The organism is Methanoplanus endosymbiosus, from assembly GCF_024662215.1.
GTDB classification, from domain to species: Archaea; Halobacteriota; Methanomicrobia; order Methanomicrobiales; family Methanomicrobiaceae; genus Methanoplanus; species Methanoplanus endosymbiosus.
Window position 1 is genome coordinate 2,303,995 of record NZ_CP096115.1, and the last position, 56,651, is coordinate 2,360,645.

At 43.7% G+C, this 56,651-nt stretch carries 62 protein-coding genes and 1 tRNA gene (2 of these 63 only partly in view); 31 read left to right on the forward strand and 32 right to left on the reverse strand.

Annotated elements, in window-relative coordinates; all coding sequences use genetic code 11:
• The 3 genes from L6E24_RS10325 to L6E24_RS10335 all read left to right on the forward strand — a co-directional run.
• Positions 1-336, forward strand: the 3' portion of a protein-coding gene (locus L6E24_RS10325) for a DUF106 domain-containing protein (protein WP_257741900.1). The gene continues 270 nt to the left of window position 1, outside the view; the window shows 336 of its 606 coding nt (coding positions 271-606); the start codon falls outside the window, past its left edge; it ends in the stop codon at positions 334-336.
• Complete coding sequence (gene cmk / locus L6E24_RS10330; RefSeq protein ID WP_257741901.1) at positions 336-875, forward strand: (d)CMP kinase; 540 nt, start codon at positions 336-338, stop codon at positions 873-875. The genes L6E24_RS10325 and cmk overlap by 1 nt, the downstream gene beginning before the upstream one ends.
• Positions 876-1,033: 158 nt before the next feature.
• Positions 1,034-2,692 carry a serine hydrolase gene (locus tag L6E24_RS10335; RefSeq protein WP_257741902.1) on the forward strand — a complete coding sequence of 553 codons (1,659 nt, stop codon included), beginning with the start codon at positions 1,034-1,036 and terminating at the stop codon, positions 2,690-2,692.
• Positions 2,693-2,786: 94 nt separating this feature from the next.
• On the opposite strand, the gene L6E24_RS10340 is transcribed toward L6E24_RS10335, so the two are convergent.
• From L6E24_RS10340 to L6E24_RS10355, 3 genes are all read right to left on the reverse strand, one after another.
• Positions 2,787-3,584, reverse strand: coding sequence for an energy-coupling factor transporter transmembrane component T family protein (locus L6E24_RS10340; protein WP_257741903.1), 798 nt, complete (start codon positions 3,582-3,584; stop codon positions 2,787-2,789).
• A gap of 1 nt (position 3,585) precedes the next feature.
• Entirely contained in the window at positions 3,586-5,664 is a 2,079-nt protein-coding gene (locus tag L6E24_RS10345; RefSeq protein ID WP_308219119.1) for an ABC transporter ATP-binding protein, read from the reverse strand.
• A 67-nt stretch (positions 5,665-5,731) separates the two neighbouring features.
• Complete coding sequence (locus L6E24_RS10355) at positions 5,732-6,250, reverse strand: tryptophan transporter (protein ID WP_257741904.1); 519 nt, start codon at positions 6,248-6,250, stop codon at positions 5,732-5,734.
• Positions 6,251-6,550: 300 nt separating this feature from the next.
• On the opposite strand from L6E24_RS10355, the gene L6E24_RS10360 reads away from it, so the two are divergent.
• Positions 6,551-9,103, forward strand: a complete 2,553-nt coding sequence (locus tag L6E24_RS10360) for a PAS domain S-box protein (protein WP_257741905.1) — start codon at positions 6,551-6,553, stop codon at positions 9,101-9,103.
• A gap of 12 nt (positions 9,104-9,115) precedes the next feature.
• Complete coding sequence (locus tag L6E24_RS10365) at positions 9,116-10,444, forward strand: response regulator (RefSeq protein WP_257741906.1); 1,329 nt, start codon at positions 9,116-9,118, stop codon at positions 10,442-10,444.
• Between the two features lie 112 nt (positions 10,445-10,556).
• On the opposite strand, the gene L6E24_RS10370 is transcribed toward L6E24_RS10365, so the two are convergent.
• From L6E24_RS10370 to L6E24_RS10400, 7 genes are all read right to left on the reverse strand, one after another.
• Positions 10,557-11,012 (reverse strand): universal stress protein, encoded by a 456-nt coding sequence (locus tag L6E24_RS10370; protein WP_257741907.1) that lies wholly within the window; start codon positions 11,010-11,012, stop codon positions 10,557-10,559.
• A 13-nt stretch (positions 11,013-11,025) separates the two neighbouring features.
• Positions 11,026-12,357 carry an ArsB/NhaD family transporter gene (locus L6E24_RS10375; protein ID WP_257741908.1) on the reverse strand — a complete coding sequence of 444 codons (1,332 nt, stop codon included), beginning with the start codon at positions 12,355-12,357 and terminating at the stop codon, positions 11,026-11,028.
• A 12-nt stretch (positions 12,358-12,369) separates the two neighbouring features.
• On the reverse strand, positions 12,370-12,912 hold the full coding sequence (locus tag L6E24_RS10380; RefSeq protein WP_257741909.1) for a universal stress protein: 543 nt from the start codon (positions 12,910-12,912) through the stop codon (positions 12,370-12,372).
• Positions 12,913-13,076: 164 nt separating this feature from the next.
• Positions 13,077-13,664, reverse strand: a complete 588-nt coding sequence (locus tag L6E24_RS10385) for a hypothetical protein (protein WP_257741910.1) — start codon at positions 13,662-13,664, stop codon at positions 13,077-13,079.
• Positions 13,654-14,484: a transglutaminase domain-containing protein gene (locus tag L6E24_RS10390; protein ID WP_257741911.1), complete on the reverse strand. Its 831-nt coding sequence runs from the start codon at positions 14,482-14,484 to the stop codon at positions 13,654-13,656. Before L6E24_RS10390 ends, L6E24_RS10385 begins: the two co-directional genes overlap by 11 nt.
• A gap of 86 nt (positions 14,485-14,570) precedes the next feature.
• The gene (locus L6E24_RS10395; RefSeq protein WP_257741912.1) at positions 14,571-15,890 is read right to left on the reverse strand and encodes a hypothetical protein; all 1,320 of its coding nucleotides are present in this window, start codon (positions 15,888-15,890) and stop codon (positions 14,571-14,573) included.
• Between the two features lie 151 nt (positions 15,891-16,041).
• Positions 16,042-16,593 (reverse strand): archaemetzincin family Zn-dependent metalloprotease, encoded by a 552-nt coding sequence (locus L6E24_RS10400; protein ID WP_257741913.1) that lies wholly within the window; start codon positions 16,591-16,593, stop codon positions 16,042-16,044.
• Positions 16,594-16,605: 12 nt separating this feature from the next.
• On the opposite strand from L6E24_RS10400, the gene L6E24_RS10405 reads away from it, so the two are divergent.
• Positions 16,606-17,007: a UPF0146 family protein gene (locus L6E24_RS10405; protein WP_257741914.1), complete on the forward strand. Its 402-nt coding sequence runs from the start codon at positions 16,606-16,608 to the stop codon at positions 17,005-17,007.
• Positions 17,008-17,018: 11 nt separating this feature from the next.
• Here L6E24_RS10405 and L6E24_RS10410 read toward each other — a convergent pair whose 3' ends face one another.
• Positions 17,019-18,512 carry a replication factor C large subunit gene (locus tag L6E24_RS10410; RefSeq protein ID WP_257741915.1) on the reverse strand — a complete coding sequence of 498 codons (1,494 nt, stop codon included), beginning with the start codon at positions 18,510-18,512 and terminating at the stop codon, positions 17,019-17,021.
• 127 nt (positions 18,513-18,639) lie between these two features.
• On the opposite strand from L6E24_RS10410, the gene L6E24_RS10415 reads away from it, so the two are divergent.
• The 3 genes from L6E24_RS10415 to L6E24_RS10425 all read left to right on the forward strand — a co-directional run bounded on the left by L6E24_RS10415 (position 18,640) and on the right by L6E24_RS10425 (position 20,791).
• Positions 18,640-19,644: a methanogenesis marker 2 protein gene (locus L6E24_RS10415; RefSeq protein WP_257741916.1), complete on the forward strand. Its 1,005-nt coding sequence runs from the start codon at positions 18,640-18,642 to the stop codon at positions 19,642-19,644.
• Positions 19,645-19,808: 164 nt separating this feature from the next.
• Positions 19,809-20,390, forward strand: coding sequence for a methanogenesis marker protein Mmp4/MtxX (mtxX, locus tag L6E24_RS10420; RefSeq protein WP_308219120.1), 582 nt, complete (start codon positions 19,809-19,811; stop codon positions 20,388-20,390).
• A gap of 194 nt (positions 20,391-20,584) precedes the next feature.
• Positions 20,585-20,791 carry a histone family protein gene (locus tag L6E24_RS10425; protein ID WP_004079291.1) on the forward strand — a complete coding sequence of 69 codons (207 nt, stop codon included), beginning with the start codon at positions 20,585-20,587 and terminating at the stop codon, positions 20,789-20,791.
• A 391-nt stretch (positions 20,792-21,182) separates the two neighbouring features.
• Here L6E24_RS10425 and hisB read toward each other — a convergent pair whose 3' ends face one another.
• From hisB to L6E24_RS10515, 18 genes are all read right to left on the reverse strand, one after another.
• Positions 21,183-21,761 (reverse strand): imidazoleglycerol-phosphate dehydratase HisB, encoded by a 579-nt coding sequence (hisB, locus tag L6E24_RS10430; RefSeq protein WP_257741917.1) that lies wholly within the window; start codon positions 21,759-21,761, stop codon positions 21,183-21,185.
• Complete coding sequence (gene hisA / locus L6E24_RS10435) at positions 21,758-22,468, reverse strand: 1-(5-phosphoribosyl)-5-[(5-phosphoribosylamino)methylideneamino]imidazole-4-carboxamide isomerase (protein ID WP_257741918.1); 711 nt, start codon at positions 22,466-22,468, stop codon at positions 21,758-21,760. The genes hisB and hisA overlap by 4 nt, the downstream gene beginning before the upstream one ends.
• 7 nt (positions 22,469-22,475) lie before the next feature.
• On the reverse strand, positions 22,476-23,360 hold the full coding sequence (hisG, locus tag L6E24_RS10440; RefSeq protein ID WP_257741919.1) for an ATP phosphoribosyltransferase: 885 nt from the start codon (positions 23,358-23,360) through the stop codon (positions 22,476-22,478).
• 21 nt (positions 23,361-23,381) lie between these two features.
• Positions 23,382-24,587, reverse strand: coding sequence for a methionine adenosyltransferase (locus tag L6E24_RS10445; protein WP_257741920.1), 1,206 nt, complete (start codon positions 24,585-24,587; stop codon positions 23,382-23,384).
• A 154-nt stretch (positions 24,588-24,741) separates the two neighbouring features.
• Positions 24,742-25,521, reverse strand: coding sequence for a DNA integrity scanning protein DisA nucleotide-binding domain protein (locus L6E24_RS10450; RefSeq protein ID WP_257741921.1), 780 nt, complete (start codon positions 25,519-25,521; stop codon positions 24,742-24,744).
• Positions 25,522-25,644: 123 nt separating this feature from the next.
• A complete protein-coding gene (gene sucD / locus L6E24_RS10455; protein WP_257741922.1) occupies positions 25,645-26,511 on the reverse strand; it encodes a succinate--CoA ligase subunit alpha in 867 nt (288 codons plus the stop codon).
• A complete protein-coding gene (sucC, locus tag L6E24_RS10460; protein ID WP_257741923.1) occupies positions 26,508-27,596 on the reverse strand; it encodes an ADP-forming succinate--CoA ligase subunit beta in 1,089 nt (362 codons plus the stop codon). The genes sucD and sucC overlap by 4 nt, the downstream gene beginning before the upstream one ends.
• Positions 27,593-28,135, reverse strand: coding sequence for a 2-oxoacid:acceptor oxidoreductase family protein (locus L6E24_RS10465; RefSeq protein ID WP_257741924.1), 543 nt, complete (start codon positions 28,133-28,135; stop codon positions 27,593-27,595). The genes sucC and L6E24_RS10465 overlap by 4 nt, the downstream gene beginning before the upstream one ends.
• Positions 28,135-28,929 carry a thiamine pyrophosphate-dependent enzyme gene (locus L6E24_RS10470; protein ID WP_257741925.1) on the reverse strand — a complete coding sequence of 265 codons (795 nt, stop codon included), beginning with the start codon at positions 28,927-28,929 and terminating at the stop codon, positions 28,135-28,137. The genes L6E24_RS10465 and L6E24_RS10470 overlap by 1 nt, the downstream gene beginning before the upstream one ends.
• Positions 28,926-30,008, reverse strand: coding sequence for a 2-oxoacid:acceptor oxidoreductase subunit alpha (locus L6E24_RS10475; RefSeq protein WP_257741926.1), 1,083 nt, complete (start codon positions 30,006-30,008; stop codon positions 28,926-28,928). The genes L6E24_RS10470 and L6E24_RS10475 overlap by 4 nt, the downstream gene beginning before the upstream one ends.
• Positions 30,009-30,022: 14 nt before the next feature.
• On the reverse strand, positions 30,023-30,295 hold the full coding sequence (locus tag L6E24_RS10480) for a 4Fe-4S dicluster domain-containing protein (RefSeq protein WP_257741927.1): 273 nt from the start codon (positions 30,293-30,295) through the stop codon (positions 30,023-30,025).
• 253 nt (positions 30,296-30,548) lie between these two features.
• Complete coding sequence (locus L6E24_RS10485; protein WP_257741928.1) at positions 30,549-31,103, reverse strand: FumA C-terminus/TtdB family hydratase beta subunit; 555 nt, start codon at positions 31,101-31,103, stop codon at positions 30,549-30,551.
• Positions 31,103-31,924, reverse strand: coding sequence for a fumarate hydratase (locus tag L6E24_RS10490; protein ID WP_257741929.1), 822 nt, complete (start codon positions 31,922-31,924; stop codon positions 31,103-31,105). Before L6E24_RS10490 ends, L6E24_RS10485 begins: the two co-directional genes overlap by 1 nt.
• 84 nt (positions 31,925-32,008) lie before the next feature.
• Positions 32,009-32,278: a hypothetical protein gene (locus tag L6E24_RS10495; RefSeq protein WP_257741930.1), complete on the reverse strand. Its 270-nt coding sequence runs from the start codon at positions 32,276-32,278 to the stop codon at positions 32,009-32,011.
• A 159-nt stretch (positions 32,279-32,437) separates the two neighbouring features.
• The gene (locus tag L6E24_RS10500) at positions 32,438-32,950 is read right to left on the reverse strand and encodes a 50S ribosomal protein L16 (protein ID WP_257741931.1); all 513 of its coding nucleotides are present in this window, start codon (positions 32,948-32,950) and stop codon (positions 32,438-32,440) included.
• Positions 32,951-33,023: 73 nt separating this feature from the next.
• Positions 33,024-33,791: an ABC transporter ATP-binding protein gene (locus tag L6E24_RS10505; protein ID WP_257741932.1), complete on the reverse strand. Its 768-nt coding sequence runs from the start codon at positions 33,789-33,791 to the stop codon at positions 33,024-33,026.
• Positions 33,792-34,589, reverse strand: a complete 798-nt coding sequence (locus tag L6E24_RS10510; RefSeq protein WP_257741933.1) for an ABC transporter permease — start codon at positions 34,587-34,589, stop codon at positions 33,792-33,794.
• Between the two features lie 134 nt (positions 34,590-34,723).
• Positions 34,724-35,731, reverse strand: coding sequence for an ABC transporter substrate-binding protein (locus L6E24_RS10515; protein ID WP_257741934.1), 1,008 nt, complete (start codon positions 35,729-35,731; stop codon positions 34,724-34,726).
• Positions 35,732-35,953: 222 nt separating this feature from the next.
• Between L6E24_RS10515 and argH the strand changes: the two genes are divergently transcribed.
• The 6 genes from argH to L6E24_RS10545 all read left to right on the forward strand — a co-directional run bounded on the left by argH (position 35,954) and on the right by L6E24_RS10545 (position 42,958).
• Positions 35,954-37,435, forward strand: coding sequence for an argininosuccinate lyase (gene argH, locus L6E24_RS10520; RefSeq protein ID WP_257741935.1), 1,482 nt, complete (start codon positions 35,954-35,956; stop codon positions 37,433-37,435).
• Entirely contained in the window at positions 37,435-38,661 is a 1,227-nt protein-coding gene (gene gatD, locus L6E24_RS10525) for a Glu-tRNA(Gln) amidotransferase subunit GatD (RefSeq protein WP_257741936.1), read from the forward strand. The genes argH and gatD overlap by 1 nt, the downstream gene beginning before the upstream one ends.
• Positions 38,651-40,483: a Glu-tRNA(Gln) amidotransferase subunit GatE gene (gene gatE, locus L6E24_RS10530; RefSeq protein WP_257741937.1), complete on the forward strand. Its 1,833-nt coding sequence runs from the start codon at positions 38,651-38,653 to the stop codon at positions 40,481-40,483. The genes gatD and gatE overlap by 11 nt, the downstream gene beginning before the upstream one ends.
• 220 nt (positions 40,484-40,703) lie before the next feature.
• Entirely contained in the window at positions 40,704-41,027 is a 324-nt protein-coding gene (locus L6E24_RS10535) for a hypothetical protein (RefSeq protein WP_257741938.1), read from the forward strand.
• Positions 41,020-41,394, forward strand: coding sequence for a DUF2283 domain-containing protein (locus L6E24_RS10540; RefSeq protein WP_257741939.1), 375 nt, complete (start codon positions 41,020-41,022; stop codon positions 41,392-41,394). The genes L6E24_RS10535 and L6E24_RS10540 overlap by 8 nt, the downstream gene beginning before the upstream one ends.
• An 82-nt stretch (positions 41,395-41,476) precedes the next feature.
• Entirely contained in the window at positions 41,477-42,958 is a 1,482-nt protein-coding gene (locus L6E24_RS10545; protein WP_257741940.1) for an RNA/DNA-binding domain-containing protein, read from the forward strand.
• A 91-nt stretch (positions 42,959-43,049) separates the two neighbouring features.
• Here the strand turns inward: L6E24_RS10545 and L6E24_RS10550 are convergent, their stop codons facing one another.
• From L6E24_RS10550 to L6E24_RS10560, 3 genes are read right to left on the reverse strand one after another with little or no spacing between them, the layout of a single operon-like run.
• Entirely contained in the window at positions 43,050-43,979 is a 930-nt protein-coding gene (locus tag L6E24_RS10550; protein WP_257741941.1) for a DNA polymerase subunit beta, read from the reverse strand.
• Positions 43,980-43,981: 2 nt separating this feature from the next.
• A complete protein-coding gene (locus L6E24_RS10555) occupies positions 43,982-44,563 on the reverse strand; it encodes an L-threonylcarbamoyladenylate synthase (RefSeq protein ID WP_257741942.1) in 582 nt (193 codons plus the stop codon).
• On the reverse strand, positions 44,560-45,243 hold the full coding sequence (locus L6E24_RS10560) for a DUF5612 domain-containing protein (RefSeq protein WP_257741943.1): 684 nt from the start codon (positions 45,241-45,243) through the stop codon (positions 44,560-44,562). Before L6E24_RS10560 ends, L6E24_RS10555 begins: the two co-directional genes overlap by 4 nt.
• Positions 45,244-45,735: 492 nt before the next feature.
• Here L6E24_RS10560 and L6E24_RS10565 point away from each other — a divergent pair, with 492 nt between their 5' ends.
• From L6E24_RS10565 to L6E24_RS10640, 16 genes are all read left to right on the forward strand, one after another.
• On the forward strand, positions 45,736-46,194 hold the full coding sequence (locus tag L6E24_RS10565; protein WP_257741944.1) for a 30S ribosomal protein S15: 459 nt from the start codon (positions 45,736-45,738) through the stop codon (positions 46,192-46,194).
• 7 nt (positions 46,195-46,201) lie between these two features.
• Positions 46,202-47,416, forward strand: a complete 1,215-nt coding sequence (locus L6E24_RS10570) for a single-stranded-DNA-specific exonuclease RecJ (protein ID WP_257741945.1) — start codon at positions 46,202-46,204, stop codon at positions 47,414-47,416.
• The gene (locus L6E24_RS10575; protein WP_257741946.1) at positions 47,413-47,661 is read left to right on the forward strand and encodes a KEOPS complex subunit Pcc1; all 249 of its coding nucleotides are present in this window, start codon (positions 47,413-47,415) and stop codon (positions 47,659-47,661) included. Before L6E24_RS10570 ends, L6E24_RS10575 begins: the two co-directional genes overlap by 4 nt.
• Before the next feature lie 16 nt (positions 47,662-47,677).
• Positions 47,678-48,283 (forward strand): 30S ribosomal protein S3ae, encoded by a 606-nt coding sequence (locus L6E24_RS10580; RefSeq protein WP_257741947.1) that lies wholly within the window; start codon positions 47,678-47,680, stop codon positions 48,281-48,283.
• A 43-nt stretch (positions 48,284-48,326) separates the two neighbouring features.
• The gene (locus tag L6E24_RS10585; protein WP_004079224.1) at positions 48,327-48,608 is read left to right on the forward strand and encodes a DUF5350 domain-containing protein; all 282 of its coding nucleotides are present in this window, start codon (positions 48,327-48,329) and stop codon (positions 48,606-48,608) included.
• Between the two features lie 61 nt (positions 48,609-48,669).
• A complete protein-coding gene (locus L6E24_RS10590) occupies positions 48,670-49,026 on the forward strand; it encodes a hypothetical protein (protein WP_257741948.1) in 357 nt (118 codons plus the stop codon).
• On the forward strand, positions 49,013-49,540 hold the full coding sequence (locus tag L6E24_RS10595; RefSeq protein ID WP_257741949.1) for a nitroreductase family protein: 528 nt from the start codon (positions 49,013-49,015) through the stop codon (positions 49,538-49,540). The genes L6E24_RS10590 and L6E24_RS10595 overlap by 14 nt, the downstream gene beginning before the upstream one ends.
• Before the next feature lie 5 nt (positions 49,541-49,545).
• Positions 49,546-49,890 (forward strand): DUF555 domain-containing protein, encoded by a 345-nt coding sequence (locus L6E24_RS10600; protein WP_257741950.1) that lies wholly within the window; start codon positions 49,546-49,548, stop codon positions 49,888-49,890.
• Positions 49,887-50,774 carry a carbohydrate kinase family protein gene (locus L6E24_RS10605; protein ID WP_257741951.1) on the forward strand — a complete coding sequence of 296 codons (888 nt, stop codon included), beginning with the start codon at positions 49,887-49,889 and terminating at the stop codon, positions 50,772-50,774. Before L6E24_RS10600 ends, L6E24_RS10605 begins: the two co-directional genes overlap by 4 nt.
• Before the next feature lie 166 nt (positions 50,775-50,940).
• Positions 50,941-52,596, forward strand: a complete 1,656-nt coding sequence (locus L6E24_RS10610; RefSeq protein WP_308219154.1) for a DUF2070 family protein — start codon at positions 50,941-50,943, stop codon at positions 52,594-52,596.
• A gap of 222 nt (positions 52,597-52,818) precedes the next feature.
• Positions 52,819-52,903 (forward strand) — tRNA-Leu (locus L6E24_RS10615).
• Between the two features lie 205 nt (positions 52,904-53,108).
• Complete coding sequence (locus L6E24_RS10620) at positions 53,109-53,357, forward strand: type II toxin-antitoxin system HicB family antitoxin (RefSeq protein ID WP_257741952.1); 249 nt, start codon at positions 53,109-53,111, stop codon at positions 53,355-53,357.
• Positions 53,350-53,586, forward strand: a complete 237-nt coding sequence (locus L6E24_RS10625; RefSeq protein WP_257741953.1) for a type II toxin-antitoxin system HicA family toxin — start codon at positions 53,350-53,352, stop codon at positions 53,584-53,586. Before L6E24_RS10620 ends, L6E24_RS10625 begins: the two co-directional genes overlap by 8 nt.
• Positions 53,587-54,128: 542 nt before the next feature.
• On the forward strand, positions 54,129-55,253 hold the full coding sequence (locus tag L6E24_RS10630; RefSeq protein ID WP_257741954.1) for a Gfo/Idh/MocA family protein: 1,125 nt from the start codon (positions 54,129-54,131) through the stop codon (positions 55,251-55,253).
• A 234-nt stretch (positions 55,254-55,487) separates the two neighbouring features.
• On the forward strand, positions 55,488-55,634 hold the full coding sequence (locus L6E24_RS10635; protein WP_257741955.1) for a hypothetical protein: 147 nt from the start codon (positions 55,488-55,490) through the stop codon (positions 55,632-55,634).
• A gap of 47 nt (positions 55,635-55,681) precedes the next feature.
• Positions 55,682-56,651: the 5' portion of a glycosyltransferase family 2 protein gene (locus L6E24_RS10640; RefSeq protein ID WP_257741956.1), read on the forward strand. It continues 53 nt past the right edge of the window; the window shows 970 of its 1,023 coding nt (coding positions 1-970); its start codon is at positions 55,682-55,684; its stop codon lies off the right edge, out of view.

Genomic DNA, 56,651 nt, shown 5'->3' on the forward strand with positions numbered 1-56,651 from the left:
TTCCAGAAGGATTTCCGTGAAGCTCAGCTCTCCGGCGATGAGAAGAGAGTCAAAAAGATGACTGAGAAGAGAGATAAGATGATGCAGGATCAGCTTGCAATGTCTCAGGAGCAGTTTAAGCCTATGGGCTGGATAATGCTGATTACTATCCCTATATTCCTGTGGCTTTTGCATATGGCTCCTGATATGGGTAATATTACCTTCCCTTTTATGGGCACAGTGAATCTGATTGAGCCTACATTCCTGATACTTCCGGGATGGATTCTCTGGTATATGCTCTGCTCTCTGACACTGAGTCAGGTCATCAGAAAGACCCTGGATATTGGTGGTCTCTGATGAGAGTTACAGTGAGTGGCCCTCCCGGAAGCGGGACAACCTCACTATCAAAAAAACTCTCTGAGACCTTTTCTTTTAAGTTCATATCTGCCGGTGAGGTATTCCGTTCCCTTGCAAAGGAGAAGGGAATGGACCTCATTGAGTTTGGAAAGTTGTGTGAGTCGGACCCGCAGGTTGACCGGCAGATTGACGAAAGGCAGAAAGAGATCGGTGAGAAAGAAGATAATATAATTATTGAAGGCCGGCTTGCAGGGCATATGGTTGACAATGCAGATATTAAGATCTGGGTTGCAGCATCCCCTCAGTGTCGTGCTATGCGGATTTCCGGAAGGGAAGAGTCCGATATTGAATCCGCAAAAGAGGAGACTATCAAGAGAGAACTCTCTGAAGCTGCACGATATAAGATGTATTATGATATCGATATCACTGATCTCTCAATATATGATCTCGTTATAAATTCTGAGAAGTGGGGAGTTGACGAATTGTCAGGTTTTGTCATCTCCGCTGTTAATAATCTTAACAGACATTTGCAGGATTAATTACTGTAATAATAGGATTATCTTCTATTTTTTCATTTTTGGTGTTTTATCTTCAGTTTTAACCCGAACATCTGAATTGCTCATATTCCTGAAATGAGTGGCAATCTGTCAAGAATATATTTATCACATTAGGTGAAGATTAGTAGCACGGAATGATTATGACTTATATTAAAGCCATTTTACGTTATTCAATTACAATTTTGCTTATTTTGTTATTGCCGTCTTTAACATCCGCAATCTCAGCTCCATATGTTGGGATTGATAACGTTGATCTTGTCTGGAGTGAGTCTGAGTCGGAAGATTTTGTAAATTATCAGCTCTACCGGGATGGAGTACTAATAGTTACTATTACTGAGAGGATGACAACAGAATACCGCGCCGGAGATCTTGATTCCGGTAAAGATTATACATTCAGACTTGTTGAAAACAGGAGTGATTCGGGGCCTGTTGAATCATCTATTGATGTTTGTCCCGGAAATGTTAATGGGATGCTCATCCCTGGTGACGGTAATATATCATCAAAGGAAAGTCCGGTGCACAACTACACGGCAGCCGGCAATTATACTGTCAGCCTGACAGTTGCCAATAACGGCGTTAGCAGCAATATATTAAATGCAGATTATATTCCTGGATCTATTAATTGTGACTTCAACGACAATGGAGTGGTCGATATTGGTGATATATCAAAGGTTGCATACATGGTTGCAGACTTAACTCCGGTGGATCTGGCTGCTGATTTTAATGATGACGGAAAAGTTGATGTCGGAGACGCTGCAAAGATTGCATATTATTTTGTAGGAAAAATTAGTGAACCTGACAGCCAGTTTGGTAATATTCTTGATTCATATTCTCTTTCAGATAAACCCGGAGTTGTGGTTTATGTGACCGGAGATAAGGGCACTTATTCCGCAACCGCCGGTCTTTCAGATCTTGAGGCGAAGAAGGGTGTCTCTGCAAACGATCTCTTCCGTATTGCAAGTGCAACAAAATCGTTTGTTGCAACGGTTGTACTGCAGCTGGCAGAAGAAGGACTCATTGATCTGGATGCACCGATTGGTAACTATCTGCCTGAAGATATTGCATCCTCTGTTGCAAATGCGGATGAGGCAACTGTCAGGGATACTCTGCAGATGAGAAGCGGAATTCCGGATTACATGACAGATGGATTTGATGATGCAGTGGAAGATGATCCCTCCCACTGGTGGACAGCGGAAGAGGTTGTAACCTACAGTTATGATATTCCGCCTGGATTTTCTCCGCGAGAGAAGTTTGAATACTGCAATAACAATTATGTCCTGCTCCAGATTCTTATTGAGAAGATTACCGGAAATCCACTTGCTGATGAACTGGAGAACCGGATATTCGGTCCTGTCGGTATGAACTCATGCTACCTCGAAAGTCCGGAAAATACCGGTGCTGGAATTGTCAGGGGATATGAAGAGGCTAACGGAAAATTTACTGACGTTACCATGTACAATGACGGCTTTGGCCTTGGTGATGGCGGTATTGTCGGAAATGCCGAGGATCTTGCTAAATTTATGCCTGCACTTATGAACGGGAAGTTTATCAGCAGCAATACCCTTTCACAGATGCTTCAGACAGTTCCGGATGACTCCGGGGATGGCTACGGTCTTGGTATTGCAGTGATTGATAAACCCTTTGGCCGTCTTGTTGGTCATGATGGCTCATCAGGTGGTTTTGCCTCGGAGATATACTGTCTGCCTGAGTGTAATACAAGCATAGTTGTCCTGACAAATAATTTTGATTCGGAAATCGCTGAAGAAATTCTGTTTCGTGTTGCTGAAAAAATGAAGTAAGATAGTTAAGTGCCTGATGGTACTCTGAAAATAAATAAGAACAATAAGTTCAGTTAATGGCTGGGAAAAATAAATATTATTTTTTAAATTTATCTTAGAATGTCAGAATTCCGGCAAAATACGCCGCCATCACAGCACCTGCAACAAGAATCAGGGCAATACAGATATAATCTGCACTCTTTAACCGATCTTCAACAAGCGGTGTCCTCTTCATTGTCCTTAAGCCCCTCATGTCGATGGTAAGCCCCAGGACATTTGCTTTTCCAAGAGCGTTTGATACAAGCGGAATTATGATCGGTGTCAGTGACTTTACCTTTCCCATTGCTCCGCCGCCCGGATTGTATGCCCGTGCAAGCTGAGCCTCCTGAATTCTCTTTCCCTCAAGCTGAAGACTTGGGATAAACCTGATTGCTATCAGGAGCATTAATGTGTAGTCCACCGGCATTCTGGCCTTCTGGAGTGCATGGACAAGATCCCTTGGCTGTGTGGATATGATTAATATCTGGAATGCAAAGAGCATTGCAAAGAATCTCAGTGAGAGAATTGCCGCAAAGTTAAGGGCACCTGTGGTAATCGGTATATGTCCTCCGATTACGGGAATTGCAGATGGGATTAGATAACCAACCACATCCCCGCTCTGCATGGTAAGAACAGTAAGCAGCACAAGTCCGGCAGAGAGGAATACAAGCATTGGAACCTGCCGTGCAAGTTCACCTGCAAATTTACCGATTGCAGAGAGGATGAACAGAACTACCACAAGCCCGGCAATGATCACAGGATCAGTCGCTGCAATTGCGGTCAGCAGTACAAAAATTAAAAAGAGCACCTTTGAGAGTGCATTTAAGTTGTGAAATATGCCGTTTATTCTTTTGTACTGTAATATCTCTGCCATATCAGATCACCCCTGAAATACTGCATGAAATGTCCCCGGTAATCTTTCCGCCTTCCATTTTTATGATCCTTCCGGCATGCTTCTCAACAATCTTCATATCATGGCTGACCATAATGACTGTATGCCCTTCTGCTGCAAGGCGGCGGATGATATTCATTATCCTGAGTGACTCCTCAGGGTCAAGTCCGGTTGTCGGTTCGTCAAGAATAATAATCTCCGGTTTCATTGCAGTTACACAGGCAATTGCAAGCCTCTGCCTCTCTCCCCGGCTCATTGATCTTGGAAATATATTATTTTTCCCGGAAAGTCCGAACTCGTCAAGAATTCTGTTGATGTAATCCGGATCTTTGGTCAAATCAGCACCAATATTTTTAAGCCCGAATAATATCTCCTTTTCGACACTGTCCTCAAAGAGCATGGTGTCAGGATTCTGAAATACCAGCCCTGCATGTTTTGCAAGTTCTGTGACAGTACTTCCGGCGGTATTGATTCCGGCTACCACAACTTCCCCTGAGGTTGGTTTTAAGAGTCCGTTTATATGCTTTGACAGTGTGGTCTTACCTGATCCATTCTCACCGATTATAGCAATCAGTTCTCCCTTAAATATCTTTAATGATACATTGTCAAGGGCAGTCTCTTTTCCGTAATTATGCGTGACATTTTTAAATTCAACGACTATCCTGTCACTGTTCTTCTCTGTAATATCTGTGGTATTTAAAAATATTTTTCCGGCGCATTCCCCTTCAGCACCGATATCATCTTTCCGGATGTTATAATCTCTGAAATACTCGTCTGCCGGGTAATTTCCGGAAATTCTTCCGTCATCTATGATGACTACCCTGTCGGCAATTCCGGACATCTCTTCTGGTTTCTGTTCAACAACGATGATAGTCCTGCCTTCACTTTTAAGTTTTGAGAGGATCTTTATTATCTTCTCAGTTGCCTCAGTGTCAAGTTCTGCTGTTGCCTCATCAAGGATTAAGCATTCAGTTCCTGAAGCAAGTGTTGCTGCCAGTGCCACCCTCTGCTTCTGCCCGCCGGAGAGTGTATGCGGTGCCCTGTATCGTAAGCCTGAAATCTCTGTGAGGTTCATTATCTCCTCAAGTTTATCCCTGACTGATCTTTCATCAAGCCCGCGGTTCTCAAGCCCGGAGAGTACTTCCTCTTCTACGGTTGTGAAGATGAGCTGGGCATCTGCATCATCAAATACAAAGCCTATGTGGCTTCCAATCTCTCCCATGTCCTGATATTCCATGACTTCCCTTCCGGAAATCTCCAGTCTGCCGCCGGAAGTCCCTTCATATTCATGGTTTAAAATACCTGCTGCGGCGAGGCAGAATGTTGTTTTACCTGCACCTGTTGTGCCGTTTACAAGGATAAATTCGCCTTTTTTAATCTCAAGATCAATACTGCTGAGGGCCTTTCCTTCACCCTGGGGGTAACTGTACGAATAATTCTCAAATCTGAAGGCCGGAAATTTATCTGTTATTTCTTTCTTTCCGGCAGTTGCTCCTGCATGCCCGGAAACTGAACTGTCCTCAGGAATACCTGAGGAGTTTCTCATAAGAATTCTTGAGGATGGTATTGAGAGAATCTGTGTAATCACAGAGTTTGCTATAGCCGTCAGGATAATTATCGGGGATACTGTAAGCACAAATAACTCAAATGTGAATGATTCTCCTGGTGCGGAGATAATTGACGACATTATCACTGCAATACTTATTATCAGGAATGAAAATCCGCTTGCAAGGGTTGCAATAAAGGTTGAAATTCCGGGTGAGAGCGGAACTCTGTTTCTGGTGAGATTATACACACCAAGGCAGACAAGTGCACCTATCGGCTCACTGATGAGGTTTGCCGGCGGAAATATCGAATGGCTGATTATTGCGGATATAATTCCGGCAACTATGCCTATACCGAGTGCATCCTTCAATTTTGGCCTGATAAGTATAATTGCAAGACAGTACAGGGCAATAATCGGATTGGCTACTATTGCCCCCGGTACAATGTTTGAGAGGTACCTTAAAATTGCACCTATTGCCAGGAGTATTCCGGCTATTGCGATATCCCTTGATTTCATAATTGATCCCTTAGCTAAAATGCTTTGATGTATATTGTTATACATCAGAGTTTATTAGTGTGATTATTCATCTTGACAGAACTTTCTTTGACGGAATGTAAAGAATCTGTGTGACAACCGAATTAATAACTGCTGTGATTATGATTATCGGAAGAACAGCAATGAAAAATCCTGTAACTGTGCCTGTCGGAACTGCAACAAAGGAGGCCAGCATGACAACCATGCAGATCCCTATGAAGGAAAATCCACTGACGCATGTTGATACAAATGTTGTAACTGCTTCCTTCATGGGTATCTTCTCCCTCAGCAGGCTGTATGTCACTGCACAGACAACTGCTCCCAGTGGTTCACTGATGAGGTTTGCCGGCGGAAATATCGAATGACTGATAAGCATAGACATAACGCCTGCCACAAGTCCGATTCCTGCTGCTTCCTTTACTGATGGTCTTATCAGAATAACTGCAAGACAGTACAGGGCAATAACCGGATTTCCGACTATGGCCCCGGGGAACATATTTGCAACAAACCTTAGAATTGCCCCGATTGCAAGGCATATTCCTACAATAGCTATATCTTTTGATTTCATTTTTTTAATTCACCTGAATCTGTCTGTCAATCTGTTGTTTTAGATAATACTTTGATGTACATTATTGTACTTTGTAGTATATTATATTTTTGTGTGGGTTTACACTTATATTATAACAGATAATTGAAACAAACCACAATATGCTGGTTATATCTCATTTTGTCATGATAAGGATGGAATTATCCGGATGTAAATCTTATCTGCCTGATATTTTCAGTGCTTTTTTTATCATGGAAATTATTCCATTTTATGAGAATATTTTGGTAGATTTATATGTCATAATGAACAAGGAGTTATATTATGTCTGATCCTCTTTATCCACCTTTTTTTAGAGTTCAGAGGAGAGAGCGTCTGGTGATCTGTCTCTCTATTCTTGCAGCGGTGATCCTGGTAAATATTCTTTTTCTGGTGAATGGCTATACCCTGATATCATCCCATCTGTATTACATACCAATTTTACTGTTTGTAATCTGGTTTGGCAGGAAGGGTTTTTATCTCTCTCTTGGCATTATTTTCTTTTATATTGTGTCTTTCTGGATATTAATTCCGGACAATAGTGCTATGGACGGGACACTGCTAAGGGCCCTTGTTATGATCTCAGTCGCACTTATCATCTCATTTTTAAGTGAGGAGTTTATAAAGAATTTTTCCGGTTTCAATGCCCTCTTCAGAAATATCCCTGCACCTGCGGTAAATATGGATAAATCAGGTAGAATTCTGGATGCAAACGATAAATTTGCTGATCTGATTAAATTTAAGTGTCCGGATGTTAAAGGCTTAAATGTTCTTGAACTTGACCTCTTCTCCGGAGAAAACCGTGAAAAGATCCACAATTCCATAAAAAAATGCATTGATGGAGAAAAACCGGAAGAGTCTGTTATAAGCTCCGAAATTGTTACGCCTGACGGAATAAAAAAATATAACCTTTTATTTATTATGATCTCACAGAATCAGAAGAATTTTGGTTTTATTATGGCATTTCATGATCTCACAGATATATTATCTGCAAAATCAGAACTTCTCAGAATAAATGAACTTCTGGATAATATCATCAGTTTTCTTCCGGTTCCGGCATTTGCGATGGACAGAGATCATAATGTTACACACTGGAATGTGGCACTTGAGAATTATACCGGAATTTCTGCCGGAGATATTATTGGGACCAGAGATGCGTGGAAACCTTTTTTTAAGAAAAAAACTCCGATGCTTGCAGATCTGATTATAGATAATAATGGGAGGGATGCAGAACTCTTTTCATATCAATCATCCGCATTTGGGCGCAATGGTATTGAGGAGACGAGATATTTCAATAATACGGATGGGATAAATGATATCTGGTTCAGAATGAGTGCAGAACTTCTGAAGGATAATGATGGCAATATTACAGGTGCAATTCAGGTTTTTGAAGATATAACCGGACTCAAAAAAACTGAGAAAGAACTGCTCGAGAGCCGTGAGCTTTACAGGGAAGTAGTGGATGTAAATTCTGAATATATTGTACGATTCAGAGAGGATCATACCATTACATTCTGCAATGAGGCGTACTGTAAATTAACCGGAAAAAATCCGGATGAGATATCCGGAAGTCTTTTTGGACATGATATGTGCGGGGAGGATATCTCAGTATTCACCGATTTTTACAGTTCACTCACTCCGGATAAATTTTCCGGATCAGTTGAGTACAGGGCAGTACTGCCTGACGGTGGAATTCGCTGGATTAGGTGGGATATAGTTGCATTTTTTGATGAATATAATAATGTCCGTGAATATCAGGCAATAGGAAGGGATTTCACTGACCAGAAAAATGCGGTCGACTATCTGTTAAAGGCTGAGAAGAAATTCAGGGATCTCTGTGATTTTCTGCCTCAGACAGTATTTGAACTGGATATTAAGAGAAATGTTGTCTTCCTTAACAAAAGGGGCTGTAACAAACTGGGCTATTCTCCGGATGACCTGAAAAAAGGTCTTGGTTTTCTTGATCTTGTAACTCCTGAGGATCATAACCGTGCACTTGACAATATTGTCCTCTCATCATATGGACAGGAGCTTGGAATCAGATATTCCATGAAAAAGAAGGATGGGACATTATTTGGTGCAATGCTCTTTACAAGCCCTATTATGAGAGAAAATACCCCGGTAGGTGTCAGGGGAATTGTCATAGATTTAAGCAGTGTTGAGGAACCTGATGCTGCTTATGATCTCAGCCATAATTTATACATCGAAAATCTTAAAGAGTCACTTAAGGAGAAAGAGACACTGTTAAAGGAGGTCCATCACAGAGTAAAGAATAATCTTCAGATTATTACAAGTATCCTGAGGCTGCACTCCTATAATACATCTGATCAGGGCTTAAAGGATATATTGCAGGAATGCTACAATCAGGTCTATTCGATGAGTATGCTTCATGAAAAGATGTATCGTTCAGATACCCTTTCAGATGTTGATGCTGATGAACATATCAGATCTCTTGGTACATATCTTATAAATGAGATATCTGCAAGAGGTGCAGATGTTGGATTTTTGACCGATATTGATCCTGAGATCAGGTTTTCTCTCGACAAGGGTATTCCTCTCAGCCTTATGCTGAATGAAATGATTACCAACTCATTGAAGTACGCTTTTTCAGGAGAAAATCCCGGACAAATAACTATTTCTCTCAAAAAGGACAATTCAAATAATTACAGGCTTATATACTCAGATAATGGCTGTGGCCTTCCTGAGGATTTCAGAATAGAGGATTCCGACAGCCTGGGTTTTGAGCTGATTATAAATCTGGCAGAACAGCTTGATGGTAATCTTGATATTGAAAATAACGGCGGTCTTAAGTATATAATGATCTTTCCGGTACAGTAATGGATAATTTATATGAAGAAAATTTTTGTTGTTGAGGATGAGATGATTGTTGCAATGGCAATAAAAAAGTCATTAAAAAACCTTGGATATGACGTTGTTGGTCATACCACGAGGGGTGAAGATGCAATTCTTAAGGCCGGCGAACTCAGGCCCGATCTTATACTGATGGATATCAGGTTAAAAGGGGAGATGGATGGTGTTGATGCAGCCAAAAGAATAAAATCCCTTTATGATGTCCCTGTAATATTTCTGACGGCACATTCAGACATTGACACAATGCAGAGAGCTATTAAGGCAGAACCTGCCGGATATCTTGTTAAACCATTCAATGAGAGGGAACTTCATACCAACATTGAGATGACTCTTTATAAATCCAGAATAAAAAGCCGGGTGGATGATGAAAGTTCCGTTATAAATAATGATGCAGTCATAAAGAGCATAAGAAATATCAAAGATCCGATATTTGCTGCGGACAAAGAATTCCGGCTTACAGGAATAAATAAAGCCTTTTCAGAGATGTCCGGGTTAAGTGAATCTGAGGCTGAAGGTATTTTTGTACCGGACATTATCGGGCCTGTGGGAAATTCGGGAGATGGCGGAAATATTGTATGGCCTGATCAGTTATCTCTGAGACTTTCTGAATCAGATAATCCTGTTGTTCTCAATGCCGGTTATATACATAATGATGAAGGGGTATTTTCAGGTTTAATTCTGCATGTGAAAAGTAAATCTTCTGTGGATAAGGCTGAAAAGAAGAATATATTCCGTCAGATTCTTGAGCATGACAAAAGCCCTATGTTTATCATTGACAAATCTCTGAATATAATTTATTTCAATCCCCTGTTCCTTGATCTATGCAGAGGTGCCGGAATATCTGAGTATTTTCTGAGCCGGCCATTATATGAAATTCCGGGATTTTCAGTATTTGGGGATATTGATGATTACCGGCATATTTTGCGGCTTAAAAGTAGAGATTATTCGGTTAAATCATTTAAGAAAGATAACATTATCCAGTACATCGAATTTATGAAGATTCCGCTCTTCTCAGACGGAGATGTAACTCATATTGCTGTCCGGATGACTGACATCTCCATGGAGAGAAGATATGAAGAGATGAAGGAAGGTCTTGAGGGAAAGATAGACCGCCTTGAATATTTTATCAATGAGATGGTCTCATCTATAAAAGAACTTAAGAATCCTGTATTTGAGATTATGAAGAGATCAGTTTCTAAAGATGATCCAAATCTAATAGAGATATCTGATTATAATTCTGATATAAATGTCCTTGTAAATAAAATTGAGATGAAATCGCTGGAATTTGAAAATTTAAAGGAAAAGTGAGTGAATTCATATCCTGGTGTGAATTCTCCTCTCATGAAACATTATCATCAGATTTCTTGATGTTTCATCCATTATCTGTGTACAGGCAGAAATGCCGGCAGATCTGATTCATTCAGTGAACGATTATCATAGGTATTTCGACATCCTTTGCTATCATACCCGATAATGTTCCGGTTTTCACATTGGATTTTTTACCAAAAGCACCCATAACAATGTATGAGTAATCTTCAGAACCAATCTCTTTTAATATCTCTTCCTCACGAAGTCCAACAGCCAGTTTTGAGGAGCATTTGATGCCCTCTCTGTTAAACCTGAGGAGTATTTCAGATATCTCCCCGTTTATGTCATGGCGTGTGTCTCTCTGGATCTTCTCCTCGTAATCTTTTATTATGCTGCATGAGTTGTTCTGCTTGCAATAATAAAAGGCGGTGGATCTGATCTCCTCCCTGTCAATTACTGAAAATAATACAATTTCAGTATTGCCTTTCTTCTCCGCAAGCATTCTGGCATGCTTTGCGGCTTTATGGCTCCATTTTGATCCGTCCAGGAGCACTAATATTTTATTCATTGTTATTTCCTCCTTAAAACATCATATACAGCATTAAAAGTCCGACAGAAATTGTAATGAAGAGTACAAGCATTCCAATCTTCAGAAAGTCCATGAATGATATATGGATGCCTTCTCTCTCGCCAATACCGATGACAACAACATTTGCGGATGCAGCAATGGCAGTACCGTTTCCTCCAAGGCATGCTCCCAGCGACAATGCCCACCATAGCGGGTATGTATCTATTGCAGTTGTCGGATTTGCACCGATATCATGTATCAGCGGAATCAGTGCAGCTGTAAGTGGTATATTGTCCACAATTGCAGAGGCAATTCCTGAAAACCATGCAATAACAAACATTGCCTCGCCTGTTGTTTTCACATTGTCAATCATGAACTGTGCAATGTCAGATATTACTCCTGTTTCAACAAGGCCCCCTACAAGGACAAAAAGTCCTCCAAAGAAGAAGAGGGCCGGCCATTCAATTTTTTCAAATATCTTCTCCGGAGACTGCCTTGACCAGATGAGGATGAGTGCAGCTCCTATAAGTGCAACCTCTGCGGGTTCAAGAGTCATTGACGGGTCAACAAACGGAATTACCATGTGAAGTATTTCTCCGATGTTGTTGTGCATGAAAAAGAGTGCAATTACAATTCCAAGTGTGATAATTGACTTTTTAAATAGTTCGATATCCTGAATTGCCGCCCTTTCATCCAGTGAGTCAAGGGTATTTTTTATTGCCATTCTCTCGTTTTCATCGACCTTTAATTTCTTTCTGTACATCAGGAAGAAGATCACTAAAACTATCAGTAGATCCACTAAGGCAATCGGCCCCATAATCATCAGAAATTCATTGAATGAAAGTCCGGCTGATGAGGCGATCATGATATTTGGAGGGTCTCCTATGAGTGTACCCATTCCCCCCACATTTGAGGAGATGATCTCGGCTAACAGAAATGGCACCGGATTTAAGTCCATTACCTTTGATATGTACAGCAGCATCGGGGTCAGCAGAAGAACGGTTGTGACATTGTCGAGAAATGCACTTGTCACTGCCGTTACTATTGAGAAGAGGAATAAGACCCTCATCGGGCTTCCTTTTGCTGATTTTGCTGTAATTATCGCGAGGTATTCAAAAAGACCGCTGTTGCTTGCTACATTGACTATGATCATCATTCCCATTAACAGGAATATCGTACCAAAGTCAATGTTTTCAAGCATGGCATCCCAGGACACTATGCCGAGTATGACAAGTATTGCCGCGCCTGACATTGCGGCAACAGCCCTGTGAATTCTCTCATCTATTATGAGAGCATATGTTATCAGAAAGATTGCTATTGCAACGAGGGTTTCAATTGGAAACATGTTATCAAACCATCAGAAAAGGACTGTATTTACTTTTAGCAGCTGAACAAGTCTCTGTGCGACCGGGCTGATCTCGTTATCGTCGGCCCTGCCGCCGCCGTAATCCTTTGAGATGGCAACCATATCAAACTCTTCGGATATTCTCTCAATATCGTCCCATTTGTTCCCTGAAAACATCCTTTTTTTAACAATAAGTTCTTTATTTTCAAGATTTCTGGTTACGTCATTCAGAATCTCCTCTCCCATACTTTCCTTTACTGTACAGTAATTCTCTGCCGTATCCCTGCCTAATACCTCTTCTATAACTGAACAGATATAACTGTCAGTAATGTACACCAGGGTTATTTCTCCGTTATACAGCTCAAGAAGGTCGTACATGCTCTCCGGAATTCTTTTCACTGAGATGTCCAGAGGGAAGAGGATTCTGTTGATCTCCGTCTCCAGATACTCCTCTTCAGATATGAAGAATTCCTTATAATCCTTCATAATTTCGTCATAACGCTGGCCTACAACGTCTTTGAATTTTCTGTTTAATAGTGATGAGTAGTAGCCCATATTTCTCTTCCGTATTAGTCATTATCTCTTAAGGTCTGAGATCCAATAAGTTTTGGGGAATTATTGCAGTTCAGTCTTATGGATGAGTGTATATTCCGGCAATAATTACTATACCGGGATTTTTCACATTTTGTAATCGCTAACGTGATCCGGGGAGATAGATATTATCTGTACGGGAGAAGAAGTCCGGAGATCTGTCTGAGCCTTGACTGCTGTATTTCAAGGTCTGTTTTTATTTTTGTGATTATATCCTGGCTCTCTTTGCTTAAAGCCTTCTGATTGATCTCATCTGCCATATATCCAAGATATTCTGCTCTCCTGTCCAGAATTTCAGCACCGGTTAAAATATCTGCAGTTTCTATTTTAAATTCCGAAGGGCCGGATGCAAAGATTACCTCTGTTCTCTCTTCAAGTCCGTTAACAGACTGATACACATCAAGAGTATCATATTTAAGCTGTAGATACCGTAACCTGTTGTTGTAGATGAATACATCCATACACTCCATATCCCTGATGCTGAAAATTATGGTCAGGGCCTCGTAATACTGCTCTTTTGAGGCATCTGTCTGTGCAACTGTTATTCCGTCACCTGCATCTGATAAATCAAGTGTTTTTAATCTTTCATCGGCTGATTTTTCGAGTCTGTCAATGTCTGAGATCAGAGGGCCGCATTCGTCCTCTTCAGAGCAGCCCGGAATAATTATGAAGGCAAAGAGTACCAGACCCAGCAAAAAAAACCTTTTAAATTCCATATATCTTCGGCTCCCCGAATTTAGTCTTTCCAAAATAGATGACCTGTTTGGATTCCTTATTCCACTCCCCGTCAGGATAAAAATATGCTACAGTTTTTTCCGGGCTGTAATATTCTCCTCCTGGATGGTAAATGTCATGGATCAGGCCGGATTTTCCGTAGATATAGTAGCCTTCCGGTGGGGGAATACCAATTCTCCAGTCAAGATTCAGCCAGTATCCTGTTTCTCCTCCATTGTCTGAAGATGAAAAATAGACATTTATACAGTCATATCTCTGTCTGATATATTCTCCGGCAGTTCTGATGTCAGATTCGCTGTTTCCGATATATACTTCAGGATATGCGTGGCCGGGATTTACACCTGTATTGTCAACACCGGCAATTCTTGTATCAATATCAAGGGAGTTTATCATGCCTGAGAGAAAGACTGAAAAGTCATCGCAGTCTCCGTGCAGATCCGCCTTCGCCGTTTCAGTTACCGGCGATATGAATTCAGGCCCGCGTGGGTCGCTGACAATGGTCCATTCATCGTTTGCATAATCCCAGAGGTCACAGATCTTCGCAATATCCGGCCCTCCTGAATTCTGAGGCTTGATCCGTATCTGCGTGAATTTTTTTATCTCCGGATCTCCGGTCTGAAGCGCATCTCTGTACATGGCGGCTTTATGGCTGTTGTAATCGGTATATGTGGCCTTGGTGCTCTCATCATATGGATATGGGTTTGATAATGCCCCTTCTGCCGTCTGAAAGAATATAAGGGAGATGATTATCACTCCTGCGGCGAGTGCGATCAGTGTTATCAGTCCTTTTTTTTGGTCCATCAGTTTCATCTCCCGGATTTTTCAGTCAGGCCCGGATTATTTACGGAAAGTTCTGCATTATATTCTACTGTTCACCGTGATTCCGGTTATGCCAGGCCTGACATGTCATTTACTCTGAGGTTGTCCCATGTGCCATCGGAATAATATACAGTTGAAGTGCCGGAATCCGGATATAGTATATCTCCGGGATACCTTCCGTTGTAGTCCATCTTCATCCAGTATGTCTTTGAACCGTCATTCTCGTAATTGTATGTATAGGCGACATCCCTGACATTCCTGTCCCTGTGGTAGTTCTCATCCTTCTCTCCGTATCTGACCTGAATGTACATAAGTTCAAAGTCTGCCGTGTTTATCTCCGGAAAAAGGAGCAGGTAATTGATCAGTTCAGGATATCTGTAGCATATTTCGCCGTATTTCTCCGGTTCATTCATTATTGTCAGAAGCGGGTGTGAATATTCAACAGGTTTGTCATTATCTCTTGTATCTGTGCCGGTGGTTACCACCGCTGTAATGGTATCATCGGCTCCGAAATTTAGGAGATCAAATATCGCATTCTGGGTGCTTACTGCTGAGCTGACTTCTGTACTGACTGCGTTTCCATCAGAACCGGTCACTCCTTCTATTTCAGCAGGCGGGTTATTTACCCCGATAACACTGTACCTGTACCTCATAACAGTAAGGCCGGAGGGATCATAATCATATATAAATGAATTATTTGCTCTGAATGCGGCATATTTATTATTGTTAATAACTTTCTTGCCTAATATGCTGTTATCTCCCAGAAATAATTCAGCATATGTGTGCTCTCCAAGTTCCGGACTCCAGGCTGTGCGTATTCTTGCCTCACCGCCTATTGCTTTTATAAATGAGGCCATTGTGACGGCAAAATCGGCATCATCTCCTGAATAGCCAAGATGAACAGTTCTGCTTGCAGGCTGGACATCTGTTATTCCTCCGGAACTCTCCTTCGTCCATTCCTCCTTTAGACCGTCCCAGATGTCGCACACCTGCTCTATTGTAAATACACCGCCATGCTCTTCGGGTATCATTATGTCTGCCGCAGTTCTGACAGACGGGGTATAGTAGTCCATTGCCCACGAGACTTTTCTGCCGTTCTGGTTATTCTCCTCTTCAGCAGATATAAATGCCGTGTCAGTTCTGTAGCGTGAAAGCTCCGCAGCGGCAGCTGATGAGTCAGTGGCTGCTTTTTCCGGTTCATTACTGTCATCAGACGGCATGACGCTTTTCAGGATATTTTGTACATGGCTGTAAATATCTTTTACAAAATCCCCTTCATTATCAGAACCGGCGGTATCTCCGGCTGGCGTATTCAGTATGAAGGATATTGCAACGACTATTGCAAGTGCAGAAATAAGTGCAATTATGTCCAGCCTTCTGGAGTCCATTCAGTTAAATATCTCCATATGATTAATTATTGTTTTTTATTCCGGTAACTTTTGGTCAGGACGGGCATAATTGATGTTTTTTGCCTTATCTCGCTGATTTTATCCCATTCTGGCGATATTACGCTCTGGTTTATGTTTCCGGAATATCTTTTTAATCCGCAGATTCTGTAAATTTATAGATGTTTAACTCCTGATAGCATTTTTCACAGAGTGTCTTCTTCTTCCGGTCAAGTTCGTCAAGTGTCTGCGGGCAGTACATGATGCATTCCGGATTATCACAGTGGTCAAGGCCCATACAGTGGCATAATTCATGTGTACCCTCCTTAACAAGCCTGTCAATCATATCGTCCACATTATCCTGCCGCCCGTACCAGCTGTTCTTCAGCCTGGCATTTGAGACAATTGATACGTTTATGCCTGGCCTTGCAAGCCCGAATACAAAATCCCTTCCCTGTATATAGAGGTCTTTTCCTGTCACTATCAGTATGGAGTTGCCGCACCCCATCCTGCGTGTATAAAAGTCCTGCATGTCACCAAGAATTCTGCTTGCATCGTTCTGGTTCTTTGTCCGGTCATATCCTCTGAGCATAACAGTGTTTCCCTGTGACTTAACAGGCATATCAAGTATAACTGATATCATCTTCTCAGCAGACTTTCTTATGTCTCTGTCCACGTCATTATCCCAAAAGATAAGAATTCCCATATTCAGATTATTATGTACGTTATGGTTTGCTATAAGGATATTGAAGCAGGAATCGCAGATTATCTGTCAGATAATTACAGCTCTGCCATTGAAATCGGCATAGGCAGAAATCCGGATGTGGCAGCGGCACTTAAAGAGAGGGGTGTTGATGTTTCAGCGGTTGACATCCGGAAATACTCTGATGATTATGGCATTGAGTTTAACTGTGATGATGTATATTCGCCAGATCTTACCCTTTACGCAGACAAGGAGGTGATATACTCTGTGCGCCCCGGAATTGAGATGATTCCTTCAATGATCTCAATTGCTGATAAGGTGGGTTCTGATCTGATTGTCTATCATCTTGGATGTGAGATCTATATGGACGGCGGAGAAATCATCGACTGCGGTGTAATTCTGCGTAAATACTGCTGAAAAAAGGTTTTTTAAAATCCGTCAAAAAGTGTGGCCTGTGTGACTCTCTTTTTATCCAGGCTGCCGTTTTCGCAGTCAGGCTCTTTTTTGGTGGTTTCATCGTCATTTATTCCTTTACTGCATGCTTTATTCTCATCTGAGGAATTATTCTGAAATGCAGCTTTGAGGGTGACCTGATCTTTTCCTTCCGGAATTTCCGGCTGCTTCTTTGTACTTTCCCTCTTTGGAGCCTCTCTCTTCTTAGATGCTTTTTCAGCTTTCTCCCTCTCTTTCTCCTCTTTTTTTATCTGTTTTATTATATCTGCGGACTTTGTTCTGTCATGGAGGAAGAAGTCGAGTTCGTCCCTGTCAAAGCCTGTCTCCCTTGCAAATCCAACCGGGTTTTTTTCAATAAGAACTGATATCAGGTTTACATAATCATCGCGCAGTGTGTCCGAGGGCATGTGATATCTCTCTGAGAGGCTGTTGAATACAGAATTTCTGATACCTTTCTGTTTTCTTGCGCCTGCCATCTTTCTCCATCTTGAAGGCGGCATTATTCTTGCTGATATTCCCTCTCCCTCTGCGGCATATGCTGTGCCTATAAGCATCAGTGCAGAGGCATATCTCCAGAGTGTGTAGTACTGCCTGCTGAATGTTCTGCCTATGTAAATGTCTGATTCGGAGAGGTAATGATATGCTTCTGCTCTTTTCTTCTCATTTTTGATGTATGAAGCGCCCTCCTCAATCCATTGTGACATAACATCAGGTGTCTCTGAAATTTCGGCTGAAAGCTGCAAAAGTCTCCTGTCTTCCCTTGATTTCAGCACTGATCCCACAAGATCAAATATTGAAGCCCGCTCGTCCTTTGAGGCAGTGCTTACTGCTTCGTCTGTTAAGGACTCTTCTCCAACACCTGCCGCGTACAGTTTATTCAGTGCTGATCTCATATCCCCGGCTGACCCTTCAGCAATTTCGTTCAGGGTTGATTCACTGCATTTCAGGTTCTCAAGTGAGCATATGTCACGCAGATGGGCAGCTATGGTTTTTGCGGTGAGTGCCCTGAACTGAACCTGTTCACACGCTGATTTTAGCTCCTTTGCAATGCCATAGCTGTCATTTGCAATGAGAATGATCGGCTGTCTGGAGATTTTGATTATGTCCAGGATGGCTCTTGCCCCGCCTTTATCTGCACTGCCGTGAAGATTGTCAGCTTCATCGAAGAGCAGCAGCTTTCTTTCTGCGCCGGTGAGGCTCATGGTTGTTGCACAGCTTCCGGCTATCTTCTCAATGATCGATTTTGTACGCTGATCGCTGGCGTTAAGCTCAATTATCTCCCACTTCATGTCATTCGCAAGAGCATATGCGGCAGAAGTTTTGCCTATACCCGGTTTGCCGTAGAGAAGAAGCGGCTCTCTTCCGAAATCCCAGTTTTTGGCCCATTCCGCCATTTGGCGGGCGGAATTCCGGTTACCAATGATATCTTTCAGAGTTTTCGGCCTGTATTTTTCAACCCAGTCAAGCATAGAACAGTACAGTTATTTATGGTTGTTATGTTGTAAAAATATCTGGTGTCCGGTAATGGAGCAGCCTTAATGTTCCGGATACAGAATCAGACATCTTATTTTATAAAAGGTTAAAATATAGGTCAGGATGGTGTTCGTTGTGGAGGAAAACTGTTCCACAGATAATATAGCAAAAACGGTCCGTGAATATGCGGGAGTAAGAAGGAAACATGCAATAGGTGAGATAGTTCATGCCTTCAATTTTCAGTCTGAGGATGTGGTCGTCTCTTTTGGAGAGGATGCGGCTCTCATACGGAATGGTAAGGATGGCCTTTTACTTGCTGCTGATGGTATCTGGAGCATGCTTATGCGGGCAGATCCGTACTGGGCGGGTTTCTGTGCTGTTCTTGTAAATGTTCATGATATTGCAGCTATGGGAGGTAAACCTCTTGCTATGGTTGATATTCTCTCTGTTGAGGATGAGAAGATCTGCCATGAGGTACTCAGGGGTATGTCAGATGCCTCATCAAAATTCGGAGTGCCTGTTGTAGGCGGGCATCTGCATCCTGATACGGATTTTTCAGCCATTGATGTGGCAATAATGGGCATTGTAAAGACTGATGATGCTATCTATTCCCATACTGCCTGTGCGGGTGACAGGGTTGTCGCCGCTTTTGATCTTGACGGGCGTATCCATCCTTCCTGTGCACTCAACTGGGACTCTGCGACACTCAGATCCCCTGAAGAGCTTCGTTTACAGATTGGGGTTATGCAGGAGCTTGGGCAGAGACATCTTGTCACTGCCGGAAAGGATATCAGCAATCCTGGTGTAATCGGGACTCTTGGAATGCTTCTTGAAACCAGCAGAAAAGGCGCTGTTATTGACCTTGCAAAGATTCCAAGGCCGGATCTCTCTGCACTTGACATCCCGTTCTCGCACTGGGTAAGGATGTATCCCGGAATGGGTTTTATTCTTACTGCAAAGGAAGAATGCGTGGATGAAATTATTTCACTCTTCGGGGCTGCCGGTATGCAGGCTGCGGATATTGGTTATGTCGATGATACATCAAACCTGACTATAAAATACCACAATAAGGAAAGTTCTGTATTTGACCTCACAAAAGAGGGTATTATGGGCCTGTATATTGAGTGAGGTGAATTTTTATTATCATCGGAATAGGTGCAGGGGATGACGGTGGCAAGGTCTTTGGTCAGGTATCAGAACTGACTTCCGGAAATTTTGATGTCAGGGTTTACAGTGGCCGGGCATCTGATATTGCCTGTGATACTTATGTATGCGAAAAGCCCTGGGAGTCCATGATCAGGGATTTGTATAGCGGAAAGATATCTGCGGCTGTACGGGGGACACTTCCGGCAAATCGCACTCTTGGGTTTCTTAAGGAATTTTCGGGGTGCGGTTCTCTTAAAAGGGTTGCATTTCTTGAAACCCCTGATGGCAGGAGGTTTATTCTCGCGCCTGTCGGGGTTGATGAGGGCTGGACTGTCAGTGATAAGATCGATTTTGTAAATTATTCGCGTGGTATTGCGCCGAAATTCGGCATCAGCGATAAGGTCGCGATACTATCCGGAGGGCGCTATGGTGATGCCGGCAGGCATGAGGCTGTGGATCGCTCTCTTGCAGATGCTGAACTTGCCGCAAAGATTACAGGTTCTGATCACTGTGAGATTCTTATTGAGGATGCTATAAAAGATCACGGTATAATCATCGCTCCGGATGGCATCTCCGGTAACCTGATATTTCGTACGCTTACCATGATTGGAGGGGGTTTTGCACATGGAGCACCTGTGGTAAATCTTGGCAAAATATTTGTGGATACTTCGCGCGCCTCACCAGATTATTCCAATGCCATTTTACTCGCTTCAGCGCTCTCTGAATAAATCTGGCTTGCCTGGGTTCTTATTTTTTAGATTTGGCCGTATTTTATCGTTGATTTTGCGATTTGGGTGTGGTGTTGATAATGTCCGGTTTATTGTGTTTAAAACTATTTTTTCTGAAAATAAGTTTAAATCACGTTTAAATCCCAAAAGGTTTTTATATCTGCCGATATACTTTCATTTGAGGTTGAATTTCAATGGCTAATGATCTACCTATTGCAGCAGTAGTAAGAATTGCAAAGAAACACGGCGCAGAGAGAGTCGGTTCAGATGCAGCACAGGCAATTGTTGACGCAGCAGAAGAGTACATTGCAACTCTGACAACAGAGGCAGCAAAGTATGCTCAGCATGCAGGACGCAAGACAATCAAGAAGGAAGATGTTGACATGGCAGTAAATGCCTGAAACCTTCTTTTTTCAAAAACTGTAAATATAATTCTGAACTGTTTTCGCAAATTTCTCATTTGTTATTCCCGGATCTGATATTTGTCGTTTCGGTCTTCTGTCAGTACTGCTTCTATGAAATATCTGAATGTTTCATTCATTATCTGCGTACAGGCTGAAATACCGGCTTATGAATGACTTTTTTTGCCTCTTTTATACCCTTTGCTTAAATCCGGGTACTCTACTTTTCATATAGTCCAAATGCGGGTTTCATGGTATTGTGGCTGCAATGCCGGTTGGTAAAACGGTAATGATCAATAATAATTTTTATGCACCGGAATTCTGCCGGAACCGCTCTGTAAAAAAAAGAATTCAGGTTATATATTTCCGGCACTGCGTGGAATGCTGCTTTTTACAGAACACCCTTTGTGCTTGGGATGCCCTTTCCTTTCATAACCCTTACAGAGTCACACAGGGCCACTCCAAAGGCTTTGAAGATGGCTTCACATATGTGGTGGTCGTTTCTGCCTTCAAAGGCAATGTGGGCCGTTATTCCTGCGTTTGAGCAGAGGCTGTAGAAGAAGTGCTCAAACATATCAGGTGGTATGCCTGATATGTCCCTTCCTGAAAACTCCCCTTTCATCACAAGATAGAAGCGCCCGCCGAAGTCAAGCGTCACGTGGGCTATTGCTTCATCCATAGGAACCGCGGTATGAGAAAACCGCTTAATGCCTCTCTTGTCCCCGGCAGATTTCCGGATAGCAAGCCCCAGTACAATTCCTATATCCTCCATTGTGTGGTGGCAGTCGATCTCAAGATCACCTTTCGCTTTTATATCCAGATCAAAACCGCCGTGCTTTCCCATGGCATTCAGCATATGGTCAAGGAATGGAATCCCTGTATCTGAACTGACATTTCCGCTTCCGTCAGGGTCAAAGGTTATGGATATCTCTGTTTCAGAGGTCTCTCTCTTAACTTCAGCTTTTCTCATCTGATCACCTCCAGGGCATCCTTAAAGTTAATTTTTCCACTGTAAAGGGCAGAACCGAGTACAACTCCTCCGGCACCCATCTCATATAACTCCCTGACATCGTCAGCCGAGGTCACGCCGCCGGAGGCTATGACAGGGATTTTTGTCTTTGCTATCAGGTCCCGTACAGGCTGTGAGGATATTCCCCTTTCAAGTCCTTCAACATCAACATTGGTATAGAGCAGTGATCCGGCTCCAAGCTCCTCAAACTTCTCTGCCCAGGAGAGATAGCCGCCCGCCGACTCCTCCCAGCCCTTCACAACGACCTGTCCGCCCTTTGCATCAACTCCGGCACAGATCCTCTCACTGCCCCATTCGTCAGCAAGGGTTCTGACAGTCTCAGGTTCTTTCACTGCCATCGTTCCGATGATAACCCTGTCTACGCCGGTATTCAGCCATCCTGAGGCATCCTCAGTGCTTCTGATGCCCCCTCCAAGCTGAATAAATACTCCGGTCTCATCAATAATCTCCCTGATGATCTCTGCATTTGCCCCTGCATCACCGAATGCACCGTCAAGGTTTATGATGTGCAGGCAGTCAGCCCCTTTTTCTATCCATCCGGATGCGCATGTCAGAGGATTGCCGTACTCTGTTGAACTCTCCCTTCTGCCCTGTACAAGCTGAACGCACTGCCCGCCCAGGATGTCAACTGCGGGAAATATCTTCACGATCAAATCACCTGATCATTCTTTCGATAGGAACCACAAGAATGTCTCTTGCACCTGCATTTTTCAGGCTGCTGACAAGTCCATACAGATGCTCTTCCGATACAACGGCATGTACTGCCACCAGATTTTCTTCTGATGCCACATCCATGACTGTCGGGCCGGAAAGTCCGGGCAGGACATTTCTGACGGCTTCAAGTGCCTCTCTGTGGACATTCATCATCAGATACTTCTTGCCCTTTGCACGCAGCACACTCTCAATTGCAAGGCAGAATTCAGCTATCTTATCACTGTAAATCTTCTGTGCATCCCTGTTTGCAATGATTATCGTTGTTGACACTAAAATTTCTGATATTACTCTCAAGTTGTTCGTCCTGATTGTGTCTCCTGAGCTTGAGAGATCAACGATAGCATCGGCAATCCCAAGATAAGGCGCTGCCTCACATGCTCCGCCCACAGATACAATTGAGACACTGAGCTTTTCATTCCTGAAATATCTCTCACAGATCCCCGGAAATTCGGTTGCAATCTTTTTACCGTCAAGATCTCTGATCTCCGTTATACCTGAGTCATCAGGGACGGCAATCACAAGGGTCGCCTTTCCGGATTTAAGGTCCATAAGTTCCTCAACATCCACACCTCTCTCCATAACCATATCCCTGCCTGTGATGCCAAGGTCTGCCGCACCGTTTGCCACATAGGCGGGTATGTCAACCGGACGTGCAAAAAGGACTTCTATTGCAGGATCTGAAGTCTGTGTAATCAGTTTCCTGTTGGCGCTGTTTTGCAGAATAAGTCCGCTGTCCTCGATGAGTTCAATGATTGGGTTTGCAATTCTGCCTTTGTTTGGAATTGCAAGACGGAGAATTCTCTTCTCTGTTTGCCTGGAAGTCATAATTGAAAAAAGAGTTTGTAATTAGAATGTCTTTAATTCACCGCGGATGACACGCTCGGTAATTGTTCTGATGTCAGCAAGATTGTCGTCAATAATTGCGCTGATATCTTTCCCGATTTCAGATTCACTGCCATCACCGTTGTAGATATACTGTGCACTTGCGACAAGCGGCTGATCGATCGGCTTTCCTATCTGGGATAAGAGCCTGATGTAGAGATCGTCAATACCGTCAACCTTTGCAACACACTCCTTCGCAATTTCGGTTGAGAGGAGGTTGTATATCTTTCCTATGTGGTTGATTGGATTTTTGCCGCTTGTGGCTTCCATGCTCATCGGGCGCTGTGGTGTGATAAGTCCGTTGCAGCGGTTTCCTCTGCCGACACTGCCGTCATCGCCCATCTCGGCTGAAGTTCCTGTGACTGTCAGGAAGATGCTGCCGTTTTCAGGGTTGTCACCGGTATTTACGAATACATTTACCTTTCTGTCTGTGGAAGCGGATGCAACTTTTCTGACTTCTTCAGTCATAAATGCCTTGGCTTCGTTGTACTCATCCATCCCGGAGCAGAATCTGTCCACCATCGGCACACAGAGTGTAAGTGATATGTCATCATTCTCTCTGAGTCCCATGATCTTAATATCTGTGCCTATAACCGGTTTTTTTGGCCTGACATTTCCATCAATGTGCTCGCTTACACTGAGAATTATCTTTTCAAGATCGCTGAACGGAGCGTGTCCTATACCAAATGATGTATCGTTTGCATGCGGAATTGGATTGTTATTGCATGCCTTAAATACGTCCCTTAAGTCTGATGACCCGACACCCATACGGCAGTCAACAATTACGTCACTGTCCATGTCGATATACTGTAGGGTATCTTTGATGTAATCGCGTGCTGCTTTGAGTGCGATTGAATCAGTAGGAATACTCTTGCCTTCATAGTTCTTGGTTGCGCGTCCTGTGAGGAGGACATATGTCGGCCTGAGTATATCTCCGCCGCCGAACTTCGGCATTGATTCTCCGGCAACGATCTCGCCCTGATCTGTATTGTGGTGAAGGATTGCATCGCACTCTTCAAGATAAGCATTTGATAGTGCCCTTGATACTGCCTCTGCAATTCCATCTGCAATACTGTCAGGATGTCCTATGCACTTTCTCTCTGCAATTTCGATCTGCTGCTTTTCGATTGGTGTCTGTGTCAGTCTCTCTACTGAAATATTTCTTGGCATATTGAATTCTCAGTCTCCTATGTAATATTCTAAAATTTAGTAATGATTCTATAAATATATTTTCACACTCCAATTATGATTGTAGGTAATTATTGGGGTCTAAGGATCAGGTATTCCGGTTGAAATAATGGTAAAAAGTGGTTGATTTTAAAAATTATCTGATTCTGATGTCAGATCGTATGGTTATTGCACATTTCCCGTCACGGAATACCCTCACCACTCCGCCGGATTCAGAGACTGTTACTCCTATAACCGGAATGTCAAGTGTTATCGCCGCAGTGGCAAGGTGCCGTCCTCCCATCCCTCCGGGAAGATTATTTGAGGCGGTATTTATATTGAGGTATCTTCCGGCTGAGACAATATGCCCGGCTTCATCAATTACAAAGACACCGTCTATCTGTGCAATCTCCTTGATGCTCTCCCAGTTGTTCTCATTTTTTATATCGCAGTCTTCTTCTGCCTGGCCTTTATACGGGTTGATTATTGCCTGGTATGAATGCGCCAGTATCTTCTCCGGATCCCCCATAATAAATGCCGTGCCAATGGGCCTGCCTTCACGCCCTTCAACTGCAACATTCAGTGCAAGCCTGAGAACAGCTGACATCACATCACGTGTGATTATATCTTCAAATGATTTCAGGTCAATGAAATTCTTTCCCTGATCGATATCATATATCACAAGAGCGTAGGGAAAGACTGCAACGACTTGCCCTTCTGCAAAATTTTTGAGGAGATATATCTGAACCGCAGCATCATGCAGATGTTTTTCAGAAATTTCAAGGATGTCATGCATTGTTAAGTCTTTTAAGACATCAAGCTGGAGATCCTCTACTCTTATTACCGGAATTTCAGATTCAAATTCAACATCCCTTATGAATGAAACTATGGCCTTCGCCCCTATCTCGCCTGCAATCTTCTTTGCGCTCTCCATCATGAGCAGAGCCTTGTCTGTGCAGTTTTCAGCCGTTTTTATCCTCTCCTTATTGTATGACTGCCAAAATATGGTTGTATTATTATGTGTAATGTGGTTTTTTGTTTGTCCGGATATTTCCGGGCTTCAGATCATCTCTTCTATCAGTTCCGGGATCTCCGACGGCTTTTTCGCAACCGTTATTCCGATCTCCTCAAGTCGTCTGATCTTTGATTTTGCATCACCTTCTCCTCCGGCAACGATTGCACCTGCATGCCCCATCCTCTTCTCAGGCGGTGCTGATACTCCTGCAATATATGCAACTATGGGCAGGTCGGTGTATGATGCACCCTCCTCCTCAAGATTGCCCCCGACTTCGCCGATTAAGACCACAGCCTTTGTCTGACGGTCATTATCAAACTTCTCAAGAACATCAACAAAAGTCTGGCCAATCACCGGATCGCCTCCGATTCCGACAATGCTGCTCTGCCCTATGCCGGCCCTTGAGAGTTCATTGACAACCTCGTAGGTGAGGGTTCCGCTTCTCGAAATTATTCCGGTATTTCCCGGCATTGCAAGATGTGCCGGCATGATGCCGAGTTTTATTTCTCCGGGTGAGAGAATTCCCGGGCAGTTTGGCCCGATTACGCTGCACCCTTCCATCTTTGCATATGATATGGCACACATAGCATCATGGACCGGTATATGTTCGGTGATTGCAACTACGGTCTCTATGCCGTTGTATGCTGCTTCCATTATTGAATCCCCGGCTGCGAACGCCGGTACAAAGAGTACGCTTACCTCTGCGTCATGCTCTGTCAGAGCTTCCCGTACTGAGTTGTACACCGGAACTCCGTTCACTTCCTGTCCGCCCTTTCCGGGGGTAACTCCTGCAACGACTCCTCTTCCGCCCACCTCATCGGCGTAGCGGTTCATGAGATCTATATGAAATGCACCCTGCTTTCCGGTTGCACCCTGCACTATCACAGGGGTATTTTTATCTCCGTATATCATTCTTCTGCAACCTCCACAGCGGTTTTTACGGCATCTTCCATGGTGTCAGGCATATCATAGCCCTTCTCCTTAAGCATCTCTCTTCCGGCATGCTCGTTTGTCCCTGCAAGGCGGACAACAACCTTCTGCGGCACACCTGCATCTATGATTCCGGCAGCGACTTCGTCACATCTTGTAATGCCGCCAAGCAGGTTTACTACTATAACTTTCACACCCGGCATCTCAGATACAAGCTGTACTGCATTGCAGACTCTGTCACGGGCCGCTCCTCCGCCTACATCGAGGAAGTTTGCGGCCTTTCCGCCGTAATATTCAATAAGATCAAGGGTGGACATGGTAAGTCCTGCACCGTTTCCGATAACTCCGATTGAACCTTCCAGTTCGACATATGAAAATCCAAACTCTTCTGCCCTTCTTTCCCGGTCTGTAAGGTCACGGTTTACCTTTATGCCCTGTCTGTAGAGGGCATTGTCATCAATTACAAGTTTGGCATCTGCGGCATAGATGCCCTTCTCTGTGACAACCAGTGGATTTATCTCTGCCAGCAGTGCATCCTTCTCGCAGAATACCCTGTACAGTGAATTTATTACCGGGGCTAACTCCTTTGGTGCGTCCTTCAGTAGCCTTCTCATCATGAATGACGGTATTTCATGAAGAATCGGGGTTATTCTTACGGTCTGGATGGCATCCGGATTTGTCCTTGCTGTCTCCTCAATCTCAACTCCTCCGTCTGAGGAGAAGAGAATAACAGGTATCTTTTTTGAACGGTCAATTGTGATGCTGACGTAATATTCCTTTAAGATTGGAAGTTTCTCTTCTATGAGGATCTTTTCAACCGGAATTCCCTTTATTTCCTTTGTAAAGAGTTTTGATGCCTCCTGCATGGCATCCCCGGTTTTTGTTATGATGATGCCGCCGGCCTTGCCCCTTCCTCCGACATCGATCTGTGCCTTTAAGACTATCTCATCGCCGAATTCCTTCTCACGTCCGTCTATCTCACCGGCTTTTGTTACTGTATATCCTTTCGCTACCGGAATGTTATATTCCCTGAAAATATCCTTCGCTTCGTATTCAAGCAGTTTCAATCGAGAACTCCTCCTCTGTCAATTATTTCAAATCCTGCATTCAGTGCCTTTAAGTTGAGCTGTTCTGTTCCTTTGGGCACGCTGTCAAGCACTGCCATCTCAATTGCCTCCCTGCTCACAACGCCTGTTGCTGCCACAAGACTGCCAAGCATTATGATGTTTGCAACGATTGGCCGACCAAGGCTCTTCTTGGCTTCTTCGGTTGCAGGTATCTCAAAGTACTTACAGTCCGGCCTTGAGAAGACAAGCCCGGAGTCGATGAGCATACAGTCAGTCTGCTCTGCTTTTGTCCCGTATTTGTCATACCCCTGCTGTGACATTATCACATAAATGTCCGGGTTGCTCACCTTTGGGTATAATATCTCATCGTCATCTATGATGTCCGCACTCATGGAAGCGCCGCCCCTGGCTTCCGGGCCGTACACCTGTGTCTGGACTGCAAATTTTTCATCATAGATTGCCGCTGCTTTCCCAAGAATTACGGCGGAGAGGATTATCCCCTGTCCTCCGAATCCTGAAAAGAGAATCTCATGCCTCATTACTTTGGCACCCCCATTGCAGGTTTATTCCGGTTGACAAACTCACCTACTGTGAATCGCTCTGCCGGAATTTCTTCTCCGATCTCCTCCATTCTTCTCTTTTTTGAGAGCAGGAGCGCATTTGTTCTCATATACTCAAGCATATCTGAGGCCGTCCTCAGTTTGTTTCTTCTGCCGTATGAGGTGGGGCACTGTGTTATTGATTCGATGAATGACAGACCGGGTTTTTCAAGGCCGGTTTTAATCGCATCGGAAAGCTGCTTGACATGGTATGCTGTCCAGCGTGCAGAGTAGTTTGCACCTGCGGCTGCTGCAAGTTCTGCCAGGTCAAAGGCAGGTTCATGAGCGCCGTAAGGGGTTGTGGTGGAATATTTTCCTTCCGGCGTGCACGGGCTTCCCTGCCCGCCTGTCATCCCGTAGATCATATTGTTTATGCAGATGACTGTCATGTCAATATTTCTCCGGCAGGCATGAATGAAGTGGTTTCCGCCTATTGCAGAGAGATCCCCGTCGCCTGTGAATACAACCACATTCAGCTCCGGTTTTGCCATCTTTACTCCGGTGGCAAAGGCGAGTGCACGCCCGTGGGTGGTATGCAGGGAATCGGTTGAGATGTATCCTGATGCACGTGATGAGCATCCGATTCCGGATACAAATACTGTGTCGTCTATCTCCCAGCCCATCTGTGTGACTGCGCTTAGTGTGCAGTTTATGACTGTGCCGTTTCCGCACCCTGTGCAGTATATATGCGGAAGCCGATCCTGCCTCAGCCAGTCCTTTATCTTACTGCTCACAGGTATTCCTCCATTGCCTTCATGAGTTCATCCGGCGTGTGCATCTCACCGCCAATCTTTGGTACAGAGAGAACCGGCACATTGGTATTCTTCTTAACCTCGCCTGCGATCTGGCCGAGGTTCATCTCCGGGACTATGAAGACCTTTGCATTGGCAAATTCTGCCAGTGCATGATCCGGAAACGGCCAGACCATTCTCATATTGAGATGCCCTATCAGGATGTCATCTCTCTCCTTCATCAGCTGCCTGACCGTTCGTGTGGCAGGGCCGTATGTGACAAAGACGATCTCAGCAGAGGTATTGACGAGGTCAAAGTCTGCAATCTCCTCTTTTTTCGACTCTATCTTATCCCTGAGCCTTTGTACCAGATCTGCATGAACTGTACAGTCTGTGGCATCCGGATATCCCCTTGTGTCATGGGTAAGTCCTGTCACGTGGGTCCTGTAGCCTTTTCCAAACTCCGGAAATCCCGGCACTCCGTCTTCTTCCGGTTCAAAAGGCAGCATCCCTTCCTTTAAGGGTTTACGTGGTATGATCTCCACAGAGTCGGGGATGGTTATCTTCTCCCTCATATGACCTATTGTCTCATCTGACATCAGGAATACAGGACATCTGAACCTGTCGGCAAGATTGAATGCCTTCACTGTAAGGTCAAACATCTCCTGAACAGTTGATGGTGTTAGTGCGATTATCGAATAATCGCCGTGAGATCCATATCTGCACTGCATCATGTCGCCCTGTGCCGACATTGTGGGCTGTCCTGTTGAAGGGCCGCCCCTCTGGATGTTAACTACCACAAGTGGTGTCTCAGTCATGACGGCATATCCGAGATTCTCCATCATAAGGGAGAATCCCGGCCCGCTTGTCGCTGTCATTGCCCTTGCTCCGGTCCATGATGCGCCTATTACCGCGGATATGCTGGCAATCTCGTCCTCCATCTGAATGAATGTCCTCTCCATTTTTGGAAGGCGCAGTGCCATCTGTTCAGCAACTTCTGTCGATGGTGTTATCGGGTAACCACCGAAAAAGTCGCATCCGGCAGCGAGTGCTCCTTCTGCACAGGCATAATTGCCCTGCATAAATTCAGTCCGCGTCAATATTCAATCACCACCTTCTCTGTAAGGCCTTCTGTCTCTTCAACCCATGATATCGCCTGATCCGGACATATGAGCTGGCATACTCCGCAGAGCTGCCTGTTATATAAATTCCTCAGCCTGCAGTTTGTGCACCTCTGCGGCCTGTCAAGGACAGGTACAACTATTCCCCTCTCGTTTAGTTTTTTACCTTCCGTAAATATGCTGTAGGGGCATACTGTCGTGCAGAGGTTGCATCCCTTGCAGCGGGTTTCATCAATTATAAGTTTCATCGGTATCAACCGGTAAGCTGTATATAGTTGTTTATATCATTTATCTGTAAAACTACTAAATATATCCTGATTTCCTATATCTGCACTGTGAAATGTGCTGGGTGTCTCTTCTTTTTTTATCGTTTTAAGGCTTATATTTGCGCTTAAATCTCTTATTTGATGATATTTCTGAATTTAATTTTGGTTCTGTAAAAAAAAATTTGATTTATTTGCCGGAAAACCGGGTGCAAAACTCCGTAAAGGTGGTGTGATCTTAACAGATCTCTCTGAATTTCTCTTCTGCAAGGCCTCTCACATCACTGTACAGGTTGCCTCTGTGGGCATCCATTGCAACTGTGAGTGGCAGATCCTTAACGTCAATAATCCAGATGGCCTCTGCCATTCCAAGCTCCTCAAAATATACTCCCTTAAGCTCCATTCTTGATGCCGCAAGCGCGGCGCAGCCACCTGTGAATGCGAGATATACTCCCTTATCTCTCAGTGCCTCTGAGACCTCATCACTCATGCCGCCCTTGCCTATGAATGCCTTCACACCCTCTTCAGGGAGGAAAGAACAGATATTATTCATGCGTGCCGATGTGGTCGGCCCTGCCGCTATGATCTTATTGTCCTGAATTACCGGTCCGCAGTGATATATGACAGCACCTTTCGGATCGAAGGGAATGCCGTCTTTCATCATCTCAAGGTGTGCCTCATCTCTTGCTGTATAGATAGTGCCGGAGAGAAGGACGTGATCTCCGGCTTTAAGCTTCAGCACTTCCTCTCCAAGAGGTGCTTTGAGCCTGACTGCCTGTTTATCTTCAGTCATCAGAGATTCACCTCTACGGTTGCACGCCGGCAGACCCAGCACTGGACATTTACGGCCACGGGCAGTGATGCCGTATGGCAGTGCTCTGTCTTCACCTTGACTGCAATTGCCGTAATGTCTCCGCCAAGGCCCATCGGGCCGATGCCGAGTTCATTTACTGCATCGCATAACTCCTGCTCGTATTCGTCCATATCATCAACAGGCATGAGCAGAGCCTCTTTTGCCAGTGAGGCAACGCCGTCAAAGGTGCTGCCTATACCTATTCCAAGCACTACGGGCGGGCAGGGTTTTCCTCCGGCAAGTAGCATTGTTTCAGCAACGAATTTTTTAATATTCTTAACTTCTGAAGGCAGCATCATGGCAAGCCTTGAGGAGTTCTCACTGCCGCCGCCTTTTGGCATGGCGGTTATCGTGAATTTTTCACCTTTCTTTATATGCACTGCCGGAAAACCTGCTCCCGTATTGTCCCCGGAATTTTTTCTGGTTATGGGATCAACTGCATTTGGTCTTAGGGGAACTCCTGAATTTGCCCTTAACAGACCCTCTAAAATCCCCTCCCGGATGATCTCTCTCTCTTCAAAACCTTCCGGTATTGTGACATAGAAGATATGCATCCCGGTATCCTGGCATATTGGAATATCTCTCTCTTCTGCCTGTCCGATATTGTCGAGAATATTTCTGTACTCCGCTTTTGCAACGGGATTTGTCTCCTTCTCTATTGCAGCGTTCATTGCCCGCAGGAAGTCGTCCGGAAGTCTGACCTCTGCTGTATGTATCGCCTCTTCTGTGGCGGATGCAATCTTCTCCTTTAAATTATTCATGTTATCACTTTACTGATTCTGTAATTTTTCCGGTAAAATATGTATGGCACTGCGCTCTTCTGGGACCTGCATCTCCGGGAGTCTCTAAATTATCCGTTTATGTCTTAGGAATATCAAAATAAATACTGCTGCAATGCTGAAGATTATTGCACCCAGAAGAATTTCAAGTTCTTTGGAAAAGGCAATGTCGAGTTTTTTATCCGGGTCCGGATCATCTGCCGGATTCTGGTATTCATTACTCCCGATTCGGTCAGAGACATAGATGTATGATGTAAAAAATAGAATGACAACAGCAATTAAAAGAAGCACCGTTGCCAGAAATGGCAGGCCCAAAGCAGATTTTTTCTTCTTCACAGATACTCACGAATTATTCTATATTAATTCTGGTATATCTGCATTCCTTCTGGGAACTTTTGGCCTGAAGGGAAATAATCCCCATAACGGTGATCTTAATTATTCTGAATATTATAATTTGGGATATAAAAAATATATCTGTTTATATTATCCCTGTATTCAGGCTTGAGCAGGTCTTTCGATTACAATTCTCGTTGGTGTCGGGAGTTTGTACCCGGCAGTCTTGAGACTCTTCTTGGCTTTATCAGCCATTGCATCGGAGGTGTAGATTGTAAAGACTTTCTGTCCTGACTGTACACGTGCTGCTGTACCTACTGCTTTTCCGAATGCCGATCTCATACCTTCAGAAACACGGTCCGCACCTGCACCTGTTGCCTGCTTGTTCTCGCGGAGAACCTGGTGTGGGTATGTTCTGAGCTTGAAATGATAGTTCATCCTTCCAATCTCCCTCTGAAGTTTACGGTTCACTGACATACGTGCTGCTTCAAGAGCCTTGTGCTGAATCTGGCATGATTCATCAGCAATTATTGATACTCTTACTGGGAACTCTGCTTTTGTATTGCCCATGTCGAACTGGACTACCTTTGATCCGGGCACACCTCCCATATACTCGCGCCTTGTATATGCTCTCTTGGAGATTGCCCTGTACATTTTTGCGGGTTTTCGAACCATTGCTGAACACTCCTGAATTACTAAATGTGCTATAAAAAATGGGGATGTATCATAATAAAATTAACTATATACGTTAATGTTCCTGCGGGTTATCACTGATTTGTGAGAGTATGTACTTTCTCAGCCGGATAAATTCGGGATCTGTTCTCTCTCTTTTCTTTCCTTCCGGAAGATCGATCTCAACTATCTCCCTGATTCTTCCCGGTCTTGTGCCAAGGATCACCACTCTGTCTGAAAGAAATACAGCCTCATCAACGCTGTGCGTTACAAAAATGACTGTCTTTCTGGTCTTTTCATGTATGTCTAAGAGTTCGTGCTGCATCCTGTTTCTGGTCTGTGCATCAAGGGCACCGAAAGGCTCATCCATCAGGAGAAGTTTGGGCGCGTTTGCAAGTGCCCTTGCAATGGCGACCCTCTGCCTCATGCCTCCTGATAGTTCATGGGGGTAGGAATTTTCAAATCCCTCAAGGTTTACTATATCAATATATTCAGCAGCTCTCTCTCTTCGCTCTTCTTTTCCGATTCCCTTCATCTCAGGGCCGAATGCAATATTGTCAATTATATTCAGCCATGGGAAGAGGGAATATTCCTGAAAGACCATTCCTCTTTCAGGGTCAGGCCCCTGTATCTTATTGCCCTCAAGCAGAATTTCTCCTGAAGTGGGTTCTTCAAGGCCGGCTATTATCCTTAACAATGTTGTCTTGCCGCATCCTGAAGGTCCTACCAGTGATATGAACTCCTCCTTTTCAATGTCAAGGTTTATACTGTCCAGTGCTGTGAGGGGTTTTACACCCTCCTTTGAGAATTTTTTATTGAGGTTTTTTACTGATAAAAATGCCATTTACATCCCCTCTTCCATCCATTTCAGCATCTCTCTGTTGACATAATACCTGAAGAGAAGATCAATCGCAAGGCCGATAAAACCTAATACAAGCATATATACGACAACGCTCGGCATCTGGTGGAGATTGTAATATGTCCAGAGATTCTTTCCAAGACCGTATTTTCCGCTTCCTGCACCAAATATCTCTGCTGCTACAAGGCACATCCAGCCTACACCCATTGCAATTCTTATCCCGGAAATTATTGACGGCACTGCTGATGGGAATGCAATTTTTCTGATAAGTGTTATATTGTTGGTGCAGCCAAGAACCTTTCCGGCTTCAATAAACACTTTTGGGACATTGCGAAATCCCGTATAAGTGTTGATCATTATCGGGAATACAGCACCTATGAATATTATAAATCCTGCGGCAATATCTGTCAGGCCAAACCAGATGATTGCAAACGGAATCCATGCAAGCGGTGGTATTGGTCTTAATATCTCTATTATAGGGTTTAGGGCAGAGTCTGCATCCTTAAACCATCCCATGAGTATCCCCACCGGAATTCCGACTAACAGTGCTGCAATCATTCCTATGAAGAAATGGAGCATACTGTAAAGGAAGTCCTCAAAGAGAGTCCCTTTTGGGCCGAATATTGTCATATATCCTGCTTCAAGGACATCGGTGAAGGAAGGAAGGAAAAATTTGTTGCCTACGATAAAAACAGCAACAGCCTGCCATATTAAAATGATGGCAATTATAGTCCCAACCGGAAGGAGCAGTTTTTTACTGGTTAATTTTTTCTTAATATTCATCTATAGAACCTATCCATTAGCGGCGGGGTGCATTTTCATTAACTGTATATGTAACAGTGATGCACAAAAAACATTTATCCCAGATATTTGTGTCCGGGTGATAAAAAAAATATTTGTCTGATTGTCAGACTTCTTCAGGCAGTTGCCTTTTCGTAGAATGAAAGGTCAAAAATTTCGTCCTGGGTCAGTTCTTTCTCGATATATCCAAGTTCTGCCTGTGTTTTAACGTAATCCATCACACCTCCGGTGATGATATTTGGATCAGATACCCATTCTCCGTCCCAGTTGCTGAATGAGTCCTTAACTGTCTCAACGGTGTTCTTGGTGTAGCCTGAATAGATCTCGGCAGCTTCGTCTTTGTTTGCCTTGATATAATCTGTAGCCTTAATGTGGGTCTTTATAATTTCCGCAACTGCATCAGGGTTTTCCCTGATCATCTTTCCGCTGACTACAAGTACACAGCATGGGTGGTTCTTCATCATTTCGCCGGAATTTACCACAATTCTGCCTGCGCCGTCATTTTCAACGATTGTGGGTGAGGGTGCCGGCAGGAATACTGCATCTATCTGTCCTGCGGTTATTGCAGTAATTGCATCTCCGGGGCCCATCGGGCGAATGTCAACATCATTTTCGTCATCAATGCCGTTATCCCTGAGCCATCCCCTGAGGAGAGTATCCTGTATTGTTCCGGGTGGGAATGTTGCAATGGTGTGTCCCTTTAAGTCTTCTGGTTTTTCATATACAATGTCATTGCCGACAACGAGTGCAGAACCCTGTGTCTGTACTGCGGCGACAATCTTTCCGTCAAGTCCGGTTGCGAGTGCGGATATGACCGGGGCTGCGCCGACATATGCCACGTCAATGTCCCCTGCAATCATAGACTGCATCTCCGGTGCGCCTGTAGGGAACTGGAACTCGTTTTTGTTTCTGTCAATGGTGTATCCAAATGGTGCAAGGTTCTCACTCCACCATCCCTTCTCCATTGCTGCCATATAGGCAATCTGATGTGTGCTTGGCTGGTAGCCAAAATTCAGCTCTTCTGCTGTTCCTGCCGGTGTTTCATCTGTGCCAGTACACCCTGCTGTAAGCACGACAGCTGCCGCAATAAATACCAGTAATATTAATCCTGAAATCTTTTTCATATCTAACCTCTCCTGCGGGAGTTGTATAATTATTTCCTTAAGATTAGTATTTAACTGGTCTCATTCGTGCCAAAATTATTTCCTTTTTGTATTGTAATCTCTATTTTTTTGGCTTTCTGGGTTATTTTTATCTGGTTATTCTTAACGGGTATCTTTCCGGTGCTTATGCGTGGATTTAATCATTTATTCTGACACCTATAATAAGAGGAGTTGTTTTTGCATATGACAAAAGATCCACTCAGGGGCGGGCGACTTGGAGACTCACGCCCGTCTGAAGTCTGGGACTATTTATCCTCGATGGAAGCTGACCGCTTCATCGGGAAGGCGGACGTATCTGTTGATATTGCTCATCTGCTGATGCTTTCCAGGCAGGAAATAATAGATCAGGAATCTGCAAAAAAAATAATGAATGTTCTGCTAAAACTGCATGATAATGGTCTTCCTGATTCAGTATATGATGAAAAATTTGAAGATGTCCATGCCGGAATTGAGGCATATATCATAGATAAGATCGGAATTGATTCCGGTGGCAGGCTTCATATGGGACGTTCAAGAAATGATGAGGTGGCGACCTGTGTCAGAATCAGGCTCAGAGAGGAGATCCTGGATCTGATGTCGGATGTTGCTATCCTCAGAAGTATCTTCTGCGGTTTTGCAAAGGATAATACTGATATTTATATGCCTGGATTTACCCATCTTCAGCATGCTCAGCCGACAACGGTGGCTCATTATCTGATGAACTATGAGCAGGCATTTAAGAGGGATTTTGAGAGGCTTGGCGATGCTTATTTAAGGGTGGATCAGTGCCCGCTCGGTGCTGCGGCCTTTGCCTCCACCGGATATCCGATTGACAGGGAATACACATCTGATCTGCTTGGCTTTGGCGGTGTTCTGGAGAACACAATGGACTGTGTTGCCGGCCGTGATTTTGCACTTGAGGTGATCTCGGACTGCGCTATCCTTATGAATAATATAAGCCGTCTATGTGAGGAGATTATCTTCTGGAGTTCTTCATTTGTCAGTTTTGTAATCCTTGCTGATGAATACTGCTCTACAAGTTCTATAATGCCTCAGAAGAAGAACCCAGACTGTGCCGAGATTATGAGGGCAAAGGCAGGTTCTGTCTCCGGATGCCAGATGGCGGCATTTTCAATAATAAAGAACCTCCCTATGAGCTATAACCGCGACATGCAGGAGTTATGGCCTCATCTATGGAAAGCAATAGTGGATACAAAAGTATCAATTAAGATCCTCAACGGGATGATAAGGACTGCTCATATCAACCGGAGGAGAATGGCGGAAGAGGCAGTGAAGGGAAATACGACTGCAACCGAACTTGCTGATATCCTTGTAAGGGAGTATGGCCTTGCCTTCAGGACTGCGCATAATATTGTAGGCCGTGCTGTGAGGATTGGGAAACTTGATCTGAAAACACTTGAGATGTCTGCAAAAGAGATGGCCGGCATATCCCTTGTGGATCTTGGTCTGACTGAGGAGGCGGTTGCTGACGGTCTTGAGGTAAGTACTTCGGTCAATGTCAGAAAAGCAACCGGCGGGCCGTCGCCACAGGCTGTAATGGCTAATATAATGAGAAGTGAGGCTGCATATGCGGATGATCTTGAATGGATCAGAGGCCTTAAGATGTACCTTCACTCGTCAGAGAAGCATATGATTGAGAAAGCAAGAGAGATGGTACAGGAATAATGGATTCAGGAGACCGGGTGTCGTGCAGTTATGCCGGAAGCATGCTTGAGGGCACCTATATTACAAAGAGAGATGGTAAAGCGGTAATTAAGCTGGGAAACGGGTACAACATTGGTGTATCCTTTGATGCAGTGACAAAGACCGGTGATGCTGAGAAGAGAGAGGTTGTTAAAGGCGGATTTACTCAGGAGGAAGGTCTTCCTGATCTCGCGATTGTCTCAACCGGAGGAACGATTGCCTCCAAGATTGATTACAGGACAGGGGCTGTAACAAGCCAGTTTGAGGCTGAGGATATTATGAGGGCAATTCCGGGTCTGGCTTCGATTGGTAATTTCACCTCTCATGTGCCGGCAACTATTCTTTCTGAGAATATGACTGCTTCCATCTGGAGAGAGCTTGCCTCAACCATTTACAGTGAGATTGAGTCTGGTGTTGAGGGTGTAATTGTCACGCATGGGACAGATACGATGTCATATTCGGCTGCGGCTGTAAGTTTCATGCTCAAAACTCCCGTTCCGGTTGTCTTTGTCGGTTCACAGAGGTCTGCTGACCGTCCGTCAAGCGATAATCTGATGAACGGTCTGTGCAGTGCTGCTGCGGCAGTATCTGACTTAGGTGAAGTTTCGGTTGTGATGCACGGGACATCAAGCGATGATTATTGTGCCATTCACAGGGGAACAAGGGTCAGAAAGATGCACACCTCAAGGCGTGATGCTTTCCGGACTCTTGATATGGATATTCTCGGTAAGGTTGATTATCCGTCTCTGAAGGTCAGCCTGAATAAGCATGCCGGAAGGCGTGGCAGTTTTGAGCCTGAACTTCATGCTGATCTTGAGGAGAAGGTGGGGCTTGTGCAGTTTTATCCGGGCATGAATCCTGACCTCATTCGCAGCTATGACGGTTACGCCGGTCTTGTCGTTGCCGGAAGTGGTCTAGGTCATACCTCTTCAGCCTGTATTGAGCCTTTAAGGGAACTGGTCTCATCCGGAACAACGGTTGTGATGACTTCGCAGTGTCTGAACGGCAGGGTCTGTGACCGTGTCTATGATACCGGCAGGGATCTCATTGAGGCAGGTGTAATTGAAGGCGTGGATATGCTGCCTGAGGTTGCCATGGTTAAACTGATGTGGGTGCTTGGTATGGAAGATGATAAGGAGAAGGTGAGGGAGCTTATGCTCTCTGATTTACGCGGTGAACTTGGGGGGTGCACGCCTCATGGATTATAAGAAACTCGGTCTTAAAGCCGGAATTGAGATCCATCAGCAGCTCAATACCAAAGAGAAGCTCTTCTGTCACTGCCCTACTCTGCTTCGCGATGCCGAAGAGAGAAATGGTGAATTTTTCAGATATCTCCGGGCAACCGAGAGTGAGATGGGAAAGATTGACCGGGCGGCAGAGGAGGAGATGAAGAAGGAGAACCGTGCCTATACCTACTACGCCTATGACACGACCTGTCTTGTAGAGAACGATGAGGAACCTCCGGCACCGATGAATCCGGAGGCCATTGAATTATCGATGACTCTTGCAAAGATGCTTGGCATGACTGCTGTTGAGCAGATTCATGTGATGAGAAAGCTTGTCATTGACGGCTCAAACACTTCCGGTTTTCAGAGGACTGCCCTTGTTGCACTGAATGGTAAAATTCCGGCCGGTGCTGTTATTGAATCCATATGTCTGGAGGAGGAGGCGGCACAGAGGGTTGAGGGGGATATATTCTCACTTGACAGGCTTGGCATTCCCCTTGCTGAGATCACAACCGGCCCTGATATGAAGACTCCTGAGGAAGTAAAGGAGGTTGCGGCATATATCGGAATGATCCTGAGATCTACAGGCCGGGTTAAGAGAGGGCTTGGAACCATCAGGCAGGATGTCAATATCTCCATTCGTGAGGGTGCCCGTGTTGAGATCAAGGGTGTGCAGGATTTAAGCCTCATTGAGGAGGTTGTGAAACGTGAGGTATTAAGGCAGGTGAATCTCCTTGAGATTCGCGCTGAGCTTATCCGCCGTGGTGCCTCTGTTCCTGAGGATTATACCGATGTCACATCTGTCTTTTCAGAGACCGGTTCCAGCATTTTAAAGAAGGCTAAGACTATTCTTGCGGTTAATCTCAGAGGTTTTGCAGGCCTTGTCGGAAGGGAGGTCCAGCCCGGAAGAAGACTTGGCAGTGAGATATCCGACTATGCGAAGAAGTGCGGTGTCGGCGGGCTGTTCCATACGGATGAACTTCCGGCATATGGTGTGACTGAGGAGGAGGTTGCTGCTCTCAGGAGTTTTGTAGGTGCGGCTGATGATGACTGCGTCATCATAGTTGCAGATAAGAAGAAGAGGGCTGAGTGTGCAATCTCACAGATAATCAAGCGCTCAAAGATGGCATTTGAGGGTGTCCCTGAAGAGACGAGAAAGATGCTTGAGGAGGGCAGCACTGCTTATATGAGGCCGCTACCCGGGGCTGCAAGGATGTATCCGGAGACTGATGTATTTCCGGTTGAGATTACCGGTGAGTACTGGGATTCACTTGAGATTCCTGAGCTTTTAACTGCTAAAGAAGAGAGGTTTAAGAATGAACTGAATCTTGATGCAGCGGTTGCGAAACAGATGGCCTATTCTCCGCGTATGCCCCTCTTTGAGAGGATGATTCGTGAGGGTATTAAGGCAAATCTTGCGTCAAGAACGCTTCTGGCAACCTTAAGGGAGCTGTACCGTGACGGTGTCGATACCTATTCACTATCTGATGATTCCCTGCTTGAGCTTCTGAAACTTGTTGAGGGCGGAAAGGCTGCAAAGGAGGCGATTCCTGATCTGATTCGTGCCATTTCAAAGGGTATGTCTCCGGCAGATGCTGTTGAGAGTGTCGCCCCCGGAATTTCTGAAGAGGAACTGACCGGAATTATCCAAACGATTATCGGTGAGAGGAAGGATTTCATCAAAGAGCAGGGCATGAGATCTTTAGGTCCTCTTATGGGTGTTGTCATGAAGGAGGCCCGCGGGCGTGCTGACGGTAAGGTCATCAGCGAGATCCTTAAGAGAGAAATTCAGAGTGTTCTCTGAATTAAATATATTTTCTGATATGATATTCTCAAATTCAACCTACTTATTTTCTGATATTTATCTGAGATGTAGTATTTGAATCAGTATAGCTTTGCTGCTGGTTTTTTGATCTGCCGGAAATATTACGGTAATTCAGTGACATAATAAATTCATTATATGGTAATCTTATGTGCTTGTTCTTCTCTTCCTTAAATAAGAATATCCAATGTGAGGATATTTAATGAATATATTGGAATTATTGCAATATATCAGCAGTTTAAAGAAAGGAAATCTCTATGTTTCAAGGCATTTTAAAATCAGGTATGAAGAGCGAAAAGATAGTTTGATGCCTGAAATTGATGATTTTTGCAATCTGCTGAATATTGCTGTTCCTGTTGAAATATCTCAGCAGGATCTTCAAAAGTTTAAAGTTATATACAATCTTAACGAAGAATATGATTTAGTACTGATTATTTCAGTTAAATGGATAAACTCAGAAATAATAATTAATTTAATCACATGTTACAGGCAGAGTACCGGAAAAAGAGTGAGAAAAGATGAATAATAATCCAGTTCAGCAGAAGGCAGATTCAATTGATTATGATTATGGGAATGACAGTCTGTTTTTGTATACAAAAGGAATGGGGTATAAACAGTCATTAAATCTGGATAATATAATTGTTGATTTTGATGACAAATATCAGATAAAAGGTGTTGAAATACTTGGTGCCTCTGAAAAATTTGGTGTTTCTAAATTTGAATTAAGGAAACCCGAAGAGATTAAGATTCATCTCAAAATATCTGAAAATGTGGTTGAACTCAGCGTCAATCTTACTCTTGAAAGAAGAAACCGGCATGTCCCTAAAGTAATCTCTGTAACAGGACTTAATGAGTCTAATATCCCATCCGGAACAATGGCCATGTCGTGCTGAATTTTTGTTTTTGATAGTCTTATGGTTGCAACCTGCCAGTGCCAATGTCCTGGGATTTTGAATATTAGCAAGGAATAATCATATGAAACAGTCCGATTTAACTCTTGAGATCGCTACCGGTGAGGACAGCACTCACCAGTTCAAGGTAAATATCAATAATGGTGAGTCTATAGCGGCAGAAATGGCGGCTTTTGCTAATTCAAAGGGTGGCACAATATATATTGGGGTTGCTGATGACGGGACTGCTCCGGGCCTTACAAAGAAGGATGTTTCCCGGATTAATCAGCTTATCAGCAATGCTGCCAGCCAGCAGGTAAAAAGTCCTCTTGCCGTACATACGGAAAATGTTGCCCTTGATAATGGCAGGATTGTAATAGTTCTGAATGTTCCTAAAGGTATAGACAAACCATATTTTGATAAAAATGGTGTGATCTGGCTGAAAACCGGTTCAGACAAACGAAGGATCAATTCTAAGGAGGAATTGCGGCGGCTTTTTCAGGTGACTGATCAGTTCCATGCAGATGAAGTTCCAACTAAAGCGGGTATCAATAAACTTGATAACATTCGCTTTCGTGATTTTTTAAAGAGTGCATATAAGCAGGATGTGCCATCGTCTTCTGAAGAACTTATCAGACTTTTGCAGAACATGAATCTTGCAGCAGACAATGGGATGCTGAATCTTGCAGGTGTGCTGATGTTTGCCGAAAGGCCTGAATGGATAAAACCACAGTTTATTGTTAAGGCAATCTGCTATCCGGGAAATGATATTCACATCAGTGAATATCTGGATACGGAAATTTATGAAGGTCCTTTTCAGAAGGTTTTTGAGAGTTCTCTTGCATTTATTATGCGTAATCTGCATAAGATTCAGGCCGGACGTGGTATTAATTCGCCGGGACTCCCTGAGGTTCCGGAAAGTGTCTTTGAGGAACTTCTTGTAAATGCACTTGTTCATCGTGATTATTTTGTAAGTGCTCCGATCCGTATTTTTGTTTTTGATAACCGGATAGAGATTGTAAGTCCGGGACATCTTCCAAATAATCTGACAGTGGAGAAGATCAGGACTGGTAATTCAAATATAAGAAACCCGATTCTTGTCTCCTATGTTGCAAAGGGTCTGTTGCCATATCATGGGCTTGGTTCGGGAATAAAACGTGCACTGGAGCAGTGGCCGGATATTGACTTTGAGGACGATCGTGAAGGGTGTAAGTTCACCGTTACGGTTCACCGGAAGGTTGCCGGTGGGGCTGATGAACTGAAAAGTTCACCAAAAAGTTCACCAAAAAGTTCACCAAAAAGTTCACCAAAAAGTTCACCAAAAAGTTCACCAAAAAGTTCACCAAAAAGTTCACCAAAAAGTTCACCAAAAACAGAAGATCAGATTATTGAACTAATACTGAATAACTCCTTTATCACTTCGGCCCAGTTGGGTGAAGTTCTTGGAATATCCAAACGTGCAGTGCTGAAACAGATTGAAAAGCTTAAAAAACAGGGTCGTCTGAAACGCATTGGTTCGACAAGAAGCGGTCAATGGGAATTAATCTCAGATAATAGTGATCGGTGATTTAATTGGTCATATTATGGTTTAATGGATAAAATGTCGGTTTTTCAGGTCGTTTGCTGTGACCTTTTAAACCGTTGGTTCTTTCTCATCTTCACTCCCTGTTTTCAACGAGTGTCTTTGAGATGATATATTCGCCCCTGGCTTCTCTTGTTGAACCAATAATTAACCACTTCTCCTCACCATGCTCTTCAACATATCCGCAGGCCTTTATTAACTCACCTTCAAGCGCCTGCCCGCTGTAGGTGTGTGTGAATGAGAGCACCTTTGAGATCTCCTCATGATCAACAGAGTATATAGCAGGGCTGTCAAATGAGAATGAGGCATCGGTAACTGTGGCCTCAATCTCCATCTTTCCGGTAACTCTGCCCTTGCTGACTGTTATTCTGTTTAAGTCCTCATAGTCGCGGGTATAGAGAAGATCAAAATAAGTCCCGTCAATCTCGCCGCGGTTCCACTTCCTCTTCTCATGGAGAATAAAAGTCTCATAATCTATCTCAGGAATACGCTTATTGTAAACCTTCTTCCAGAGTTCCTCAGAAAGCGGTGAGGCTTTTCCCTTTTCAATGGCAGCTATAAGGTTTTTCTGGGCCAAAAACCAGTATTTGCCATATACTACCATATCAATATCTGACGCATCATTCTCAAGTCCGAGAAGAAGAGATCCTGTGCATCCGGCCTTACCTTTTGGGACATCAAAAATCTTCAGCAGTTTTTTTACTCTTGGGTCTCTCCCTGCAATATTTTCTATCTCAACCTCCGGTTTAATGACTTTTTTAATGTCACTAAGAGGAACCCTGTGAACTACATCCAGATATTCCGGCTTGTATTTTCTTATATATTCAAAAGCAGGCTCAAAATCATATTTTTTGTATTTTACCCCTTTCGCAGATGTTCTCTCGCCCTCTTCATCAGGGACATATCTCAAAACTCCGCCTGCCTTTTTCTCATTGTCGTATGCCGAGACTGCATAGAGGCATCCGTCCTTATCCTCAAAAAAATCTCTCAGTCTAATAGATTTCATCTTTAAATTCCATATTCTGCCAGATATTTGCCTATTTTCTCAATGTCGCTGCCGGCCCTTATTACATTGCCTGATTTTAGATCTACAACCGTGCTTGGAGTGCCGGGAAGTGTACCGCCGTCAATAAATATATCGTGAACTACATTCACCTGTGAGAACTCAACCGGAGATACCTTTCCTGAAATATTGGCGCTCGTTGATGTTATCGGACAGTCAAATCCGCTGATCAGCTCAAGGGCAGTCTCATGCGCCGGCATTCTTATGCCTATAAGACCTGTTCCTCCGGTCAGAATATCCGGCACGCATTTTGATGCCCGTACAACAACAGTTACAGGTCCTGGCATGAACTCCCTGATGAAATTCTCTTCCTTCTCCTCAAGAATTGTAACTGCATGGAGCATCTCCATATCACATACAGCAATTGATATCGGCTTTGATATTGACCTGTGCTTTGCATGGTACACCTTCTCAACCGCATGATCGGAGAATGCATCTCCGCCAAGACCATAGACGGTCTCAGTCGGATATACAACCAGACCGTCTTTTTTTAAAATCTCTATTGCTTCTTCTGTTTTAATACTCAAAAATGCCGCCCCCTTACTCTGTATATATCAAATACTGCCAGCTCACTTGCATGCATAACCGCAAAAACTCCTGCCTGTATAGGATCTGTCACAACAAGGTCTGCGTGATCGGGCAGGCTTCCTGCCATTGAGAGGGAGATAACCGGAATTCCGTATTGCTTGACCCTCTCAACAACAGATACGATTGTGCCGCCCATCAGTGACCCTGCAAGGACCAGTACTGCAACTCTTGGGAGGCGCGAGATTGCATCAATGGCAGCAGTCAGGTTCTTCTCCCCGACAACCGGAAATGTATCCACTGATATTCTTTCCCCGCGGATATTGTGCCTGTCTGCTTCATTGACCGCACCAAGGGCAACCTGTGCAACCTGTGCGCCTCCCCCGAATATTATAATCCTCTTACCAAAGATCTGTGACAGCGGCCTGTAGGTTTTAATATCATAAACCGGATCCAGCCTGATCAGGCTTTCTTTAAGGTGTTCATACTCTTCAATCTCCCCAAATTCAAAATATAGGAGTGATTTGCCCTTGTCTGGCCCGAATGGAAGTACTGATGACTGCACCATCTCAATATTTGCACCATTCTCTGCCATAACTTCAGAGATGTCACGCAGAACACCCTGCCGGTGCTCACAGATTATGCTTACAGCCCGGACCGAAATATCGCCTGATTCTGTCATTTTTTTAAAATTTCCGGAAATTATGGATTATATTATCTTCAATAACCTTCTGATCAATTGACTCATAACGGATATAGGTTTTATTGTATTGACTCACCCTTTTCTCCTCCTCTCAGATCCTGACACAGCCGGGAGACAGTACACAGATGTTACCTCCGGTTGTCATGGTGCAATTAATTCCTGCGATATTATTAATATCTCATCCATCCTAGTTTTATGAAGCACTTATCTTTGATAGTGCTGGCTTTTGTAAGTCCGACGTGTTCTGTAATAACAGGCACTGCCGTAAGGCTAGGGATTACAAAAAGGTCAGTATATGGCTCTTTTTGTGGACTTACAGTTGTATCCGGATAATATTTGATACTTCAAAACCGGAAAAGCGGGATATTAGTCAATAATATTCCCTGAGTAACTCTGTTAAATGCGTAATTAATCATGCGTAACAGATGCAGATGCTCGTTAAAGTATCTTTTAAAATAAAGGTGGTGAAAAATGGCACGAATGCACGCCCGCAGGCGCGGTAAATCCGGCTCAGTCCGTCCACTCCGCACAGAAGCACCGGAATGGTCCAACAAGGACGCAGCAGAGATCATAAAGACAGTAGTAGAACTAAGAAAGGATGGACTTTCAAGTGCCGCAATCGGACTTGTCCTGAGAGACAAGCACGGTGTTCCGAGTGTTAAGCTCGCAACCGGCAGGAGAGTTGACCAGATTCTCGCAGACAACGGTCTTGAATCTGATATCCCTGAAGATCTCAGAAACCTCATTGTAAAGGCACTTGGTATGAGAAAACACCTTTCTGAGAATAAGAAGGATGTACACAACAAGCGCCAGCTCCAGCTCACCGAAGCAAAGGTGCGCAGGCTTGGGAAGTACTACGTAAGAACAGGCAAAATGCCAAAGGGATGGGCATACAAACCTGATACTGCGGAATTCCTGCTATCAAGATAATCTGATAATGTCCATCGAAGCCGCTGCAGAAGTTCTGGCTGATAATTTATCCAAAGCGGATTTTGTCAGGGTATATGGTCATCATGACGCGGACGGGATAGCCTCCGCTTCAATCATATGCCATGCCCTCTCACGCCTTGGGAAAAAATATCACCTGACAATCAAATCCGGCATCAATGCCGGAGATGTCAGTGATGAAGTCCCCACAATATTGTGTGATTTCGGTTCATCATCAGAAGATCTTGCAGAGGACGTAATGGTTGTTGATCACCATCTTCCACATTTCTCCGGAGAATACCACGTAAATCCGAGACTGCATGGAATAGACGGAGATAACGAACTCTCATCGTCAGGTGCGGCATTTATTGTTGCAAACCGGATGGGTGACAACCGGGATCTCTGCGGACTTGCCCTGCTCGGCATAATCGGCGACAGTCAGACTGTCACCGGAAAGAATGAAGAGATCATAAACGAAGGGATTGCAAACCAGTTTATCACTCCAAAAAGGGGCATTGCACTTCCCGGAAAAGATCCGGCTGAGAAGCTCTATACAGCAATCGATCCTTATCTCTCCGGAATCAGCGGTGATAAGGCTAAGGCACTTGAGATCTCAAAGCCCGGATCTGATGCGGGGGACAGCCCTGACAGTATGCTCTCTTCGGTCATACTTGAGATTGCCGGCACGTCAAGTCTGCATGCAATGCAGTCAGTCTGGGGAGATATATATGAGATTGAACGTGGCGTTATTCACGATGCACACACCCTTGCCGCAACTGTGGAAGGGTGCGGGCTTTCTGGAAGGGGCGGTCTTGGTGCCGCTTTATGTCTGCGTTCAGTCAGCTGCACAGAGATGGCAGAGGAGACTGCCGTCTCATTCAGGCTTAATGTAATCTCTTCCCTTAAAAGCGCGAAGAAACCGGATGAAAATCTTGCGCTCTTTGAGATTGACAGCCCAAAGGTCTCAGGCAGTGTGGCAGATATTCTCTCAAAAGATCTCATAGCAGATTCACCTGTATTTACGGTTGCAAAGAAGGATGATGGCGGATATTCTGTTTCTGCCAGATCTCCTCCCTGTTATGGGCTGAATATAGGTGAGTTTCTTGAAAAACTTGCATCTGAATGCGGAGGTACTGGCGGCGGCCATGTGTCAAGAGGCGGTGCAGCATTCCCGGAGTCCGGTTATCCGGCATTCAGGAAAGGAATAGAGGGGATGTCTGCATGAGCCTTTTGATCTCCGGAGAGATAAGAACCCGTCATAAATCGCCGGAATCTGTTGCAGAAGCACTGTCAGCAGACAATCTGCTTTCAATGAGAACAGTTCCCGACGGAGTTTATGTTAAGAGTACGATAGAGGGAAATAAGCTCAGATCTGTGGTAGCATCGGTGGATGATTATCTGATGAATCTCTCTGTTGCAGAGGATATATGCAGATGTATCTTTTCTGTGCAGGAGAGCAGCAGAAAATAATTAAAAAGGTGAATAAATGGCAGCAAGAAGAAAGTCAGTTGGAAGAAGAGTAGAGGGATGGAAGACGAAAAGCTGGTACAAGGTATATGCACCTGAAAATTTCAATAAAGCATACCTTGGCGAGACCATCTCCAATGAACCTGAAAAGGTTTACGGAAGAGTAATGCAGACAACACTTGGTGAGATAACCCAGGATTATTCCAAGCAGAACATCAAGATGAGATTTAAGGTCAACAATGTAGCAGGCGATTCTGCATACACTGACTTTGTCGGTCATGAGGTTACAAAGGACTATCTCCGTGCAATGGTGAAGCGCAGAACATCAAGGATAGACTCGATTGTTCTTCTCACAACAAAGGATGGCAGAAAGATCAGGGTTACAACCACCTGCTTTACAATTAACAGGGCAGATTCAAGCCAGGCACATGCAATCAGGCAGACAATAACGGATTCTGTAAAGGCAAGAGCAGCAGAACTTTCATATGAGCAGTTTGTCAGGGAAATGGTTCTTGGAGAACTCTCCCGTGAGGTATTCAAGCTTGTAAAGAAGATCCATCCTGTCCGCCGTGTTGAGGTCATTAAATCCAAGGGCATTGAAGCGTCCTCGGTTTATGCACAGTAATTTAATCAACAAATTTTAGATATATTGAAAGGAGCTGAAAAAGATGGGAAAAACAGGAACCACAACCTGGACTCAGATTAAAAGTGTTTCCGGACAGCTTAGGCTTGTCCCGCAGAAAGAAGCAGGCTATAAAAAACCAGGCCCAAACCAGCGTTTTAAGTCCGGTGCAAAACTGAAGAAAGCTATCAGCAAGAGTCAGGATGCAGGACGCGGAAGAAGAGGAGGAAGACCTGCAAGAGGCCGTGGCAAACAGATTGATCCAAGATTCAGAAGGCGTATCAAGCGCTCTCCGGCATCAGTCAAAGGCACAAAGGGTTCAAAATAATACTCCCAAATATTATTTTGAAATTTTTTCTTAAACCTGTATTTCAGGGGAGGTTATTATAATGAATTCAAATGAAGCAGTTCAGGCTTATCTTTTTGGTGAAAACAGCAAAGTTAATCTGATAACTGCATCACAGACTGTACCTGTTATATCCGGACTTAAGGGTGCGGAGAAGAGCGGTGCAAAGAAAGTTCTGTTTATTCTGCTTGATTCATACTGGACCCAGCTTAATCTTGCCGGGCAGAAGACCGGATTTAAAGAATTCGGTGAAGCAGCAGACCTTATTGATAAGGCAAAGAAGCAGATTGAGATTGAAGATTTTGATGATGCAGTAATAACCATCTCAATGGCTATTACAAAATGCACCACGCCTGCACAGTCGGCATGGGCTGTACTGAGTGAAAATGAGCTCATTTGATTTTCTGAATTTTGTCTCCACAAGATCTTCTGTGAGGGATTATTCAGATAAAGAGGTCTCAGATGATGAGATCTCAGGTATAATCAGGTGTGCTTCTGAAGCACCAAGTGCGGGCAACCGTGAGTCCTGGGACGTAATAATCATCACTGACCCAGGGATAAAAGAGGATCTTTCGGATGCGTCTTTCCAGCAGCAGCACCTCATCTCAGCGCCTGTACTGCTTGTGGTCTGTGCAAATTATGTGCGTTCCATGTCACAGTACGGTGAGAGGGGAATTCTTTATGCAATTGAGGATGCCTCTATTGCATGTACATATATGATGCTTGCCGCACATTCAATGGGTCTTCAGACCTGCTGGACAGGTGCGTTTGACGATGAGGCTGTGCCGGAGATTTTGGCTCTGCCACAGCATGCACGCCCGGTTGCCATACTGGCACTCGGAAGAGGTGTTATAACCGGTGAAAGACCGGGAAGAATGCCTTTAAATGAACATATTCATGAAGATGTCTGGTAGATATTATGGCTGATTATCTTGTAACTGTTGAATCCGGATGGGTTATCAAGGATGTCGGGTCACTCGACGATGCAATTGGTATTGCAATAAGTGAGGCAGGAAAACGCCTCAATCCTTCGGCAAAGTTTGTTGAAATTGAGATTGGACAGCTGACATGTCCTTTCTGTGAGCAGGAGCTTAATAACGCTCTTATTGTTGGAAATATTGCTCTTGTCGGCCTTATACTTGAGATGAAGGTATTTAAGGCTGAGAGTGAGGAGCATGCCGGAAGAATTGCAAAATCTGTAATCGGACGGGCACTCCGTGATATTCCGCTAAAGATTGCAGAAGTAGAGGAAATCAAGGCATGATTTCGGTCGTGGGCCACACTGCAACAGATCATATCTTTAAGGTGCCGGAATTTCCAGACAGGCACAGTTCAGTGCCTATACTGGATCATAAAATATATTATGGCGGCGGCGCTGCAAATATCGCAGCAGGAATTGCAAAACTTGGGGGAGAGTGTGAACTCTTCTCTGCCGTTGGTTTTGATTTTTCCGGCAGTGAATATGACCAGTGGATGGATGGGCTTGGCATCCGGAAAAATTTACTATGTTCGGATGACAAGCGGACTGCATCGTGCTATCTGTATAATGATGAGGGCGGCGATCAGATCACATTCTTTGAGTGGGGTGCTTCTGAGCTGTTCACAACTGCAGATTCGCCAAAGTTTGATTTTGTCCATATGGCAACCGCAGATCCGTCGTTCAATGTGAAAGTATCTGAAAATTCTGAGTTTGCATCTTTCGATCCCGGACAGGATTTAATCAATTATTCCGGTGAGCAGCTCTCCGTCATTCTTGACAATATTGATATTCTCTTTGCCAATCAGCATGAGATGAAGGGAATGGCTGAGAAGATCGGGATCTCAGAGGCTGATATTATAAAATCTGTTCCTGTTTCGGTTGTCACCATGTCTGGTGATGGCAGTGTTATTCACATGAAGGGCAGTAAGACGAGGATTCCATCCGTTCCTGTGACTCTTGCCGATCCTACCGGTGCCGGTGATGCCTACAGGGCAGGTTTTCTGACAGCACATCAGATTGGTTATGATCCTGTAACCTGCTGTAAGATTGGTACTGTTGCCGCTTCATTTAATGTGGAGTCGGTTGGCCCGCAGACAAATCTCCCTGACTGGGAGAGAATGAAACTGCGCTTTGAGAAGCATTTTGGAAAACTTGAGGCTGTTATATAATTCCGGAGCATTTATCCGGAATTATGGCCTTTATTAATCAGAATTTAATACTATATTATATAATCAGGGAGAGTGATTTGATCTGTCTGCTTCAGGTGATACAAAAATAGAGGGTCTGAGCAGATATCTGTTTATTGCGCCGTCATGGCCGCGTTCTCTTACAATTATTATAATCCTCGGAATTCTGACAGATGTTGCCAGTCTTTTTGGGAACAGTGAATTCAGGTTTTTTGGGACATTTGGTTTTACCCTGCCTGCAATAATGTCTTTTGTCTTTACAAAGCCGCTTGTTGAATATTTCGGGAAGAAGATTACCTGGAACAGGTCTGCACTGCTGGTTCTTGCCTGTTTTATATTCTCAATTATTATCAGTTTCTTTCCGGTTCTGCTGATATTTGAGGGGATAGTTCCGCTTTTATTTGCGGTCTCGCTTGGGTTTATATTCGGCATCAGGCTGATTGTTCTTGTAGCAATAGCAGATTTCCGGCTCAAGAAGATGTTTCCGGCAGCGGTAACCCAGAGTTTTTTCGGGACTTTTGTGGGTTATTTTTATTTCGGGCCTGATTTTTTACTGCTTTCTGTAACGACTCATATTCTCTTCGGGATATGTGTATTCCTCTTTCTGTGGCTCATTGAGCGGCCGCTTAAGAAAAATTTCAATATAAGTGCCCTGAATTTCATCAATGCGTTTATTGCGCACAATACGGACGGTTCAAAGGCTCTTGAGACATTTTTCCGGGAAATTGGCGAGGAGGTATATGTCCCTCAGGTCTCGCTCTTCTTTAAGCGGGAAGACAAGGAGGATGTAATCTTTACTGTGCCTAATCTGCATCCCGGACCTATGGGTGAGATTGGCGGTGGCAATCTTCCGCGTATTCTGCATGATTCTCTTCCCGGAGAGGCGTTTGTTGCCCACGGGTGTGCAACGCATGATTTCAATCTTGTCTCTGAGGATGAGGTTTCAAAGATTGCCGATGCCGTGAAGAAGTCTGCGCTTGATGTTGAATATTCTGAATATGCCGGAAAGTCGATGCGCTTTGAGTGCGGTACGGTTAAGACTCTTGTTCAGACCTTTGGTGACAGTGTTCTGGCTATCAGTACAAGGTCGCCGGGGATGACTGAGGATCTCGACTATCCTATTGGCCTTGCCATTATGGCTGAGGGCCATAAGAGGTTTAAGAATGTCGCCTTTGTTGATGCCCACAACTGTATGGTTGATGTTGTTACGTCAGTGCTGCCTGCTTCCTTTACTGCATATGAATATATCCGGGGTGCACTCTCCGCATTTGAGGGTTGTTATGACTGCGGGCAGGATGAATTTTCAATAGGTGTCTGCCGGATGGAGCTGCCCTTTACACGTGCGGACGGTTTTGGTGATCTTGGTATTCAGACTCTTGTTGTTGAGACTGCCGGTCAGAGGACTGCATATGTGCTGTTTGACGGTAATAATATTCATCAGGGTGTCAGGGAGAAGATCAGGGCTGAGGTTTTAAGATATGTTGATGAGTGTGAGTTAATGACGAGTGATTCACATGTGGTCAATACAATGAGCGGAAAGAATCCTGTCGGGCTTAGAGTTCCTCCTGAGGATATTATTCCGTATGTTATTGATTCGGTTAAGACTGCGGTTAAGGATCTCTCGCCTGCGACTGCCGCGGCCTCTACCGGGTGGTGTGAGGGTGTTGTGGTATTTGGCTCACAGAGGATTTCACAGCTTGCAAGTACTGTCAATGCAATGCTCACCTATGTCGCGCCCCTCGGTGTTGCAATACTTGGTGTTGCGCTTGTTTTTTCGGTGATTGCGTATCTGATTCTGCTGTGAGAATTATTATCATCTAATATTTTTTTGAAGAACTGGCCTTTTTTCCGGATTATTTTGGTATTTGTCAGTATATGTTTGTGTTTTGTGTGTTTTTTGCCGGAATTTTATACTGGCTTTTCTCTATGCGTGAGTCCTGGGAATTTTTGTTATGTTGTGGGTTTTATCCGGATTTTCGGGTACAATTGCATAAATGTTAATTTGATGGAGTTTCATTTTATATGGGCGAGGGTAGGTAAGCTTGGCCAAAACCGACGGACTTAAGATCCGTTCTCTCAGGAGTCCATGGGTTCGAATCCCATCCCTCGCATTTTTGTAGTCGGGTCTGAATCCGGCTGTTCTTTTTGTAATATTTAATCAATTTCTCTTTTTGGATAATGTTAATGCCATCTTTATTTTCCTTAGGTCCGGTATAAGGAATCATTTTGTTTATTTGTAAATGGTTCTGATGTAGTTTTAAAAATTATTTCCCCATAAATAATTATATGTCATATTAATCAAAACATAAGGTAGATATGAAATTTAATATAATTATTGAAATAGATGAAGAAGGAGGGTATATTGCAGAATGCCCTGATTTACCGGGTTGTATTACTGAAGGTGATACTCAGGATGAAGCTATCAGGAACTTGAATGAGGCTATCATTGGCTGCCTGAAATCAAGGCTGAAAAGTGCAATAAATAATATTAAATTTATCGAATCTGATGAAAAATTAAATATCTCGCTTGACATATCTGAAAATACAGGTAGCAGTTATGCCTAAACTGCCACGCGCATCCGGTGAAAAACATATACATGCACTGAAAAAAGATGGCTGGAAGATAAATCATATTGAGGGCAGTCGTTACATCCTCATAAAAGATGGCCTTAATGTTCATCTTTCAATACCTGTTCATTCCGGAAAAACAATGGGTCCGGGACTTCTTAAAAGGATAATTAATAAAGCAGGACTGACAACTGAAGAATACTGTAAGCTTTTCAATAATAAATAACAGGATTTCAGAATCTATTTTAAAATCCAGCCGGATGTACCAATTAAATTTATGTTTCATTTGTGTTTGCTTTCGTTTTTTTCCAGACATTGTTGGATGCTTTGAGGAAAGTCTCCTGTGCATGTCTTTAGAGGTTACTTTTTACCGAATTCGGAAGTTCTGTTATGAATTTGTATGGTCTGGTTTTGATTTTTGTATGTGGGTTTGCCGGTGGTATGCTGAATTGGTAATTGTGGATTAATATTCTGATCGTTTTGTGAAGTCTGAGAATGTGTCGTGTATCATTTAGTGCTGTAAAAATGAGTATTTTAAATTAATATGCGGGCTATACCAATTAATTAGTAATATTTTCAGGAGTTATTGTCAGAATATTTTGGACATTGATTGCTAAATATATGAGTTATTTCAAAGATAATTGCTGAAATCAGAAATAGCCTCATAAATGAGGGATGTTATATATTAATCAGGAAGAGTTTGATATAATTTGGTAGATTTGCCAAATTTAATTTAAATATATTGTGGTTTATTGGTGGAGTAATAATATGGATGTCGGAGTAATTGGTGCGGGGGCGATGGGCAGGAATCATGCCCGTGTGTATTCTGAACTTAAAAAGGTTGACAGCCTTTATATTTATGATACGGATGAGAAGGCTGCCGGAGAGGTTGCTTCTAAGAATGAGGGTATTGCCACATCATCGCTGGATGAACTCCTGGGAAAGGTTGATGCCGTAAGTCTCTGTGTTCCCACACCCTACCATTTTGACGTTGCAAAGGAGATATTCAGTGCTGACGTGGGCACTGATGTCTTAATCGAAAAACCGATATGCCATAACTCTGAGGCTGCAAGGGAGCTTATCAGTCTTATTCCGGGTCATGGTAATAGTGACGGTGATGATAGCATTTGTGGCAATTATTATCGCAACAGTGATAATGATGATTGCAGCATTAACGATACTGGTAATCTTAGAGGTCCGGTAGTCGGCGTGGGTCATATCGAGAGGTTTAACCCAATCATAAAAGAGATCAAAGAGATAATCAGGGACCCTCTTTATGTTGAAATCAAGAGGCATAATCCGGCTTCAGCAAGGGTTACGGGAAGTTCTGTGGTAGAGGACCTGATGATCCATGATATTGACATAGTCCTGCACTCACTCTTTGGCCAGCCTGACAGAATTGAGGCCTTCGGGACTTTTGATGTCTGTTCTCTGATGATGCAGTATGACAGTGGTCATAATCTGCAGAGTGCACAGGTTGGTGGTATGCAGAGTATGCAAGGTATCCGGGGAGGTATGCAAGGGGTGCATGAGCAGGATGATGCCTATACCTATCCTCTGCATAATACTCCGGTTTATCTTTCTGCAAGCCGGAAGTCTTCAAGGAAAATAAGGACAATCCACATTGAAGAAGAGGAATTCACGTTACAGGGTGATTTCATGACGCAGGAGCTGTACATCTACTGGAAGCCTGAGAATTACCAGATTGAGGCTGAGAGGTATTATCAGGAGAACATCATTGAGAAAGTTATGGTAGGAAAGATTGAGCCTTTAAAGACGGAGCTGAGTCTTTTCCTTGAGTGCTCAGAGAAGAGGAAGCCTTTCCCGGTAACGCCTGAGGAGGGCCTTGGTAATCTCTTGTTTGCCGAGAAGGTTAATCGTGTAATATCCTGAGTTCCGGAAAATAGAGTGTGTTTGTTTCATAAATTTAAAGGGAAAATATAATACTAATTTACTGGTGGATGATTGTCTGCTTAAATGCAATACTTTGATGAATGGATGGTTATTATCCTAAGTTTGACACTTGAGGCAAATAAATTTGACTTTTCTCCAATTTTCTGAAATTCCATGACGCACACATTTTGTAATTTCCATAACAACAAAAGAACCAGTCCGGGCACAGAAGGGATGCCAGCCCATCCTGTCACTGCCGGAGCAGTTGTTACGAAGGATGTACCTCCTTATGCAATTGTGGGGGGAGTCCCTGCTAAAATAATTGGGGAAAGAAACAGGGATTTAAAATACGAATTGAGCGAATATGTACCATTTGTATAGTCTAGATCTAATTTATTGTAATGGTATAAATTTGAAAATGTCCGAATGTGGGATATATTTGTGGAGGAAAAATGCCATTTTATTGCAGTAATCCAAAAATAACCATTATTACACCAAGTTTTAACCAGGGAGAATTTATTGAAGAGACAATATTATCAGTCTTAAATCAGAATTATCCAAATTTGGAGTATATTATCATTGATGGTGGCTCAACCGATTCAAGTGTGGATATTATAAAGAAATATGGAAAAAAACTTGAATACTGGGTTAGTGAACCGGATGGTGGTCAGACTGATGCAATAAAAAAAGGATGTAATATGGCAACAGGAGACATCATTGGTTATCTGAATTCAGATGATCTTTACTACCCAAACTCTTTAATGGAGGTAGCTGATTATTTCAGAAAGAATCCAGACATTGTCATGGTATATGGCGATGCTCTCCACATAAATCGTGAAGGATCTTTGATGTCAGTAATTCATACTGGTCAGATAGATCTTCAAAATTATTTGTCTAATCTGTTTTATATCCCCCAGCCTGCGGTTTTTTTCCGGACTTGTGTCTTTGATGAAATTGGCTATTTTGACATTTCATATCATCTTGCAATGGATAAGGAGTATTGGACACGAATAATGGTTAATTACAAAATTGGTTATCTTCCTAAAATTCTTGCAAAATTGCGTATATATGATGAGGCAAAAAGCAGTTCTGAGAAATATAAGTATCTTGCTGAACACCTTAGAATTCTGGACTGGTTTTTTACTAATATTGGAAATTTTATCCATCAAAAAGATAATCTAAAGCAGATTGAAATAAATAAAGAGGTAATTTATGGTTCAATCTATTTTTCAGGTGGAATGGAGTATTTAAAAATTCGAAATTTTAAACTTGCATTTGGAAATATAGTAAAAGGTCTCTCTTTAAACCCAAGACAGATATTTCTGCTTTCATTATACTGGTCGATTTTTGTCGCAATATTTGGGCAAAATATTTCATCAAAAGTTCAGAAAATCTCTA

What these genes read in the sequence shown, in the direction of transcription:
- L6E24_RS10465 (WP_257741924.1), bottom strand. Translation starts at nt 28,135, where the DNA reads ATGAGGCATGAGATTCTCTTTTCAGGATTCGGAGGACAGGGGATAATC.
- L6E24_RS10380 (WP_257741909.1), bottom strand. Translation starts at nt 12,912, where the DNA reads ATGGGCTACTACTCATCACTATTAAACAGAAAATTCAAAGACGTTGTA.
- L6E24_RS10560 (WP_257741943.1), bottom strand. Translation starts at nt 45,243, where the DNA reads ATGACAGAATCAGGCGATATTTCGGTCCGGGCTGTAAGCATAATCTGT.
- L6E24_RS10365 (WP_257741906.1), top strand. Translation starts at nt 9,116, where the DNA reads ATGAAGAAAATTTTTGTTGTTGAGGATGAGATGATTGTTGCAATGGCA.
- L6E24_RS10505 (WP_257741932.1), bottom strand. Translation starts at nt 33,791, where the DNA reads ATGGCATTTTTATCAGTAAAAAACCTCAATAAAAAATTCTCAAAGGAG.
- argH (WP_257741935.1), top strand. Translation starts at nt 35,954, where the DNA reads ATGACAAAAGATCCACTCAGGGGCGGGCGACTTGGAGACTCACGCCCG.
- L6E24_RS10400 (WP_257741913.1), bottom strand. Translation starts at nt 16,593, where the DNA reads ATGGGAATTCTTATCTTTTGGGATAATGACGTGGACAGAGACATAAGA.
- L6E24_RS10570 (WP_257741945.1), top strand. Translation starts at nt 46,202, where the DNA reads ATGTCCATCGAAGCCGCTGCAGAAGTTCTGGCTGATAATTTATCCAAA.
- hisG (WP_257741919.1), bottom strand. Translation starts at nt 23,360, where the DNA reads ATGACTTCCAGGCAAACAGAGAAGAGAATTCTCCGTCTTGCAATTCCA.
- L6E24_RS10485 (WP_257741928.1), bottom strand. Translation starts at nt 31,103, where the DNA reads ATGACTGAAGATAAACAGGCAGTCAGGCTCAAAGCACCTCTTGGAGAG.
- L6E24_RS10605 (WP_257741951.1), top strand. Translation starts at nt 49,887, where the DNA reads ATGATTTCGGTCGTGGGCCACACTGCAACAGATCATATCTTTAAGGTG.
- L6E24_RS10535 (WP_257741938.1), top strand. Translation starts at nt 40,704, where the DNA reads ATGAATATATTGGAATTATTGCAATATATCAGCAGTTTAAAGAAAGGA.
- L6E24_RS10515 (WP_257741934.1), bottom strand. Translation starts at nt 35,731, where the DNA reads ATGAAAAAGATTTCAGGATTAATATTACTGGTATTTATTGCGGCAGCT.
- L6E24_RS10415 (WP_257741916.1), top strand. Translation starts at nt 18,640, where the DNA reads ATGGTGTTCGTTGTGGAGGAAAACTGTTCCACAGATAATATAGCAAAA.
- L6E24_RS10370 (WP_257741907.1), bottom strand. Translation starts at nt 11,012, where the DNA reads ATGAATAAAATATTAGTGCTCCTGGACGGATCAAAATGGAGCCATAAA.
- L6E24_RS10375 (WP_257741908.1), bottom strand. Translation starts at nt 12,357, where the DNA reads ATGTTTCCAATTGAAACCCTCGTTGCAATAGCAATCTTTCTGATAACA.
- cmk (WP_257741901.1), top strand. Translation starts at nt 336, where the DNA reads ATGAGAGTTACAGTGAGTGGCCCTCCCGGAAGCGGGACAACCTCACTA.
- sucD (WP_257741922.1), bottom strand. Translation starts at nt 26,511, where the DNA reads ATGATATACGGAGATAAAAATACCCCTGTGATAGTGCAGGGTGCAACC.
- L6E24_RS10360 (WP_257741905.1), top strand. Translation starts at nt 6,551, where the DNA reads ATGTCTGATCCTCTTTATCCACCTTTTTTTAGAGTTCAGAGGAGAGAG.
- L6E24_RS10355 (WP_257741904.1), bottom strand. Translation starts at nt 6,250, where the DNA reads ATGAAATCAAAAGATATAGCTATTGTAGGAATATGCCTTGCAATCGGG.
- L6E24_RS10595 (WP_257741949.1), top strand. Translation starts at nt 49,013, where the DNA reads ATGAGCTCATTTGATTTTCTGAATTTTGTCTCCACAAGATCTTCTGTG.
- L6E24_RS10635 (WP_257741955.1), top strand. Translation starts at nt 55,488, where the DNA reads ATGCCAGCCCATCCTGTCACTGCCGGAGCAGTTGTTACGAAGGATGTA.
- L6E24_RS10585 (WP_004079224.1), top strand. Translation starts at nt 48,327, where the DNA reads ATGGGAAAAACAGGAACCACAACCTGGACTCAGATTAAAAGTGTTTCC.
- L6E24_RS10600 (WP_257741950.1), top strand. Translation starts at nt 49,546, where the DNA reads ATGGCTGATTATCTTGTAACTGTTGAATCCGGATGGGTTATCAAGGAT.
- L6E24_RS10345 (WP_308219119.1), bottom strand. Translation starts at nt 5,664, where the DNA reads ATGAAATCAAGGGATATCGCAATAGCCGGAATACTCCTGGCAATAGGT.
- L6E24_RS10625 (WP_257741953.1), top strand. Translation starts at nt 53,350, where the DNA reads ATGCCTAAACTGCCACGCGCATCCGGTGAAAAACATATACATGCACTG.
- gatD (WP_257741936.1), top strand. Translation starts at nt 37,435, where the DNA reads ATGGATTCAGGAGACCGGGTGTCGTGCAGTTATGCCGGAAGCATGCTT.
- L6E24_RS10540 (WP_257741939.1), top strand. Translation starts at nt 41,020, where the DNA reads ATGAATAATAATCCAGTTCAGCAGAAGGCAGATTCAATTGATTATGAT.
- L6E24_RS10405 (WP_257741914.1), top strand. Translation starts at nt 16,606, where the DNA reads ATGTACGTTATGGTTTGCTATAAGGATATTGAAGCAGGAATCGCAGAT.
- L6E24_RS10340 (WP_257741903.1), bottom strand. Translation starts at nt 3,584, where the DNA reads ATGGCAGAGATATTACAGTACAAAAGAATAAACGGCATATTTCACAAC.
- L6E24_RS10510 (WP_257741933.1), bottom strand. Translation starts at nt 34,589, where the DNA reads ATGAATATTAAGAAAAAATTAACCAGTAAAAAACTGCTCCTTCCGGTT.
- L6E24_RS10385 (WP_257741910.1), bottom strand. Translation starts at nt 13,664, where the DNA reads ATGGAATTTAAAAGGTTTTTTTTGCTGGGTCTGGTACTCTTTGCCTTC.
- gatE (WP_257741937.1), top strand. Translation starts at nt 38,651, where the DNA reads ATGGATTATAAGAAACTCGGTCTTAAAGCCGGAATTGAGATCCATCAG.
- L6E24_RS10500 (WP_257741931.1), bottom strand. Translation starts at nt 32,950, where the DNA reads ATGGTTCGAAAACCCGCAAAAATGTACAGGGCAATCTCCAAGAGAGCA.
- hisB (WP_257741917.1), bottom strand. Translation starts at nt 21,761, where the DNA reads ATGAGAAAAGCTGAAGTTAAGAGAGAGACCTCTGAAACAGAGATATCC.
- L6E24_RS10395 (WP_257741912.1), bottom strand. Translation starts at nt 15,890, where the DNA reads ATGGACTCCAGAAGGCTGGACATAATTGCACTTATTTCTGCACTTGCA.
- L6E24_RS10490 (WP_257741929.1), bottom strand. Translation starts at nt 31,924, where the DNA reads ATGAATAATTTAAAGGAGAAGATTGCATCCGCCACAGAAGAGGCGATA.
- L6E24_RS10545 (WP_257741940.1), top strand. Translation starts at nt 41,477, where the DNA reads ATGAAACAGTCCGATTTAACTCTTGAGATCGCTACCGGTGAGGACAGC.
- L6E24_RS10335 (WP_257741902.1), top strand. Translation starts at nt 1,034, where the DNA reads ATGACTTATATTAAAGCCATTTTACGTTATTCAATTACAATTTTGCTT.
- L6E24_RS10620 (WP_257741952.1), top strand. Translation starts at nt 53,109, where the DNA reads ATGAAATTTAATATAATTATTGAAATAGATGAAGAAGGAGGGTATATT.
- L6E24_RS10565 (WP_257741944.1), top strand. Translation starts at nt 45,736, where the DNA reads ATGGCACGAATGCACGCCCGCAGGCGCGGTAAATCCGGCTCAGTCCGT.
- L6E24_RS10390 (WP_257741911.1), bottom strand. Translation starts at nt 14,484, where the DNA reads ATGGACCAAAAAAAAGGACTGATAACACTGATCGCACTCGCCGCAGGA.
- mtxX (WP_308219120.1), top strand. Translation starts at nt 19,809, where the DNA reads ATGATCAGGGATTTGTATAGCGGAAAGATATCTGCGGCTGTACGGGGG.
- L6E24_RS10450 (WP_257741921.1), bottom strand. Translation starts at nt 25,521, where the DNA reads ATGATGGAGAGCGCAAAGAAGATTGCAGGCGAGATAGGGGCGAAGGCC.
- L6E24_RS10590 (WP_257741948.1), top strand. Translation starts at nt 48,670, where the DNA reads ATGAATTCAAATGAAGCAGTTCAGGCTTATCTTTTTGGTGAAAACAGC.
- L6E24_RS10580 (WP_257741947.1), top strand. Translation starts at nt 47,678, where the DNA reads ATGGCAGCAAGAAGAAAGTCAGTTGGAAGAAGAGTAGAGGGATGGAAG.
- L6E24_RS10575 (WP_257741946.1), top strand. Translation starts at nt 47,413, where the DNA reads ATGAGCCTTTTGATCTCCGGAGAGATAAGAACCCGTCATAAATCGCCG.
- L6E24_RS10410 (WP_257741915.1), bottom strand. Translation starts at nt 18,512, where the DNA reads ATGCTTGACTGGGTTGAAAAATACAGGCCGAAAACTCTGAAAGATATC.
- L6E24_RS10475 (WP_257741926.1), bottom strand. Translation starts at nt 30,008, where the DNA reads ATGCAGGGCAATTATGCCTGTGCAGAAGGAGCACTCGCTGCCGGATGC.
- L6E24_RS10445 (WP_257741920.1), bottom strand. Translation starts at nt 24,587, where the DNA reads ATGCCAAGAAATATTTCAGTAGAGAGACTGACACAGACACCAATCGAA.
- L6E24_RS10425 (WP_004079291.1), top strand. Translation starts at nt 20,585, where the DNA reads ATGGCTAATGATCTACCTATTGCAGCAGTAGTAAGAATTGCAAAGAAA.
- L6E24_RS10550 (WP_257741941.1), bottom strand. Translation starts at nt 43,979, where the DNA reads ATGAAATCTATTAGACTGAGAGATTTTTTTGAGGATAAGGACGGATGC.
- L6E24_RS10630 (WP_257741954.1), top strand. Translation starts at nt 54,129, where the DNA reads ATGGATGTCGGAGTAATTGGTGCGGGGGCGATGGGCAGGAATCATGCC.
- L6E24_RS10480 (WP_257741927.1), bottom strand. Translation starts at nt 30,295, where the DNA reads ATGAAACTTATAATTGATGAAACCCGCTGCAAGGGATGCAACCTCTGC.